The organism is Selenomonas sp. FC4001 (assembly GCF_000701565.1).
GTDB classification, from domain to species: Bacteria; Bacillota; Negativicutes; order Selenomonadales; family Selenomonadaceae; genus Selenomonas_A; species Selenomonas_A ruminantium_B.
Genome location: NZ_JNJF01000013.1, coordinates 57,672 through 108,690, shown reverse-complemented (window position 1 = coordinate 108,690; position 51,019 = coordinate 57,672). Strand labels below are relative to the sequence as shown.

38 protein-coding genes (1 of these 38 running past the window's edge) are annotated in these 51,019 nt (G+C 47.8%); 37 read left to right on the top strand and 1 reads right to left on the bottom strand.

The genetic code is table 11. From position 1 onward, the window contains the following. Nucleotides 1-145 precede the first annotated feature (145 nt). From tnpA to T320_RS06900, 3 genes are all read left to right on the top strand, one after another. On the top strand, nt 146-610 hold the full coding sequence (gene tnpA / locus T320_RS06910; protein WP_037354312.1) for an IS200/IS605 family transposase: 465 nt from the start codon (nt 146-148) through the stop codon (nt 608-610). Between the two features lie 214 nt (nt 611-824). Continuing rightward, nucleotides 825-2,459 carry a hydroxylamine reductase gene (gene hcp, locus T320_RS06905; protein WP_037354310.1) on the top strand — a complete coding sequence of 545 codons (1,635 nt, stop codon included), beginning with the start codon at nt 825-827 and terminating at the stop codon, nt 2,457-2,459. 112 nt (nt 2,460-2,571) lie between these two features. Then, nucleotides 2,572-4,275, top strand: a complete 1,704-nt coding sequence (locus tag T320_RS06900) for an ABC transporter ATP-binding protein/permease (RefSeq protein ID WP_037354307.1) — start codon at nt 2,572-2,574, stop codon at nt 4,273-4,275. Nucleotides 4,276-4,984: 709 nt separating this feature from the next. On the opposite strand, the gene T320_RS06895 is transcribed toward T320_RS06900, so the two are convergent. Next, a complete protein-coding gene (locus tag T320_RS06895; protein ID WP_037354305.1) occupies nt 4,985-5,776 on the bottom strand; it encodes a sulfite exporter TauE/SafE family protein in 792 nt (263 codons plus the stop codon). A 263-nt stretch (nt 5,777-6,039) separates the two neighbouring features. Between T320_RS06895 and T320_RS06890 the strand changes: the two genes are divergently transcribed. The 34 genes from T320_RS06890 to fliD form a co-directional block, all read left to right on the top strand. Then, nucleotides 6,040-7,896, top strand: coding sequence for a clostripain-related cysteine peptidase (locus tag T320_RS06890; RefSeq protein ID WP_051608650.1), 1,857 nt, complete (start codon nt 6,040-6,042; stop codon nt 7,894-7,896). Nucleotides 7,897-7,982: 86 nt separating this feature from the next. After that, nucleotides 7,983-9,404 carry a carbon starvation CstA family protein gene (locus T320_RS06885; RefSeq protein WP_037354303.1) on the top strand — a complete coding sequence of 474 codons (1,422 nt, stop codon included), beginning with the start codon at nt 7,983-7,985 and terminating at the stop codon, nt 9,402-9,404. Between the two features lie 23 nt (nt 9,405-9,427). Next, on the top strand, nt 9,428-10,840 hold the full coding sequence (gene uxaC / locus T320_RS06880; RefSeq protein ID WP_037354301.1) for a glucuronate isomerase: 1,413 nt from the start codon (nt 9,428-9,430) through the stop codon (nt 10,838-10,840). Between the two features lie 11 nt (nt 10,841-10,851). After that, the gene (locus T320_RS06875; RefSeq protein WP_026759330.1) at nt 10,852-11,310 is read left to right on the top strand and encodes a YbjN domain-containing protein; all 459 of its coding nucleotides are present in this window, start codon (nt 10,852-10,854) and stop codon (nt 11,308-11,310) included. Nucleotides 11,311-11,510: 200 nt separating this feature from the next. After that, nucleotides 11,511-12,155 (top strand): zinc ribbon domain-containing protein, encoded by a 645-nt coding sequence (locus T320_RS06870; protein WP_037354297.1) that lies wholly within the window; start codon nt 11,511-11,513, stop codon nt 12,153-12,155. Between the two features lie 109 nt (nt 12,156-12,264). Further along, complete coding sequence (locus T320_RS06865; RefSeq protein ID WP_037354296.1) at nt 12,265-13,074, top strand: hypothetical protein; 810 nt, start codon at nt 12,265-12,267, stop codon at nt 13,072-13,074. Nucleotides 13,075-13,093: 19 nt separating this feature from the next. After that, nucleotides 13,094-13,528, top strand: coding sequence for a hypothetical protein (locus T320_RS06860; RefSeq protein ID WP_026759327.1), 435 nt, complete (start codon nt 13,094-13,096; stop codon nt 13,526-13,528). Further along, on the top strand, nt 13,525-13,785 hold the full coding sequence (locus T320_RS06855) for a TIGR03905 family TSCPD domain-containing protein (RefSeq protein WP_037354294.1): 261 nt from the start codon (nt 13,525-13,527) through the stop codon (nt 13,783-13,785). Before T320_RS06860 ends, T320_RS06855 begins: the two co-directional genes overlap by 4 nt. Before the next feature lie 26 nt (nt 13,786-13,811). Further along, nucleotides 13,812-14,591 carry a histidinol-phosphatase HisJ family protein gene (locus T320_RS06850; RefSeq protein ID WP_037354291.1) on the top strand — a complete coding sequence of 260 codons (780 nt, stop codon included), beginning with the start codon at nt 13,812-13,814 and terminating at the stop codon, nt 14,589-14,591. Between the two features lie 79 nt (nt 14,592-14,670). Beyond that, on the top strand, nt 14,671-14,808 hold the full coding sequence (gene scfA / locus T320_RS14220) for a six-cysteine ranthipeptide SCIFF (RefSeq protein ID WP_072000135.1): 138 nt from the start codon (nt 14,671-14,673) through the stop codon (nt 14,806-14,808). A 69-nt stretch (nt 14,809-14,877) separates the two neighbouring features. Beyond that, on the top strand, nt 14,878-16,278 hold the full coding sequence (gene scfB, locus T320_RS06845) for a thioether cross-link-forming SCIFF peptide maturase (RefSeq protein WP_037354288.1): 1,401 nt from the start codon (nt 14,878-14,880) through the stop codon (nt 16,276-16,278). A 344-nt stretch (nt 16,279-16,622) separates the two neighbouring features. Beyond that, nucleotides 16,623-17,633, top strand: a complete 1,011-nt coding sequence (gap, locus tag T320_RS06840; protein ID WP_014425549.1) for a type I glyceraldehyde-3-phosphate dehydrogenase — start codon at nt 16,623-16,625, stop codon at nt 17,631-17,633. Between the two features lie 99 nt (nt 17,634-17,732). Further along, nucleotides 17,733-18,926 (top strand): phosphoglycerate kinase, encoded by a 1,194-nt coding sequence (gene pgk, locus T320_RS06835; RefSeq protein ID WP_026759323.1) that lies wholly within the window; start codon nt 17,733-17,735, stop codon nt 18,924-18,926. A gap of 263 nt (nt 18,927-19,189) precedes the next feature. Beyond that, a complete protein-coding gene (gene tpiA, locus T320_RS06830) occupies nt 19,190-19,939 on the top strand; it encodes a triose-phosphate isomerase (protein ID WP_028129559.1) in 750 nt (249 codons plus the stop codon). Nucleotides 19,940-19,971: 32 nt separating this feature from the next. Further along, nucleotides 19,972-21,501: a 2,3-bisphosphoglycerate-independent phosphoglycerate mutase gene (gene gpmI / locus T320_RS06825; protein WP_037354281.1), complete on the top strand. Its 1,530-nt coding sequence runs from the start codon at nt 19,972-19,974 to the stop codon at nt 21,499-21,501. Between the two features lie 185 nt (nt 21,502-21,686). After that, nucleotides 21,687-22,379 (top strand): iron-sulfur cluster assembly scaffold protein, encoded by a 693-nt coding sequence (locus tag T320_RS06820; protein WP_026759320.1) that lies wholly within the window; start codon nt 21,687-21,689, stop codon nt 22,377-22,379. A gap of 148 nt (nt 22,380-22,527) precedes the next feature. After that, a complete protein-coding gene (locus T320_RS06815; RefSeq protein WP_037354279.1) occupies nt 22,528-23,529 on the top strand; it encodes a GGGtGRT protein in 1,002 nt (333 codons plus the stop codon). Nucleotides 23,530-23,670: 141 nt separating this feature from the next. Beyond that, nucleotides 23,671-25,440, top strand: coding sequence for a flagellin N-terminal helical domain-containing protein (locus T320_RS14215; RefSeq protein ID WP_072023993.1), 1,770 nt, complete (start codon nt 23,671-23,673; stop codon nt 25,438-25,440). 231 nt (nt 25,441-25,671) lie between these two features. Next, nucleotides 25,672-27,948 carry a flagellin N-terminal helical domain-containing protein gene (locus tag T320_RS06800; RefSeq protein ID WP_231465860.1) on the top strand — a complete coding sequence of 759 codons (2,277 nt, stop codon included), beginning with the start codon at nt 25,672-25,674 and terminating at the stop codon, nt 27,946-27,948. A 250-nt stretch (nt 27,949-28,198) separates the two neighbouring features. Next, entirely contained in the window at nt 28,199-29,425 is a 1,227-nt protein-coding gene (locus T320_RS06795; RefSeq protein WP_037354274.1) for an IS110 family RNA-guided transposase, read from the top strand. Between the two features lie 375 nt (nt 29,426-29,800). Next, a complete protein-coding gene (locus T320_RS06790) occupies nt 29,801-31,159 on the top strand; it encodes a flagellin N-terminal helical domain-containing protein (RefSeq protein WP_037354271.1) in 1,359 nt (452 codons plus the stop codon). A 173-nt stretch (nt 31,160-31,332) separates the two neighbouring features. Continuing rightward, nucleotides 31,333-40,371, top strand: a complete 9,039-nt coding sequence (locus T320_RS06785; protein WP_197019392.1) for a filamentous hemagglutinin N-terminal domain-containing protein — start codon at nt 31,333-31,335, stop codon at nt 40,369-40,371. A 122-nt stretch (nt 40,372-40,493) separates the two neighbouring features. Further along, nucleotides 40,494-42,101 (top strand): ShlB/FhaC/HecB family hemolysin secretion/activation protein, encoded by a 1,608-nt coding sequence (locus T320_RS06780; RefSeq protein ID WP_231465859.1) that lies wholly within the window; start codon nt 40,494-40,496, stop codon nt 42,099-42,101. Between the two features lie 77 nt (nt 42,102-42,178). After that, nucleotides 42,179-42,592, top strand: coding sequence for a flagellar protein (locus T320_RS06775; RefSeq protein WP_037354264.1), 414 nt, complete (start codon nt 42,179-42,181; stop codon nt 42,590-42,592). Between the two features lie 190 nt (nt 42,593-42,782). Next, nucleotides 42,783-43,061: a flagellar biosynthesis anti-sigma factor FlgM gene (gene flgM / locus T320_RS06770; protein ID WP_037354261.1), complete on the top strand. Its 279-nt coding sequence runs from the start codon at nt 42,783-42,785 to the stop codon at nt 43,059-43,061. Nucleotides 43,062-43,086: 25 nt separating this feature from the next. Continuing rightward, on the top strand, nt 43,087-43,569 hold the full coding sequence (locus tag T320_RS06765) for a flagellar protein FlgN (protein WP_037354258.1): 483 nt from the start codon (nt 43,087-43,089) through the stop codon (nt 43,567-43,569). Between the two features lie 21 nt (nt 43,570-43,590). Beyond that, a complete protein-coding gene (locus T320_RS06760) occupies nt 43,591-44,058 on the top strand; it encodes a hypothetical protein (RefSeq protein ID WP_037354256.1) in 468 nt (155 codons plus the stop codon). 55 nt (nt 44,059-44,113) lie between these two features. Continuing rightward, nucleotides 44,114-45,901, top strand: coding sequence for a flagellar hook-associated protein FlgK (gene flgK / locus T320_RS06755; protein WP_037354253.1), 1,788 nt, complete (start codon nt 44,114-44,116; stop codon nt 45,899-45,901). 27 nt (nt 45,902-45,928) lie between these two features. After that, entirely contained in the window at nt 45,929-47,278 is a 1,350-nt protein-coding gene (locus T320_RS06750) for a flagellin N-terminal helical domain-containing protein (protein ID WP_037354250.1), read from the top strand. 91 nt (nt 47,279-47,369) lie between these two features. Further along, nucleotides 47,370-47,966, top strand: a complete 597-nt coding sequence (locus T320_RS06745) for a DUF6470 family protein (protein WP_255327086.1) — start codon at nt 47,370-47,372, stop codon at nt 47,964-47,966. Nucleotides 47,967-47,997: 31 nt separating this feature from the next. Then, nucleotides 47,998-48,444: a flagellar assembly protein FliW gene (fliW, locus tag T320_RS06740; protein ID WP_037354248.1), complete on the top strand. Its 447-nt coding sequence runs from the start codon at nt 47,998-48,000 to the stop codon at nt 48,442-48,444. After that, the gene (gene csrA, locus T320_RS06735; RefSeq protein WP_026766477.1) at nt 48,444-48,671 is read left to right on the top strand and encodes a carbon storage regulator CsrA; all 228 of its coding nucleotides are present in this window, start codon (nt 48,444-48,446) and stop codon (nt 48,669-48,671) included. Before fliW ends, csrA begins: the two co-directional genes overlap by 1 nt. A 49-nt stretch (nt 48,672-48,720) precedes the next feature. Further along, nucleotides 48,721-49,170 carry a flagellar protein FlaG gene (locus tag T320_RS06730; protein WP_051608648.1) on the top strand — a complete coding sequence of 150 codons (450 nt, stop codon included), beginning with the start codon at nt 48,721-48,723 and terminating at the stop codon, nt 49,168-49,170. A 13-nt stretch (nt 49,171-49,183) separates the two neighbouring features. Then, on the top strand, nt 49,184-51,019 hold the 5' portion of the coding sequence (fliD, locus tag T320_RS06725; protein WP_037354245.1) for a flagellar filament capping protein FliD. Its footprint extends 243 nt past the window's final position; the window shows 1,836 of its 2,079 coding nt (coding positions 1-1,836); the start codon lies at nt 49,184-49,186; the stop codon falls past the right edge of the window.

Below are 51,019 nucleotides of genomic sequence, written 5' to 3'. Positions count from 1 at the left end.
TTTTTGTTATTAGAAAACCCCTGGTTAGACCAGGGGTTCCGTAAAGCTTTAGCGATGAGTCTTTAAAGGAAAAGAAAAACCTCCCTAGAAAATAATTGTTGCGGTCCGTCAACTGCAAAATTATGAATAGGGAGGTTTTGTCGTAATGCAAAAGAACGACATCCATAGTTTATCACACACGAAATGGGAGTGTAAATATCACATTGTTTTTGCGCCGAAGTATAGGCGGAAAGTGTTTTTCGGGCAAATGAGGTATGAGATTGGAAAGATAATACGTGAATTGTGCAGATGGAAGGGGGTGAATTTACTGGAAGCTGAGGCATGTCCAGACCACATCCATATTTTGGTAGAGATACCACCGAAATTTAGTATATCGAACTTTATGGGATTTTTGAAGGGGAAGAGTAGCCTGATGATATATGAGAAATGGGGGAATATGAAATATAAGTATAGAAACAGACAATTTTGGTGTCGAGGATATTATGTGAGTACCGTAGGAAAGAACGAAAAGAAGATAGCGGAATATATAAAGCAGCAACTAAGTGAAGACCATATGGCCGAGCAGCTAACGCTAGAGGCGATAGACCCGTTTACGGGTAATCGGAAATAAGTAGCGTGTGGCGGACCGTACAAGCGCTTTTAAGCGCAGCTGGTAAAAAGAGGCCTTATAGGCCGTTAATGTAAAACCCCCGGCTAAGCCGGGGGATATTTATTTATTGTAACAAGCGTTACAGCATAAAGCGTTTTCCTTCGTTATAATGGCCTTGTAAACGAAAACAATGACGTATATTTTCATGTGTATTAGATAACGAGGAGCGTGCTTTATGGAAAAGAAAATGTTCTGCTATCAGTGTCAGGAAACTGCCGGCTGCAAGGGCTGCACCATGATGGGCGTCTGCGGCAAGACCCCGGAAGTGGCGGCTATGCAGGACCTGTTGATCTATGTGACCAAGGGGCTGTCGGCGGTAACCACCCGCCTGCGGGCTGAGGGCCGGAAGGTGGAGCCGCAGGTCAATTATCTCGTGACCATCAATCTTTTCATCACCATCACCAATGCCAACTTTGACCGGGAGGCCATTGTCGAGCGGATTGCCGAGACCTTGCGGGTGAAGCAGGAACTTCTGGCCAAATTGCAGGAGCGGGAGAATCTGCCGGAAGCGGCCCTCTGGCAGGAAAATATTGAAGGCTTTGCCGCACAGGCTGCCAAAGTTGGTGTGCTGGCCACGGAAAATGAGGACATACGCAGCCTGCGGGAACTCATCACGTATGGCCTCAAAGGACTGGCGGCTTATCAGAAGCATGCTAATGTACTGGGCTATGAGAACGAAGCCATTGATGCTTTCGTGCAGTCAGCGCTGGCTAAACTTTTGGACGACAGCCTCACGGGCGATGAACTCACGGCCCTGACGTTGGAAACGGGCAAGTGGGGCGTGGATGGCATGGCTCTCTTGGACAAAGCCAACACGGAAACCTATGGCAACCCGGAACTGACCAAGGTGGATTTGGGCGTCCGCAAGAACCCCGGCATTCTGATTTCCGGCCACGACCTCAAGGATTTGGAAATGCTATTGGAGCAGACGCAGGGCACGGGCGTAGATGTTTACACCCATGGGGAAATGCTGTCGGCTCATTATTATCCCAAGTTCAAAAAGTACAGCAACTTTGCCGGTAACTACGGCAATGCCTGGTGGAAGCAGAAGGAGGAATTTGCCTCTTTCAATGGCCCGATTCTCATGACCACCAACTGTGTGGTGCCGCCCAAGGCCAGCTATCAGAACCGCCTGTTTACCACAGGCGCGACCGGTGTGCCGGGCTGTCAGCATATTGAAGCCAAGGCGGATGGTTCCAAGGATTTCTCGGCCATCATTGAACTGGCCAAGAAATGCGCCGCCCCCACGGAATTGGAGCAGGGGCAGATTGTGGGCGGCTTTGCCCATGAGCAGGTCTTTGCTGTGGCCGATAAAGTAGTGGAGGCTGTCAAGAGCGGTGCCATCAAGAAGTTCGTGGTCATGGCCGGCTGCGACGGCCGCATGAAGTCCCGCGACTACTATGCAGAATTTGCCCAGGCACTGCCCAAGGATACGGTGATTCTCACCGCGGGCTGCGCCAAGTACAAGTACATCAAGCTGAATCTGGGCGATATCGGCGGCATTCCCCGGGTGCTGGATGCAGGTCAGTGCAACGACTCCTACAGTCTGGCCCTGATTGCGCTGAAGCTTAAGGAAGTCTTTGGCCTCAGTGATGTCAATGAACTGCCCATTGCCTACAACATTGCCTGGTACGAGCAGAAGGCCGTTATCGTGCTGCTGGCCCTCCTGCACTTGGGCGTCAAGAACATCCATCTTGGCCCCACGCTGCCGGCCTTCCTCTCCCCGAATGTGGCGAAGGTGCTGGTCGAAAACTTCGGCATTGGCACGATTTCCACGGTGGAAGAAGATATCAAGAAAATGATTGGCTGAAGCCGCATCCTAAACACCAAATAATTATTGCCACCTGCAAGTGAAAGGTCTATACTGAGATTGTTCCGTTTCATTACGGCGGAACAATCTCTTTTTTTATGGAGTGATGGATATGGGGAAACGCGGAGCATTCCGTGCTTTTTGGCAGCTGTTTCGGGGATATTGGAACAGCGAGCATAAGTGGAAAGCCAGAGGGCTGTTGGCTTTTGTTATCGGCCTGAATTTCTTTGGCGTGTATCTGCTCGTGCGGCTAAACAGCTGGTACAATGAATTTTACAATGCCCTGCAGCAGTATCAGGCAGACCAGTTTTGGCCGCTCGTGGGGGAATTTACGGGGCTGGCCATGCTCTACATCGTCATCGCCGTGTATGCCATTTACCTGCGGCAGGCGGTGCAGATAAAATGGCGCACCTGGCTTACGGATGCCTATCTTTCCCGCTGGCTGGACAAGCAGGTGTACTATCGCCTGCAGGTACTAGGCAGCGACACGGATAACCCGGATCAGCGAATCAGCGAGGACATCAATCAGTTTGTCAATCTTTCGTTGCAATTATTAATCGGTTTCTTAAAACAGATGACGACCTTGGCGGCCTTTGGCGTGGTGCTTTGGAATCTGTCCGGAGCCTTTACGCTGAACCTTGGCGGGCAGGAAATCATCATCTATGGCTATATGTTCTGGTTCTCGCTCTGCTATTCCGGCATTGGTACGGGCTGCGCTCATCTGGTCGGGCGGAAACTTATCGGTTTGAACTTCGAGCAGCAGCGCTTTGAGGCCGACTTCCGTTTCAATATGATGCGCGTGCGGGAAAACAGCGAAAGCATTGCCTTCTACGGCGGGGAAAATGCGGAGAACAAGGGCTTCCATGAGCGCTTTGCCAAGGTTATCAGCAACTTCTGGCAGCTCATGAAGCAGACGAAACTGCTGAATTTCTACGTTAACGGTTACGCACAGTTGGCTATTATCGTGCCGCTTATCTTAGCGGCACCGCAGTATTTTGCCGGAGGCATTGCGCTGGGCGGTCTGATGCAGACGGTATCTGCCTTCGGCCGGGTGCAGGATGCCCTGTCCTACTTTGTGGAGTCCTACGATACCATCGCGCAGTTGGCAGCGGTCGTCAGACGACTGGCAACCTTTACGGAGCATATGGACACTGCAGAAGAAGTGGAAGCCGGCATTCAGCGGCAGGCGGGCGGCACTGCTCTCGATGTCGAGGAGTTAAAGGTGCAGCTGCCGGATAGCCGTGTGCTGCTCGAAAACTGCAGCATGAATCTGCCCGCAGGCAGCCGCCTGTTGGTGACAGGAGCTTCCGGCTGCGGCAAGAGCACGCTTCTGCGCAGTTTGGCAGGAATCTGGCCCTATGGAGCCGGCAAATTGAAATTGACGGCGGGCAGCAGGTTATTGTTCCTGCCCCAGCGTCCTTATCTGCCATTGGGCAGTCTGCGCCGTGCGCTCCATTATCCCGGTACAGCTTCCGGCAGCGATAGTGAATTGCAGGCGGCACTGACGAAAGTGGGCTTGGAAAAATTCACCACGCGCTTGGATGAAATTGACGACTGGAGCCGCATCCTCTCTTTGGGTGAACAGCAGCGGCTCGCCTTCGCCAGAGTTCTTCTGCAAAAGCCTGACTGGGTGTTCCTGGATGAAGCTACGTCAGCCTTGGATGAACCGCGCGAGGCGGAAATGTATGAAATGCTGCAGGCGGAACTGCCCAAGATGGGCGTTGTCAGCGTGGGGCATAGGTCTACGCTCTTTGCCCAGCACCAGCAGGAATTGAAACTGGCTGGGGACGGTGGCTGGGAGTTACGGCCAATTTGAGTTTGATTTACATCGATATATAAAGACGCCCGGTGGCTGATAATATTTTCCTCTGCCTAAAGCGAAGGGAAAGTGTTATCAGCTACCGGGCTTTTGTGTAAATTGCAGTTTGTTGGGGCGTTCGTGGTAAAGGCATCTGGTTCATACGTAGTTTGGGGCCAGATGGGGGAGTAATTTTTCTGTTTTCCGCTAAACGACCCCTTCGTAAAGTAGAGCTGTCCAGTTACTCGCGCCGGGCAGGCCAACGGCGCTGCTTTCAGCGTATTTACTTAGCTGATTTCTACAGGGGCCGGCCTTCACTTCGTTCAGGCAGTCGCTCCCTACAGAAAAATCACTCCCCCGTCCGACCCAAGTTACGGCCTATACTATTGCCACGAACTCGTTGCTCCCGCAACAAGAACATCGATGTAATTGTCGCTTATCATCGAGAAAAATACATTTAATGCAGATGCAACTTAGGGCGGATGTGGTGATGCTTTTCGCCGTGGAACGACTGTCCGAACGCAGTGAGGACTGGCCCACCCACGGCATCAGCTAGACATTGAGCTGAACATACGCGCCGCCGGTCTTGCCCGGCGCAGGTAACTAAAAAGCCCATACATTTGCATGTGGGTCATTCAGTGCAACGGCGAAAAGTATTACCACATCCGCCCCTACTGAGCTGTAACAAATAAATTCAATCTCGCAATAACATCGACAAACTGCAATTTTACTGCGCACTCCCCATAAGTATCAGCCGACATCCCAAGGCAAACATGGCCAGGGACAGCAATGCCAGAATAACCTTGGATTTGGTTTTTCGGGAAATCTTTGCCCCAATCTGGGCGCCGATGGCGGCACCGATGGAGATGCAGATGGCGGGCAGCCAGATGATGTGGTCGAGCAGGAAGTGGGAGACCACGCCGAAGGCGGAGGAGGCCGCCAGTACGAAGTGGGAGGTGGCGGTGGCCATATGCACCGGGAAGCCTAAGAGATAAATCATCAGCGGCACATGGATAACGCCGCCGCCGATGCCGAAGATGCTCGACAGGAAGCCTACGCCGAAACTGGAGATAATACCAATCCATTTGTTGTAGGTGAAGTCCGGCGGCAGTTCGTGTACGTCTACAGGCGGTTTGCGGCGGCTGTTGATGTACATGATGGAAGCCATGAACAAGAGGAAGATGCCGAAGTAGAAGTTCAGCATGGGCTGGTTGAACTTGTCCACGATATAGGAGCCAAAGAAGGCACCGGGCAGGGTGGCCAGGGCAAAGGGAACAGCCGCCTTGAAATACACCCGCTTCTGGCGGATATAAGCAAGTGTTCCCGACAGGGCGTTGGCCATGACGATGACCAGAGAGGTGCCCGTAATCTGTGCGGCGGTTTCAAAGAAGGGATGGGCGGTGCCTGCCGACAGAAACAGGATGAAGATGGGGACGCAGATAAGGCCGCCGCCGATACCCACGAGCGTGCCGAAGGTGCCTACGAACAGGCCCAGTAATAAAAATAAAAGGATTTCCATGGAATGCCTCCTAGTGATGGGTACAGAAAACTTTTGTCAGGGGCAGGATTTTCCCGCCCTGAGTACGAATACTCATTATAGCATAAATAGCAGGACGGGACAAAACGGCCCGCTTGTGCTTCTTTATTAACAGAAAAATAACAAGGTTCAAACAAAGAGGAGGATTACCATGAGGTGGCTGGATTTATCCGGATGAATGGAAAATGACGACGTAATGAGTTCAGACCTGCAGATGGGCTGATGCTGGTGTGGAGGTGGATGTTTTGCAGAAGAAAATGGCCATAAGCCGTTACCTGTTGGCTCTTATACTTGTGCTCGGGCTGCTGTTGGGAGAAAATGCCCGTGCATTTGCGCAGGACAGCTGGGCGGTCTACCTCTACATGTGCGGTTCTGATTTGGAAAGCAACAATGCCAGCGCCACCGATAATCTGCGGGAGATACAAAAGGTGGTTCTGCCAGATAATGTAAAAGTCATTATCCAGACAGGCGGCGCTCTGAAATGGCATACGCAGGGCATTTCGTCCGAGTCGCTGGGCCGCTATGTTTACGACAGAGGCGGCTTGCAGCAGGTGGCAGTTCTGCCCAATGCCAGCATGGGCGACAGGGAAACCCTGCAGGGATTTTTGCGCTTTGCACAGGAAAACTATCCTGCTGACCACAGGATGCTGGTCTTTTGGAATCATGGCGGCGGCAGTCTGGTTGGCTTTTGTCAGGATGAACGCTACGGCAATTCGCTGTCGCTGGGCGATTTGCGCGCTGCCCTGACAGCCATGGCTGGTAACAGCACGCAACCTGCCTTTGATGTCGTTTGCTTTGACACCTGCCTGATGGCAACCTTGGAAACAGCAGCTGCTTTGCAGGGCTATACCCGCTATCTGGTGGCTTCGCAGGAAATCATGCCCGAGAACGGCATTGACTATGCCAGCTGGCTCGGCGCGGTTGCCCAAAATCCTGCCATTGAAGGACGGGAGCTTGGGCGCATCATCTGCGATACGTATATGACCCGCTGCCAGCAGTATGAGGCGGCGGATATGGCAAACATGTCGGTTTTGGATATGGAGAAACTGCCGGCTCTGCAGAGGGCTTATGAGCGCATGGGGCGCGAGGCTTTGCAGCAGGCAAATGAATACCCGCTGCGCCTGTTTACCGGTATGGACCGGGTGGCCAATTCCGTGGAAAACTACGGCCCCAATAGTGATGATGAATATTGGACCAATATGATTGACCTGGGCTCGCTGGCTGCGGGCATGGAGGATTTAGAATCTTCTCTGGCCTTGCAGAAGGCCGTGGAAGATGCAGTTTGCTACCGTGTGGCAGGCAAGTACCGCCGTTATGGCATGGGCCTTTCCTGTTATTACAGTCTGGATGGCTCAATAGATTCGGTACTGGCCTACAGCAAGCTGCCGCAGGCCAGCAAAAATTATCAAAAGCTCTATACGCAGATGCTGGCTACAGACGAGCAGGGGCAGCCCTTGTATCAGTTTGATTTGTATAAGCTCATGGATGTGCCGGTCAGCTGGGATGAAGATAATATGCCTATGGTGCAGGTTGATCCGGATGATGCCAATGCCATCAGTGCGGCGTCGTGTATCGTGACCTCCTGGCAGGGGGGCGAGGAAGTAGTTCTCGGAAGCGATGCCAAGGTGTATGCTGACTGGGACAAGGGGGTCTTTAAGTGCGAATTTGCCGGCCAGTGGCCGCAGCTTAACGGCCATGTCCTGCCTATGAACATGGTGGAGGCACATCCCGATTATTATTTGTACTATTCGTCTGTGCTTCTCAACGGCAGAAATTATTATCTGGTATCTGCTTATGATGAGGATAAGGCCGCCTTTGAAATTTTGGGCGCACGGCGTGTCATGCATGATGGCGTGCCCGAGCGTGACCTGCGCCAGTTAAAATTGGGCGACAGGATTACACCCATCTTCCACCGTCTGGATGGCAGCCGGAAGAAAGGGCCAAAATTCACGCTGACAGGCCGTATCCTGCTCGAAGATGCCATACTGCCGGATGGGCATTATAATTATTATTTCAATTTTGAAGCGCCGCGCAACGAGTCGGTGACATCATTGCCGGTGACCTTCAAAGTGACGGCTGGGGAGGTGGTGCCAGAAAATTGAGGAAAAGGAAAGCAAATGGATGATGTGCAAGTTGTCACCCAAAATTCTTGGCAATTATTCGAATCTGGTAAATGAGGTGAACATTCATGGTTACATTCTTGGTTGCTTTAGGTGCTCTGATTGTAGGTTATTTCGTTTATGGTAAAATCGTCGATAATGTGTTCGGTCCTACCGATGCTAAGACGCCGGCACTGGTGCATAATGATGGGGTGGATTACATTCCTCTGCCCACTTGGAAGGTATTTTTGATTCAGTTGTTAAATATCGCCGGCCTTGGCCCCATCTTTGGTGCTTTGGGCGGTGCGATTTGGGGGCCGAGCGTTTATCTCTGGATTGTCTTTGGTACGATTTTTGCCGGTGCTGTTCATGACTACCTGTCGGGTATGATTTCCTTGCGCGAGGATGGCAAGAGTATCTCTGAAGTAGTCGGGAACCATATGGGCGGCACGATGCTGATGATTATGCGCGTGTTCTCCGTAGTGTTGTTGGTTCTGGTCGGTACTGTATTTATGACGGGCCCGGCAGGCCTCTTGGCAAAACTTACCGGCGTAGCGGTAACGATTGTACTTCCCTGTGTGCTGGGTTATTACTTCCTGGCAACGCTTTTGCCTATCGATAAGCTCATTGCCCGCTTCTATCCGCTGTTTGGCATCTGCTTAATCATCATGGCTCTGGGCATCATGGGCGGCATGCTCTTTGGCGTTGGCGGCCACACCATGCCGGAACTGACCCTGCAGAATCTGCATCCCTTAGGGCCGGAAAAGATGCCTATCTGGCCGCTGATGTTCATCACTGTGGCCTGCGGTGCAATCTCCGGTTTCCATTCCACCCAGTCGCCGATTATGGCCCGCTGCCTGAAGGATGAACGCCTGGGTCGTCCGGTCTTCTACGGCGCCATGGTTTCCGAAGGTATTATCGCCTTGATTTGGGCAGCTGCCGGTGTTACGTTCTATGATGGTACGGGCGGTCTGGCCGCAGCTATGAAGGCTGGCGGTGCTGGTACCGTGGTTTACGATATCTGTGTTGGCTTCATGGGTACGGGCGTTGGTGCAGTCCTCGCTATGCTGGGCGTTATCGCCTGCCCGATTACTTCCGGTGATACGGCGTTCCGTTCTGCCCGTCTGACCCTTGCTGACTGGTTCGGTGTTCAGCAGAATCAGGCCGTCAAACGTTTGATGTTTGCCGTTCCCCTGCTGGCAGTGGGCGGCATCCTGTCCCAGATGGACTTCAACATCATTTGGCGTTATTTCTCCTGGACGAACCAGACGCTGGCCATGATTGTGCTCTGGACGGGTGCTGTTTATCTCTATCGCACGAAGAAGGATTCTGGTGCCTGGAAGATTCCCTTCGTACCGGCCACCTTCATGTCGGCTGTTTCCTGCACCTACATCCTGCAGGCTCCGGAAGGTCTGCAGCTGTCCACCAGCATTTCCTATCCGGTGGGCATCCTCTTTGCTATCGTATGCGTAGCTCTTTACTACAAGACTACCATGGGCAGTAAATCCTGACGTTTATTATGGGAGGGTTGTATATGAAGAACTTTATGGATAAGGATTTTCTCCTGCAAACTGAAACGGCACGCGTATTGTATCACGAACACGCCGCTCCCATGCCGATATATGACTATCATTGTCATATCAATCCCCGGGAAATCGCGGAAAACCGTGAGTTCCGCAACATTGCGCAGGCATGGCTGGCTTCCGACACCTACAAATGGCGTCTGCTGCGCAGCAATGCCGTGTCCGAGGGGTGCATATCCGGCAGCGATGCTTCTTCGCGGGAAAAGTTCCAGTACTTTGCCGAAAGCCTGTCCCGGGCTATCGGCAATCCCCTGTATCATTGGACGCATTTGGAGCTCCAGCGCTACTTTGACTGCGACTTGATTCTCAATGGGGAAAACGCCGAGAAAATCTGGGAAACCTGCAATGAGCGGCTCAAAGCTGCGGATATGCGGGCCCAGGGGATTATCGAGCGCTCCAATGTGCAGGTTATCTGCACCACGGACGACCCGGTATCTGACCTCAAATGGCATAAGAAAATCAAAGAAGACGGCACCTGCACGGCCAAAGTTCTGCCCACCTTCCGGGCGGATAATATCCTGAATATCGAGGATGACGGCTGGGATGCCTATATGCGCTATGAACTCGGCGAAGCCGCTGGGATGGAAGATGTTTCCACCATGCAGGACATTTACGACGCCCTGCAAAAACGGCTCGATTACTTCGCGGAAAATGGCTGCCAGATTGCTGACCACGCTCTGCCGTATATGGTCTATGCAGAGGCCAAGGAATATGAGCTGGATGATGTGGTGGGCAAGGTCATCAATGGCAAGGGCAAACCCTCCAAACAGGCCATGGAGCAGTATAAGACGGCTGTGCTGATGTTCCTGGGCCGGGAATACGCCCGCCGGGGTTGGACTATGCAGCTGCACTATTCGGCTCTGCGGGATGTGAATGCGTCCCGGTTTGAAGTGTTGGGACAGGACAGCGGCTTTGACGCAGTGGACACCCATAACTGTGCCCCTGCCTTGGCCAAGTTCCTGAACGCATTGGATAAGGAAGGGCATCTGCCCAAGACCATTATCTGCTCGCTGAATCCGGCGGATAATATCGTCATTGCTTCCCTGCTCCCGTGCTTCTCCGGCACAGAGGCGCTGGGGAAAATCCAGCAGGGGGCTGCCTGGTGGTTCAACAACAACAAGGAGGGCATTGAAGCCCAGCTCCGCGTGTTGGCCAGCGTTTCCGTATTGGGCAATACCATTGGCACGCCGACGGATTCCCGCTCGCTGCTGTCGTATTCCCGTCATGAGTATTACCGTCGTATCCTCTGCAATTTCATCGGCAACCTGGTGGAAAATGGAGAGTACCCGGCAGATATGAAGGTTCTGGGCAAGCTGGTGGAAGACATCAGCTACAACAACGCCTGCCGTTACTTTGCATTTTAAGGAGGTAGGAGATGCCGAGAAAAGCCAAAAAAAGTGTGGAGAGCAATGAAAAGGCGGTCAAGTTTCAGGAATTTCTGATTGAGAACAACATCAACGTGTTCAGCACGGAATCCATGGATGATGATTATGCCACGGTGCTGTTCCGTTCGCGGATTGAGGCCCGGGGACAGATTCTTCCTATGGCCATTCTGATTGACACGAGTATCTTCACCGTAATCCGCACCCAGATTATCAGCGGCCTGCCCGAGGATAAACAGCCCCGCATCAAGGAATATCTCAACGAGCTCAACGCCCGCTACAAGAGCTTCAAGTATTATGTCCATCAGGATGGCAAGGTCTATCTGGATATCTGCCTGCCCTTTGTGGACGATACCTTTGACAGTAAGATGATACAGCTGATGCTCAGCGTGCTGGTGCAGCACTTGGAAGCAGTCTATGATGAATTCATGGGTCAGGTTTGGGGAAAGTGAGAACATGACAAAATTTCCCTAAATTGGATTAAATTTTGATTAAAAGTGTAATAAAAGTCCCTGCTTCGGCAGGGATTTTTAATTTTATAACGAATATGTATGACTATCAAAACTTTTAAGCATAATTTTACTAAATCATTGGGGAAATTCACCGATATATAGCTAAAGGAAGGCTGTTCGGTGAGAAAGGAGGAAGAACAATGATTTGCAAAAAATGTGGCTGTATTATCGAACCGGAGGCTAAGGAGTGTTCCTTCTGCGGCGAACGGGCGGAAGCCGGACAGGAAGATTTGATGACCCGTTTTGTGGGGGACGATGGAGCGCGGGAAATCATCGCCGCCATGCCCCGGCTGGTAGCTTTGCGGCAGCTCGAAGATGTGCCCCAGGAAAAGGACAGGATGCTCTCGGAGCTCAACCGCCTGCAGGGATACTTCGCCCATATTCGGGGCAAGTATGCGACCTTGGGCGATTTGTGGCTGATGCGAACCCAGAACGCGGAGCCGGTGCTGGCCAATTATACCATTGGTGGCGGCATTGCGACCTTGTTCTTTTTCCTGATTCTCACGGGGTTCTTCCCGAGCGTTCCCTGGACGTTCTTCTTTGCGGTATGGCTGGGCGTTACCAGCATATCCTACGTGCAGGCGGGGAAAGCCCATGAGCGGCGCGCGGCCCAGCTCGAAGCCGATATTCGCGGCCTCGAAAATGAAGTGCGGGAGTTTTACAACCGTGCGGATGGCTGCTTCCTGCCGCTGGATTATAGCGACCCGCAGATTATTCAGGAACTCATTACCGGTGTACAGAATGGTGCGATTACCTCTTTCCGTGAAGTAAAACTGCAAGGATAAAAAGACAGCCTTCCCCCGGCGAATAGGGACTTTAGCCCTGTTTTCGCCGGGGGAAGGCTGTGCTATAATGGAGCAAGTGAATTCAAAGCGTAGCCCAAGGGGGATTTTTATGTCATTATTTGCACTTTGCTTGCTTTTGGTGTGCCCAGTGCTGTTTTTGCTGGTGGCCTTCCGCTTTTTCCGCCAGCATAATTATAAAATGACGGCACTTTTTGTATGCCTGGCTGTGACGGTGGGCTTTATCGGCGGTGTGAAAGGCTATGGGGAAATGGACACCCGCACGAAAAGCACCACGGCGTCAACCTTTGACCGTGACCAGAAAGAAAACATGACCCGCCGCTATGAGCAGGCCGTGTCCATTCTGAAGGGATTGAACTTCAATCATCCGGACCGCGAAAAAGCGGAGGAGGCGGTGCATCTGCTGCAGGATTTCCATGATGCACAATTATTGACCAGCCTTGACGGAGCCTGCCCAGATGCGGAAATGCTGCTTTCCTACGCAGAAGCCATGAATCAGGTGGCTGCGTATCGGGGGCATATGAGCAACAAGGATGTGGCAGGTGACAGGAAGCTCCTGTCCATCGTGCAGGATATGCCGGAGAGCTATAAGGGAACGCTGGCGGAAAAAATCGTGCCCTTCCGGCGCCTCATTATCGCCATGAATGAAGCGGCGGAGAAGGAAGCGGAACTGGATAAGAAAAACGCGCAGAAACATGCGGCAAATCTCTCCAAAGGAAAATATGGAGGAATTCACCCCGGTGACAGCGAAGATAATATAACAGCTGCTTATGGGGAGCCTTCCCGGGTCAATGTGTCCGAAGGCGAGGGCAAGAAGATGAAGCAGTATGTCTTCAACCATAACGGCAAGAGTATCTATGTTTACACACAGGACGGCATCGTGACGGATGTGTCCATGTGAAAATTATGAGGTGATTGCAGTGAAGAAGAAAATTGTCGCTTTAGCTTTAGGTGCTATGATGAGCATGTCCGTGGCAGCCATGGCCGCTACGCCGGAAGCCGAGAGCATGTCCGCACAGCAGGGCAAGGCTGTGGCCTGGGTGGATACCATGCTGGTGAAGAACAATCCGGCGGCATCCCTGAAACTCATGGGTGCTGAAGCACAGAAGGAAATCGACGTCAAGAAAATTACGGATATCAGCAATGATATGGCCAAGAATCTGGGAAAATACAAATCCTCCCGCTTTGTGGGCTGGACCCGCTTCGACCAGGGCGACCAGCTGATGTATCTCATGTCCTTTGAGAAGGAACCTGTGGTACGCTGCGTATTCCTGTTCGACAAGAATGGCAATCTCCAGAATTTTGCCCTGTCCCCGCTGAAAAAGACTGAGGAAAAGGATAATCAGAAGAAATGAGCAAGTACGAATACAAGACGCAGGGAACCTGCAGCAAGAAGATAACGGTGGAACTGGATGGCAAAATCATTAAGTCCGTCCAATTCGAGGGCGGCTGTGCCGGAAATCTTTCCGGCATTTCCAAACTAGTGGTGGGCATGGATATCGACCATGTGATTGAGCGGTTCGCGGGCAACACCTGCGGTCCCCGGCCCACTTCCTGCCCTGACCAGCTGGCCAATGCCCTCAAGGAAGCCTATGCTGCTCAGCAGGTATAAGACGAGAACGAGGAAAGTGTGCGACCATGATATTTGATAGCCATATACACACTGCGTTTTCCGCCGATTCAGAGATGAAGGCAGAGGAGGCTCTGGCAGCTGCTGAAAAGCAGGGCGTTGGCCTTGTCTTTACAGAGCATCTGGACGCTGATTATACGAGCAAGGAAGGCAAAGTCTTTTCCTTTGACCCGGAGGCTTATTGGCAGACCTACAGCCAGTTGCGGGGTGATAACCTGCGCTTGGGCGTGGAAATCGGCATGCGGGAGCGTACCCGCGAGGTAAGCGCGGAATTTTCCCAGCGGGTGCCGTTTGATTTCATTATCTGCTCCCAACATATGGTGGACGATATGGACATCTACTATCCCGACTACTATGAGGGAAAGGATAAGCAGACGGCCTACCATCGCTATCTCGTGCAGATGGCGGAAAATCTCAGGACGCATAGCTTTGCCCATGCGCTGGGGCATATCGACTATATCTGCCGCTATGCGCCTTACGATGACCCGGAACTTTACTATCGGGATTTTGCCGATGAAATCGATGCGGTGCTCAAGACGGCCATCGACCATGATGTGGTCATGGAAATCAACACCCGCCGTCTGGGGGCGAAGGACGCATTGGAAAACCTTCTGCCCATCTACAAACGCTATCAGGAAATGGGCGGCCGCTTCGTGACTCTGGGTTCTGATGCCCATAGCGCAGAAGCAGTCGGTGCGCATTTGCTTTTGGCCTATGACTTTGCCGAGAGCCTCAAGCTCACGCCGGTTACCTTTCAGCAGCGGCAGATGGTGAATTGTCAGAAATAATTTTGCAATCTCCTTGTGTTATGCCAGAAAAAACGGTATAATACATAGGAGATTCTATTTTTGATAGGAGGGCTACATGATGAAACACATCAAGACGGTCAACAAACCTTCTCTGCAGAAGACCCTGAAGACGGGCGGCTGCGGCGAATGCCAGGCTTCCTGCCAGTCCGCTTGCAAGACTTCCTGCACTGTGGGCAACCAGGTTTGCGAAAAGTAAGCAATTGCTTTAATTACGGGCCTTCCCTTTGGGGAGGGCTTTTTACATTTAGGAAAGTTAGGAGTTACAATGAAAGCCAAAATTCATAAATTCGTGCAAAACGGTACCTATATATTGCTCGACATCAACAGTGGTGCGGTGCACGTTATCGATAAAATGATTTACGACATCATGGATACCTTTGACGGGGAAAATGATGCGGCTGTAATCGCTGCATTGCAGGATAGCTACAAGAAAGAAGACCTGGCAGAAGCGCTGGACGAACTTCATGCGCTGATGGACGCTGGGGAACTCTTTGCCCCGGATATCGATGTGCCTCCTACCTTCAAGCAGAAGGGCCTCGTAAAATCCCTGTGCCTGATGATTGCTCAGGACTGCAACCTGCGCTGCAAGTACTGCTTTGGCGACGGTGGCAGCTACGGTCAGGAACGTGCTATCATGAGTCCGGAAACCGGCATGAAAGCCGTTGACTTCCTTATAAAGAGCAGTGGCCCCAGAAAGCATCTCGAAATGGACTTTTTCGGCGGCGAACCTCTCATCAATATGAAGACGGTCAAGGCCGTGACCGAATACGCTCGCAAGCGCGAGCAGGAAACGGGCAAGAAGTTCAAGCTGACGCTGACGACCAACGGCCTCTTATTAAATGATGAAAACATCAAGTGGCTCAACGACAATGATTTCTCCCTCGTGCTGTCCCTCGATGGACGCAAGGAAGTCCATGACGCTATGCGTCCGGATGTGGGCGGCAATGGTTCCTACGATAGAGCCATCAAGAACTTCCACAAGTGCCTCGATTCCCGCAAGGGCGGTGACTGGGATTACCGCGGTGTCTACACCTACCTGCGCGGCACCTACACGAAGAACAATATGGACTTCACCGATGATGTGCTCTCCATGAATGATGAAGGCTTTGATATTCTGTCCATGGAACCAGTGGTCTTGAAGGACAGCCCGCTGGGCTTTACCGAGGAAGACCTGCCCCGCATCTACGCCGAGTACGACAAGCTGACCGAAGCCTATATGAAGCGCCATCGTGAGGGCAAAGGCTTCTTCTTCTTCCATTTCAATATGGACCTTTCCAATGGCCCCTGCGTGGCTAAGCGCCTCTCGGGCTGCGGTGCCGGTCACGAATACTTCGCAGTGGCCGAAAACGGCGACCTCTATCCCTGCCATCAGTTTGTTGGCCGTGAAGGCTATCGCTTAGGCTCTCTGGATGAAGGCGTAACGGATACAAAGCTGCCCGCGTACTTCCGTGAAAGCCATGTGCTCAACAAGGAAAAATGCCGCGACTGCTGGTCCCGTTTCTTCTGCTCCGGCGGCTGCCATGCCAACGCCGACCTCTTCCACGGCGATATCCGCAAGCCTTACGAAGTTGGCTGTGAAATCCAGAAGAAACGTCTGGAGTGTGCCATCTACGTGCAGGCTATGCTCGAACTGGAAAAGCTCGAAAAAGAAGACGAACTCGCATAAATCATAAACAAAATTTATCGTATATGAGCCTTCCCCTTTGAGGGGAAGGGGGACCGCGCAGCGGTGGATGAGGTGTTTCTCGCAGAAATCTGCCACCTCATCTGTCACCCTGACGGGTGCCACCTTCCCCTCAAGGGGAAGGCTTTTTTTATTATTATCGCACATCGTTTGCTCCGAAAAACTCTTGTTATATCGTTGTTACGAATTTTTTGAAAAAAATCTCCGGGATTCATCGAATAATTGCTCTAATTTATGATAAAAAGATTGACATTTGCGGGGGAGTTATTGTATTATAGTCTCTGTAAGAACTGAAAATTCTAAAAAATTTAGGGGGTATTTTTCAAATGGCAGTAAAAGTTGCTATCAATGGTTTTGGCCGTATTGGCCGTCTCGCTTTCCGTCAGATGTTCGATGCAGAGGGTTATGAAGTAGTTGCAATCAACGACCTCACGAGCCCGAAAATGCTCGCACACCTGCTCAAGTATGATTCCACGCAGGGTAAGTACAAGTACGCTGACAAGGTAGAGGCTGGCGAAGACAGCATCACCGTTAACGGCAAGGAAATCAAAATCTACGCTGAAAAGGATGCAAAAGACATTCCTTGGGGCAAGCATGATGTAGACGTAGTTCTCGAATGCACTGGTTTCTACACTTCCAAAGAAAAAGCTTCTGCACATCTGGCTGCAGGCGCTAAGAAAGTTGTTATCTCCGCTCCGGCTGGTAACGACCTCCCGACTATCGTATACAACGTTAACCATGAAACCCTGACGAAGGAAGACAAGGTTATCTCCGCTGCATCCTGCACGACGAACTGCCTTGCTCCGATGGCTAAGGCTCTGAACGACCTGGCTCCGATTCAGTCCGGTATCATGTGCACGATCCACGCTTACACTGGCGACCAGATGACTCTGGATGGCCCGCAGCGTAAAGGCGACCTCCGTCGCAGCCGTGCAGCAGCTTGCAACATCGTTCCGAACTCCACGGGTGCTGCTAAAGCTATCGGCCTCGTAATTCCTGAACTGAAGGGCAAACTGATCGGTGCTGCACAGCGTGTTCCGACCCCGACTGGTTCCACCACGATCCTCAACGCTGTTGTTAAGGGTGACGTTACGGTTGAACAGATCAACGCTCAGATGAAGAAGGAAGCTACGGAATCCTTCGGTTACAACGAAGAAGAAATCGTATCCAGCGATATCGTTGGCATGCGTTTCGGTTCCCTGTTCGATGCTACGCAGACGATGGTTAACCCCGTTGAAGGTGGCACGCAGGTACAGGTTGTATCCTGGTACGACAACGAAAACAGCTACACGAGCCAGATGGTTCGTACGATCAAATACTTCGCTGAACTCGGCTAATTATTTGACTGTAGCATAACTTCATACTACGAAGATCTATTGAGGTCCGGCCTGGCAAACTTGGGCCGGGCCTCAATTTATTGTTTTGGAGGTTTATAAATGGATAAGAAAACTCTGAAAGATATTGACGTCAAGGGCAAAAAAGTATTTGTCCGCGTTGACTATAACGTTCCGTTCGATGAAAATCAGAACATCACCAACGACACCCGTATGGTTCGCACGCTGCCGACCATCAACTACCTGCTCGATAACGGCGCTGCTGTTATCCTGGCTTGCCACATCGGCCGTCCGACCGAAGCTCGTGAGCCGCAGTTCTCCACGAAGCACCTCGTTGCTCATCTGTCCGAACTCCTCGGCAAAGATGTAAAATGGGCTTCTGACTGCGTAGGCGAAGTTGCTGAAAAAGCTGCTGCTGACCTCAAAGCTGGCGAAGTTCTGCTTCTCGAAAACCTCCGTTATCACAAGGCTGAAAAGAAGAACGACCCCGAATTTGCAAAACAGCTGGCTAGCCTTGCTGACGTTGCTGTTGACGATGCTTTCGGTGTATCCCACCGCGGCCATGCTTCCAACGCTGGTATCGCTCAGTATGTGGAAGTTGTTGCTGGTTTCCTCATGGAAAAAGAAATCAACTACATCGGCAAGACCCTGGAAGCTCCGCAGCATCCGTTCGTTGCCATCATCGGCGGCGCTAAGGTGTCCGATAAAATCGGCGTAATCAGCAACATGATTGAAAAGGTCGACAAGATCATCATCGGCGGCGGCATGGCGCATACCTTCGATGCAGCTAAAGGCCTGCCCATCGGTGCATCCCTCTGCGAACCGGACAAGTACGACTTGGCTCGTGAACTGCTCAAAAAAGCAGAAGAAAAGGGCGTAGAAGTAATTCTGCCGGTTGACCTCGTTATCGCTGACAAATTCGCTGCTGATGCCAACACCCAGACCGTTGACGTGGACAAAGTTCCCGATGGCTGGCAGGCACTCGACTCCGGCGTGAAGACCTCCGAAAAATACGTGGAAGCACTCAAAGGCGCTAAGACGGTTGTTTGGAACGGTCCTATGGGCGTATTCGAATTCGATGCTTTCGCTAAAGGCACCCTGGCTGTGGCTGAAGCTGTTGCTAAGGCAACGGACGAAGGCGCTATCTCCATCGTTGGCGGTGGTGACTCCGTAGCAGCTCTCAAGAAGACTGGCCTCACCGACAAGATTTCCCACGTTTCCACCGGTGGCGGTGCAACGCTGGAATTCCTCGAAGGCAAAGAAATGCCGGGCGTAGCAGCAATCGCAGACAAATAAGTAAGTGGTGATACTTTTCTTTGGCGCAAAGAAAAGTATCCAAATACCCTAACGGGCACAGGCGAAAACGCGGACTGAAATCCCATCACGGGATTTACGTCCGCCTGCGCCCTTCCTTGGGCGCCGGGCAACGAGTACGCGTTATCTTTTTGAGACGAAAGAAAAAGCCTTCCCCTTTGGGGAAGGGGGACCGCGTTAGCGGTGGATGAGGTTCTTACCGCTAACTGGTCTTATAACAATAAAAATATTGGGAGGCTATAAAAATGGCTAGAACTCCGATTATTGCAGGCAACTGGAAAATGAACAACACGATTAAGGAAGGCGTTGAGCTCGTAAAGGCTCTGGCTCCTCTCGTTAAGGACGCTACGGTAGACGTTGTGGTTTGCCCGACGGCTACGGCTCTTTCCTCCGTTTGTGAAGCAGTAAAAGGCACCAACATCCACGTTGGCGCACAGAATGTACATTGGGAAGCAAAAGGTGCTTTCACGGGTGAAATCTCCACGGGTATGCTCAACGAAATCGGTGTAGATTACGTTGTCCTCGGCCACAGCGAACGCCGTGATTACTTCGGTGAAACGGACGAAGGCGTAAACAAGCGCGCTCGTGCTGCTTTCGCTGCTGGCATCACCCCGATCATCTGCTGCGGTGAAAGCCTCGAAATCCGTGAAGCTGGCACTTACATCGACCATGTAGTTGCTCAGATTAACGCTGCTCTCGAAGGCTTCAAGGCAGACGAAGTTGCAAAACTCGTTATCGCTTATGAACCGATCTGGGCTATCGGCACGGGCAAGACGGCTACCTTTGACCAGGCTGAAGAAGTCTGCAAAGCTATCCGTGAAGCTGTTGCCAAGAAATTCGACCAGACGGCAGCAGACGCTATCCGCATCCAGTACGGCGGCAGCGTAAAACCGGCTACGATCAAAGACCTCATGCAGCAGCCGAATGTTGACGGTGCTCTCGTAGGCGGCGCTTCCCTGAAGGCTGAAGACTTCAGCGCTATCGTTAACTTCTAATCTGTGTTTCTTAGAAGGAGCATATAAAAAACATGGCAACTCTTAAAAATGCACCGGTGGCCCTCATCATCATGGATGGCTGCGGCCTCGGTGATAAAACCGACAAGAACAACGCTGTACAGGTAGCTAACACTCCTGTTCTCGACGGACTCCTTGCCAAGTATAAGACCAGCCAGCTGCAGGCTTCCGGCGAATTCGTCGGCCTGCCTGACGGTCAGATGGGTAACTCCGAAGTTGGTCATACCAACATCGGCGCTGGCCGCATCATCTATCAGCAGCTGACCCGCATCACCCGCGACATCAAGAACGGCGACTTCTTCAAGAACGAAGCTCTCCTTTCTATCGTCAACGGCGTGAAGGAAAAGAACGGCGCCCTGCACCTCATGGGCCTCGTTTCTCCGGGTGGCGTGCACAGCCATCAGGATCACCTCTATGCACTGCTCGAAATGGCTAAGAAAGAGGGCATCAAGGAAGTTTATGTACATGCTTTCCTCGATGGCCGTGATGTACCGCCTCAGAGCGCACAGCCTTTCCTCGAAGAACTCGAAGCAAAGTGCAAGGAAATCGGTGCTGGCTGCATTGCAACCGTCAGCGGCCGTTACTACGCTATGGACCGCGACAACCGTTGGGAACGCGTAGTCAAGGCTTATGAAGCCATCGCTCATGCGGAAGGCGTTAGTGCTGATTCCGCAGTAGCCGGCCTCAAGGCAAGCTACGACAATGACGTAAACGACGAATTCGTTGTGCCGTTCGTAGTCAAAGGCTACGAAGGCATGAAGAATGGCGACGGCGCTATCTTCTTCAACTTCCGTCCGGACCGTGCCCGTCAGCTCACGCATTCCTTCGTGGATGAAAGCTTCGACGGTTTTGACCGCGACGAAGATTTGAAGATTCCGTTCGCTACCTTCTCCCAGTACGAAGACGGCATGAACGCTCTCGTAGCATTCCCGCCGGAATCCATCAACAACACGCTGGGCGAAATCATCCAGAACAAGGGCATGACCCAGCTGCGCATTGCCGAAACCGAGAAGTACGCTCACGTAACGTTCTTCTTCAACGGCGGCGTAGAAGAACCCTACAAGGGTGAAGATCGCATCCTCGTTCCGTCCCCGAAGGTTGCAACCTACGACCTCCAGCCGGAAATGAGCGCTGTGGAAGTTACGGATAAAGTTGTTGACGCCATCAAATCCGGCAAATACGACTTCATCATCCTCAACTATGCAAACTGCGACATGGTTGGTCATACCGGCGTATTCCCGGCTGTAATCAAGGCTGTGGAAACGGTTGACACCTGTGTTGGCCGTTTCGTAGATGCCATCCGCGAAGTGGGCGGCGAGGTCTGCATCACCGCTGACCACGGCAACGCCGACAAGATGATGGACTACGATAACGACCAGCCCTTCACCAAACATACCACCAATCCGGTACCGTTCATCGTGGTATCCGACCGCGTTAAGTCCGTTAAGGACGGCGCCCTCTGCGATATCGCACCGACTCTCCTCACGCTGGCAGGCGTAGAGATTCCGGCCGAAATGACGGGCAAGAACCTGGTGGAACTCTAATCAGCAGGACAGAGGCAAGCTCCCTTGAGCAAGGGCGCGTAAGCGCGGGATGCCGGTGGCATCCCCGGGGAGCAGGCTCATCGATATGATCGGTGACCGCTCCATGCTAGCCCTCTTATGTTCTCCTGCTTTGGGGCAAGCCCTCTAGTGTTATATTTTAGAAAAAGAGAGGAATACGAACAATGATTGCTTATTCACAAAAAGTGGAAGACATGGCATGCGTAGCCCAGGAAGTACACCATGGTGCTGCTCCCATTCCTGAAGAAGGCAAATGGGTAAAATCCAAGAACGTACAGGACATCAGCGGCCTGACGCACGGCATTGGCTGGTGCGCTCCGCAGCAGGGTGCCTGCAAACTGACCCTGAACGTTAAGGACGGCATCATCCAGGAAGCTCTCGTAGAAACCATCGGCTGCTCCGGTATGACTCATTCCGCTGCAATGGCAGCAGAAATCCTGCCGGGCCTTACGGTTCTCGAAGCCCTGAACACTGACCTCGTGTGCGATGCCATCAACACCGCTATGCGCGAACTCTTCCTGCAGATTGCTTATGGCCGTTCCCAGACTGCATTCTCCGATGACGGTCTGCCCATCGGCGCTGGCCTCGATGACCTTGGTAAAGGTCTGCGTAGCCAGACGGGTACGCTCTACAGCACGCTCAAGAAGGGTCCCCGTTACCTCGAACTTGCAGAAGGCTATGTAACGAAACTCGGTCTGGACAGCGAAAACCGCGTAATCGGTTACGAAGTTGTTCAGCTCGGCAAAGTTATGGAAGCTGTACGTGCTGGCAAAGATGCTAACGAAGCCATCAAAGCCAACACCAGCACCAAAGGCCGTTTCGCTGACGCTGTTAAGACGATTGACCCGCGCGAAGAATAAGATCGACCACTCAGCCTTCCCCTTAGGGGGCGACGAAGTCGCGGGAGTCCAGTGGACTCCCCGGACGTGGCAGCCCAAAGGGCTGCCGGATGAGGTGGAAAAACATTTTTTCGTAACGTCACTGTAAGAATAGAGAGGAATGAATAGAATGTCATTATTCGAAGGCTATGAACGCCGTATTGACCAGATTAATGAAGTTTGCAAAAAGTATGGTATTGCTTCCATCGAAGAAGCAAAAACCATCTGCGATGAAAAAGGCGTAAAAGCTTACGACATCGTAGGCGACCTGCAGCCGATCGCATTCGAAAATGCAAAATGGGCTTACACCCTCGGCGCTGCTATCGCAATCAAGAAAGGCTGCACGGCTGCTGCTGATGCTGCCAAAGCTATCGGCGAAGGCCTCCAGGCTTTCTGCGTACCGGGTTCCGTTGCTGACCATCGTAAAGTAGGTCTCGGCCATGGTAACCTCGGCGCTATGCTTCTGTCCGAAGAAGCTGGCTGCTTCGCATTCCTGGCTGGTCACGAATCCTTCGCAGCTGCTGAAGGTGCTATCGGTATCGCTCAGACGGCTAACAAAGTTCGTAAGAACCCCCTGCGCGTTATCCTGAACGGCCTCGGCAAAGACGCTGCTCAGATCATCAGCCGCATCAACGGTTTCACCTTCGTAGAAACCGAATACGACTTCAAGGCTGACAAAGTAAACGTAGTGAAGGAAATCGCTTACAGCGATGGCCTCCGCGCTAAAGTTAAATGCTACGGTGCTGAATCCGTACAGGAAGGCGTTGCCATCATGAAACTGGAGAACGTTGACATCTCCATCACCGGTAACTCCACGAACCCGACCCGCTTCCAGCATCCGGTTGCAGGCTGCTACAAGAAAGACTGCATCGAAAACGGCAAGAAGTACTTCTCCGTTGCTTCCGGCGGTGGCACGGGCCGTACGCTCCATCCGGACAACATGGCAGCTGGCCCGGCTTCCTATGGTATGACCGATACCATGGGCCGTATGCACGGCGATGCCCAGTTCGCAGGTTCTTCCTCCGTACCGGCACACGTTGACATGATGGGCCTCATCGGCGCCGGCAACAACCCGATGGTTGGTATGACCGTAGCCGTAGCTGTAGCTGTACAGGAAGCTATGAGCAAATAATTAAAAACAGACGTTTTAGGCACAAGTCCTTTCTTAAGGACTTGTGCTTTTTTCTTGTGAAAAATATTTAAGTACCAAAGGTTTTTCATCGATATAAACAATGAGGTGGTTAGTCGGCTATATCTTCAAGGAGGAAGAGTCATGTCAATGGTGATTAAGAACAACAAGGAGGCCATAAATGCCTTAAACACCCTTAACCAAAATGCAGATGCTTTGAGCAAAAGCCTGCAGAAGGTATCCACAGGGATGAAAATCAATGGCGCTGCTGATGATGCCTCAGGCTATGCGATCAGCGAGCGCATGCGTGTGCAGCTGCGCAGTCTGGAAGCGGACATTGCTAATACACAAAACGCTACAAGTCTGCTAAAAACAGCGGAAGGTGCGGTATCTTCAACAGTGGATATACTAAAAACATTCAAAGAAAAAGCAATTAACGCCGCTAATGACACCAACACAGACAATGACCGTGCCACCATCCAAAAGGAACTTAACCAATATATGTCGCAGATTGAAGATAATGCTGCGGTGACCTTTAATGGCAAGAGTCTTTTAGATGGTACGCAAGGGCAGGGCATAGTAGCTGATCCTTGGGATGCCATGGCTTCTTTTATGAGTTATCTGGATAATGCTGATACTGCCATAGCACAGGATGCTTTGGATGGTGCTATCAAATATGTTTCTGGTGGCATGTTTGACAATGAAAAATCGTTAATCGATACTTTTATTAACGACATAACAAGTAGTGGGCTTGAAGCTTGTGGCATTGTACTGGAAAACGATGATACAGGAGCTATAACTGGCAAGGATGCGCAAAATGAAGTGGTCAAGACGGCTGAAAGCGTTGTGCCGGAGAAGCATTACCCTTATGCCGGAGATCCTACAGGAGGAACGTCACGTATTCGTGGGCTGACTGTGAACTGGCCGGATTCCGTGGACTCAGATGTAAAGCGGGCAATATTGGGGGCATTGGATAATTCATGGCTGCAAAATTGTATAGACCTTATTGATGAGTCCTATGCCTTGAATTTTTGGGAGAAGGGTACGTCTGTTTCCACGATGGATGTGAAACTGGCCAATGAGGGACAGAATGGAACGTTGGCCTATGTTACCAGTGCTATTTCTGGCGGAGTGACTACAGGGCTGAGTCTGACCATCAATATGGATTATTATTCTTCACTGGATGTAAACGACTGGAATGGTAAAGCTTCAGGCGGGGCTGGTTATCTCGATCGCACCATTGCCCATGAGATGGTACATGCTTTGATGTCGGCCAATATTAAAAATTTCGCTAACCTGCCTAAATACATCAAAGAAGGGGCTGCTGAAGTAGTACATGGGATTGATGATTTTCGTAGAAGCACTATTGCCAGTCTGGCCAGTGACCCAGATGCCTTAAAAAATGTTTTGCAGGATTCAGCAGCGGCTTCCGGTGATCAGGCCTATGCCGCTGGGTATATGATTCTTCGTTATCTGGCAAAGCAATCTGCTGATGGGGAACCAGAGAAACATCTTGTCTTTCAGACAGGCACTAAGGCAAATCAAAGCATGCGAGTCGGTCTGGCTGATATGCGGTGTAAGGCCTTGGGGCTTGAGAAAACAGATGGCACTACGGTCAGCGTTACCACGCAGGAGCTGGCCAATTCAGCAATTACCGTTATCGATCGGGCCATTGGCCGGGCGCTGAAGCAGCAGACACTTATCGGGGCCATGGAAAGCCGCTTGGAATTTACCGCTGCCAACCTGACTACTGCTCATGAAAATGTTACTTCATCAGAAAGTGTTATCCGTGATGCGGACATGGCCAAAGAGATGACCGGCTATACCAAGAACAGCGTGCTCATGCAGGCTGCCCAGTCCATGCTGGCACAGGCCAACCAAAGCAGCAGTAGTGTATTGAGCTTGTTAGGGTAGTGATGAATAGAAAACAATGAGAAAACATTTATAGTTAAATTTTCAAGACACAAGTTCCTGTTATGAGACTTGTGTCTTGTTAGTTATTAATGCCCCCCCCAGGGGACAAAAATACTTAAGTTTTTTTATACTTGTCCGATATAAACTATGTAAGAAATAGTGAAATGGGGGAGCAGAAGGAGTCTGCGTTTGTTTTTGTAATTAGCAAGGAAGTGATTGATAGTGAAAGTGATGAATAACAGTAGTGCCATGATGGCGTTGGGGGAAATGCGGAAAAATCAATCGTCACTGGACAAGCAGTTGAAAAAAGTCGCTTCAGGGATGAAAATCAACAGTGCAGGTGATGGAGCATCTGAATATAGCATTTCGGAAAAGATGCGCGTTCGGTTACGGGCACTAAAGCAGAATGCAGATAATGTTCAAACAGGGTGTTCGCTGCTTCATATTGCAGAAGGCGCTATACAAGAGCAGATTGATATCATGAAGACCATCAAACAAAAGGTTATTGATGCACATAATGATACAAATACATCCCTAGACCGTAAAACCATACAAAAAGAAATTGATCAAGGATATGACCAAATAGATGATATCGCATATTACACTACATACAATGGGAAAAGGATACTAGACGGAAAAACGGTCAGAGAAGCGATAAATTCCTGGAGTGTAAGAGATGCTGCTGAGATGTGGACAGATAGTGCAGATATGAACTTGATTCCAGATAATTATGGACCCAAGGCTAATGGAGACCCTGAAAAATATGATACGTTTTTATCTTATTTGAGAAGAACAGCATCCATTAGTACTTTGGGGTTATCTGCAAGTCAAACAATGAGCGGTGGGCAGGATTATCAGGCTCAGACATCCGTATTAACGGTAAACGCAGCAGATATAGCTTCTCTGGATAAAAAAGGGATTACTGTCACCGTTGAAGATGCAGATGGAAATGCCGTAGATACAGACTCCTTTGTTTTTGCTTATGATACATCAGTTAGTTATGAAAATAACCCTACGGTGATCAATCTGAATAATTATTCTACGGTCAGTGCCGCTTTAAATGCTCTGAGAAGCAGTATTCAGAGTAAGGTAACAGGAATGTCTAGCGTCACTGTTTTCACTGTTTTAGGTAATGAAATAACGGCCGTATCAAGTGGCAATTACACGACTAGCTATACGGGATATAGTTCCGTAGATACCAGCGGCAATCCCAATGCATCGTCATTGTCATTCACGCAAAATACAACAGCGGGACAACAGCGTAAGACGGCATCATATACGATAGCAATGCCATCGGCAGCAACAAATGTAGAAACGTTTATTTCATCATTAGTATATATGAGCGACGGACGTGTCTGGGATAAAGCCATAACGGTAAATAATAACCGAACATACGAATTTATTGACTCAGGACAAAGCTACAATCTATATGGCGCAAAAAAGATTGATGGCTCAAATACGATTGATCTGAATAACCTGAGAATAGCAGTCAATAACGGTACGGATATTGGTACGGCTTTTGCCAATCTGCTAAAAAATTATACAGGTGGAACCATTGAAACAGATGGTAGTGGCAATGTAACAGGCTTAACGATATATGCAAATGTCAGTGGCTCAGCTGGTAACAGCAGAACAGTAACCGTTAATGAAGCAACCTTGAGCAGTTATGATGTTAACTTTTCTGGCAGCTTGGATGGTGTTAGTGATATCCTCGAATATTTGAATGAAAAAGGGTTTCATTTCTATGTTAACGGCAGTGATAATAATTGGGTTGAAATTCAGTACAGTGATGGTACTGATGAACAAGAGATGGGAGCAAGGCCGGCTAGCGGCACAGGTTCACAAACAATAAATACGATTATAGTCGATGTATCGGCAGTGACAGATACGAAGTCGCTAGTAAATGCGATTTATAGTCAGGCAGGTTCTAAAATTACCAGTGCCTACAAATTGGCAGTGAAGGCTGATAATGTACTGACTATCTATGATTCCCGTGGCTATAATGTGACTCCGGCGGATATAGCAGATGGAGCATTTGATAATGTACAAAAAGATACATTAAACGTTAAGGCTGAAAAAGTAGTCATTCAGGATACAGATAAGGCAGGAATGAGTACGAACATTTATGTGCCTAAAACGTCAACGGATCATATATTTAAGTTTATTCCTGGCAGTTATGATGTCAGAAACTATAACGTATTGACTTCGGAGATGCGCGAGCAACTGTTGGGGACGGGAAATACAGAGGGAACTTTAGATAAAGGGATTAATTATCTCTTGGATGCCCAGACGTTGATTGGTGCGCAGATTTCCAGATTGGAAATGGATCATAAAAATATCACGATTCAATCTGAAAATGTACAAGCGTCCGAGTCAGTACTTCGTGATGCGGACATGGCTAAAGAAATGACCAATTATGCAAAGGCAAATGTACTGACGCAGGCTTCACAGGCAATGCTGGCTCAGGCAAATCAGAACAGCAGTCAGGTGTTGAGCTTACTATCATAGAAACTAACACGCCTTATCGGCACCATCATAAACGAAAAGTATACATTCTCGCTCAGTCTTACACCATGCTACAATTAGAGTAGACGGTGTAAGGCTGAGCCTTTTTTGAGCCTAGAGCCCGAAATAGAAACTGGTCCGGCCTCTTATTTGCACCACACTTTGTCCAGAGCCATATGCTCATAAAGACGTATAGCAAAATGAGTTGTTATGTAGAGGCCACGTCGTACTATTAGGCATGGAGGTGTCTTTCATGGAAGTATTGTACGAACGCTGTTGTGGGATTGACGTGCACAAAAAGGTTTTGGTCTGCTGCTTCAAATGCGGCAAGAAGCAGGAAATCAGAACCTTTGGCAGCAATAACGATGATATTCGAGAGATGGCCAAGTGGCTTCTAGATGGCAAGTGTCAGATGATTGCCATGGAAAGCACTGGCTCATACTGGAAACCACTCTACAACATTTTTGAACTCTCAGGGCTTGAGGTCATTGTGGCTAACGCCAGAGATATCAAAAATGTTCCTGTACGTAAGACAGACATTGGTGACGCTGAATGGATTACCGACCTTCTGAAGCACGGCCTTATCAGGGCAAGCTACATTCCCAGTCGTGAGCAAAGAGAACTTAGAGAGCTTTCCCGCTACCGTGTCAGCCTCATACAGGAACGTGCCAGAGAATTGAACCGCCTGCAGAAAATGCTTGAAGGTGGCAATGTCAAAATTACTAATGTTGTCTCTGACATCAACGGGCGCAGTTCCCGTAATCTGTTAAAGGCTCTACTGGAAAATGATGAGCCTTTGACGGAAGAACGAGTACAAGGTATGGTTCATGGCAAGATGGCCCATAAAGTGGATGCCATTCTCAAGGCCATGAATGGATTTTTGACACCGCTACAAAAACAGCTTATTCGTAAGGTAGTAGACCACATTGACGATATGACCAAACGTATTGGTGAAATGGATGATATGCTCACCCAGTATCTTGAGCCATATCAGGAAGCCATTGAAAAATTGGACGAACTCCCCGGCGTAGGCAAACGCAGTGCTGAGACAATACTTATAGAAAATGGATTGGATATGGAACGTTTTCCTACGGATAAGCATTTTTCCAGCTGGGCCGGTCTATCTCCAGGCAATAATGAAAGTGTCGCCAAAAAGAAGCTTTGCCGTACTGTAAAAGGAAACAAAACCCTCAAAACCACCATGATTCAATGTGCTAAATCTGCCAAGCGATGCAAATCCTATTTCCGTGCACAGTATGAAAGACTAGTCGTACGTCGAGGTGCAAACAGAGCCACTGTTGCAGTGGCCCACAGTATGCTAATAGCGATATACCACATCCTCAAAAATGGCTCCAGATTCGTGGATTTAGGCGAGGATTTCTATGCTCGGTTCAATCGAGAGAAAAAGATTTCCCATCATCTGAAGCAACTGACAAAGTTGGGGTGGCTTCCTAATGCCGCAGAAGCAGCTCTTGCATAATTTTTTTAGGTCCCAATACAGTAGGGTATCTCTGTGTTTTTTTCGGCTGGTTGAGGAACTTTTCATAGCAAATAGGACTAACGCGAGGATAGCGTTAAGAGGCGTAGTGATGTGGACTTGACCAAGGAATGCAATAAAGACTGGTTGGTAGCCATCAGACGAGATAGTGTTGTGCTGTATGAGATGTAGAGTTTTGATGAGGGAGCTCTGCATCTCGTTTTGTTTTGTGTGGAAAAATTTTTTCTACAGCTATTAAGGAAAAGAAAAATCCAACGATATATCAATTAGAAGACACGGCAAATCTGCATTGAGGAGGATGCGGGTTTGCATAGCTATATGTAAATCGGTGGGAAGCGAACAAGGAGGTTGGCCGCTATGGCTATGGTAGTTAAGAACAACATTCCAGCGAAGAACACGTTGAATCAGCTGGACAAGAACGACAAGGCTCTGGCCAAGAGCCTTAAAAAGGTTGCTTCAGGGATGAGAATCAACAGTGCTGCGGATGACGCTTCGGGGTTTTCAATTTCAGAGAAGATGCGGACACAGGTGCGTAGTCTTGAGCAGGATATTGATAATACTCAAACTGGAGCCAGCTTATTAAAAGTGGCTGAAGGTGGCCTGCAAAGAACCATAGATATAATCAGTACATTGAAGGAAAAAGTTATCAATGCAGCTAATGACACCAATACCGATGCCGATAGAGCCACAATTCAAAAAGAATTAAATCAGGCTGTTGACCAGCTGGATGATAATGCTAATATCCAATATAACGGCAAGACCATATTAGATGGTTCTCATAATAACGAGGTTAAGGTGCCGGATGGGAATAATGGATTTGAAGGAACGAGAACGGTATTAACTAACGAAAGCTTATTTGCATCCACGAAAGGTACTACGAATCTAACGAAATTGAGAGATTTTGCAGGACGAAGCTTAGGTATATTGGCAGGTAGCAAAATAGAGTTTTCCTATGTTATTCAGGGAAAGACACATGTGACAGTTCTTACGCCTGTGGAAAATTATAACTTAAAGCAAATGTTTGGTGAAAGTATTGATGTGGAGACTGGCTCACAACCACCTTCCGGTACTATTAGTATGTCTTATGGTTCTGATGATGTTGTTGGTAAGGATAGAACTGGTTCAACGGTTAGAACTGTAAGTGGCAATAAGGCGCTTATGTTTACGGCAGGTACGCCGGGATTGGATGGGCAGATTTCTGGCCTTACCATTAACGTTATAAATAAAGATGGCACGATTAATAGAACTGCAAATGCTATTCTTAACAATTTTACGGAAGCGATTCAGGCGGAGGATATATCTCCTGATAATGCCTTGGTTTTTCAGGTGGGAACAAAAGCTAATCAGGCAGTTAAAATCGGTTTCTCTGATATGCGTAGTGTTGCTTTGGGATTAAAGGCGAAAGATGGTGATACACTTTCCATTTCCACGCAAAAGAAGGCTAATGCAGCAATCAGCGTGTTGGAATTGGCAATGGAAAAGGCGCTTAAACAGCAGACCACCATTGGTGCCATGCAGAGCCGGATGGAATATACATCCGCTAATCTTACAGCGGCTAGCGAGAATACCCAGTCTGCAGAATCGGTTATTCGGGATGCAGATATGGCCAAGGAGATGACAGCCTATACTAAGAACAATGTATTGGTACAGGCTTCCCAGTCCATGCTAGCACAGGCCAATCAAAACAGTTCTTCGGTACTTAGTCTCTTGCAGTGATAGAATTAGCAATATCAGCCCTGTATTCGGAAAATGCAGATTTTCCTGAATGCAGGGCGTTCTGCTTAATGGGATAATATAGATATTTAATTTAATGCAATAAATAAGATGTAATGAAATAATCTGAAAGTATTCTCTAAAAAGAGGTGTTTCAAATGCGTGGGGATAAAGAGATGAGACAAATGGCTCTGCAGGTCAGCATTGCGCTGGTTGCAGGGATGTTCAGTGTAGTGCCGGTGGTACAGGGCGCGCCCGTAGGGGGAACGTCTGATACGGCAACAATTACCTATAGTGAAGCAAAAGAGAACAATCAGGTTGTTGGCTTGAATACCAAAATTACGAGTGATGTCACGAATAATGTCATTGAGTGGCAAGACTTTTCCGTAGCGGCTAAGGAAGCGGTTAATTTTGATGCGAATAATTATATGAACATCGTTACGGGGAAGAACACATCCACCATTAATGGTGCGATTAATGGTGCAGGTGAAATTTACATTATTAACCCCAGCGGTGTAGTAATTGGCAAAGGTGCGGAAATAAACACAGGGAGTTTCTATGCATCTACCCGGGATGTGTCGGTGACCGATGCAGTGGCAAAGGCTGAGGCAGCAAATCTGAATTCTCAGGTAGGTTTGTCGGATCTTATTGCCAAAGGAACGGCTGCTAATGGTGCCGCCATGGATATTGTTAACATGGGACAGATTACAGCAGATACAGTGGTATTGGAAGGAAAAAATATCCGTTTGTTGAACTCGGCGGATATTAAGAAAAAGCAAAGTGATAACAGCCTTATTGCTAATACAAATGTAACAGTGCGCGCAGATGATGATGGTTATATTCATGTTGGGAGCATTAATGGTGAGGATGGTACGACGGATGCAACAACAGGGATAATATATAAAGCTGAGAAATTAACGAATACAATTCTGTCTGCAAACAAGGTAGAAGGTTACAAACTGGTTTATGATGATAATACTACAGTTGCTAATGTGACGAATAATACGTGGAGTAAAACCTTAGGGATGACGGATCCGGCTGCAGGCAACTACATGCTGGCAGAAGATATTGATTTGCAGAATAAGACTAATACGGTCAAGGGCACCTTTACAGGCAAGGTAGACGGCAATTTCTATGCGGTAAAGCATGCTACAGGTGATTCTGGGCTGTTTGAGACAACTAGCAATGCTACAATTGAAAATATAGGAATAAAAGATTCGATATTTACAGCTAGTAAAACAGATGAGGATGATGGAAAATTACCATTGGGGGCATTGGTTATGAATGCTTCTGATACAACGTTAAAAAATGTTTATAACGAAAATGCGGATATAAATAATGCCGGTTATACATCGGCTGGATTGGTAGGAAAGGCTGAAGGGCTGATAATTGACTCATCATATAGTACGGGTGATGTATTAAATGGTGGAAATATAGAAGGTGCCGGATTAGTTGGATTTGTTATTGGCAATGGAACATTAACTAATGTTGTTACTAATAGTTACAGCATAGGTAAAACAAAATATGGTCTTATTGGTGAAGCTGATGGAACAAATACTAAAATAACTTTTGATAAGACTTATACAAATGGGCAAAACTATAATTTTGGTTTAGGGCAATGGGTTACAGTAAAAAATTCGGTGGTAGTGGATAATAATGGTGAGAAATATCGTACTACAACTATAGGCAATCCTATTGCCAGCAAACCTCCCTTAACAAGCAAAAGTTTTTTTACGGATACACTGTCCTGGGATAATATCTCAGATACAGGTGGTTTGGAAAACGGAACCCGTGCGACCTGGCGTATTTATGAGGGGCAAAGTGCGCCCGTTCTGACGGCCTTCCAAAAGGGGATAAAAACCACCACTTATGACTTTGCCTATTATGATAGCGAAGGAAAGGCCACCACAACGAAGGCGTTCAATGATAATCATAATGATGGTCTGGACATGAATGCCTATTCTTATACGGTAGATCCGAGTGATTCCAGTAAATATCTCAATGATGGGTTGGTTTATAATGGTGAAACCTTAAAAGTTTTAGATGGAACTGCTGCGTTGGAAACTTCTGTTGATAATGTTCTGAAGGCAACCAGTATTAATGCTGTGTTTGATAATGCGTATGTGGTGGAGAATGTGGAGGATGAAACTGGTACGACTACCAAAACTTCTTATGGTGCCTCTACTATTGATAATAAGCATATTTTCTACAATGCAGATGGTCAGCGTGAGGCCACTTATTCTGCTTCTGCTGGTCAGGGGAAAAAGGCGCTTATTTATTCTGATCAGCAGGGGTATGATTTGGTGGGAAATAACGTATCCATCGCGCCGCGCCGTGTATTCCTTACCAATTCATTAAGCCAAAAGAAAATTATCAAGGAATATGATGGAAACGCCAATGCTGCGGATTATGTTTCCAGTCTATTCTCTGGCGATAGCACCACTGCTACGGGGATTTTGGCGGTGGATTCCGAAGATATAATGGTGAAACTGGGAACTGATGCCACCGCACAATTCTATGACCAAAATGGAACTACCACTAATGCTGATGCAGGTGCTGAAAAGGAAGTAAGAATAAGTGGGGATTTGTATCTCACGGATGGAACCAAGACCAAAGGCAACTGGAATGCCTATGCGGGCAGTAATTATGTAGTGGTCGATGCCAAGGGGAGGGTTGTTACAAGTAATAAACTTAACATCAATGGTACCGTTGATGCTGCTATTTATCAGCGAAGATTGACTGCTGACTTGAAGAATGTTGAGTTAGATAAATCATATGATAAAAAGGATTATGTTGTAGATGCTGATGGCAAAGCATATGTATTTACCAATGAAAATTTTTCTTTGGACTCGTCCAATATTGTATCTGCAGACGCAGGCAAAGTATCTGTGACAGTTGCTGAACCGACAGATAGTACAGTAGGAAATGCTTATTATTATGATAAGAGCACGGGGCTGAAAACGGCTAATGTGGGTACGCATGATGTCAAAATCGAAGGGGTGGGGCTGACCTCTGGTGCTGGTAAAAACTATGTCTTAGTGGATGGTAATGGTAAAATTGTCTATAGTGAAAAGGCTGTTATTAATGCTGATGGCACTATAGATAACACGGTTACGCCGGAGGCTTTGGGCACCTTTAACAAGGATGGAAAAATCAAGCCCAGGCAAATTTCCAACAAGGACTTCCAGTGGTATTACACGAATAATGCTACGACTCCTGTTACTTCTGACAAGGCTGATGCTACCAAAGAGTATAACAATAGTGTAGTTTTTGATGCTCCAGACGATATTGGGCAGGATAATGCTGGCAAGGCTATGTGGTATGTTACTAACGAAGGTAGTGATACGGGGCTTTTAGCGGGAGATAGCATTACGTTTCGGGTGAACTCTGCGGAATTTACTACTGCTGCGGATAGTTCTGGCACAGCTACTTCTGATGCTGGAACCGCAAAGGGAACGCATTACTCCGTTACGATTTCCGGTGCAGCTGCTAAGAATTATACGTTTGATGATACAAGCAACCCTGATATTACGCCTGTAGCCCTTGTAGATGGTGGTACTGCTGATGTTTATGGCAAGGGATCCATTACGCCGCGTACTATCTATGTGACGTATGGTGACAATGCCAATAAGCAGTATGATGGTGATGAAAAGGTATATAGTGATGATAAGGCAGAATTTGGCCTGTCCGCAGGTTATCTCGTCTATGCGGATGATAATGCTGCGCATCATTTACTGGATGATGATAATTCCTCCGTTAAAATTACAGGGACATATCAGGCGGTAAACTCTGTTATTTTGGGCAAGGATGTATACTATGATGCTGAGAATAATCCGAATAATCCTGTTCGGGAAAAGACCATAAATTACACTGCCACCATAATGCAGAATGGCAAAATTTCCAGCAACTATCAGTTCAGTACGAATCCTACTACACTGGAAACGGATGAGGATACTGGTGCTACTGCTTATACCGACAATACTACGCAGTTTGATGCAGGTAAGGGAACGATTACTCAGCGAAAATTAGGGGAATTGTCTTTTGACGAGGTGAGCAAAACTTACGATGGTAATGCAGATGTTTTCAGAACTGTGGATGCGGCAGATAACGTCCATAATTTGCCTTTATTTGATGATGATGAATATAACGGTGTAAAACTTATCGTATCTACGGGGCTGGTTAATAACGGGACGGTAGAAGATAAGATAGAAGATGTTTTCTACGTCAATGCTGATGGCACTTTGAACGATACCGGAAAGGGAAAACTGATTGCTAAGTATGGCGATGTAGACAGCCAGGGGAAATTTACGGCCAATGCGAATGCCACCCGTTATACGGCCAAGCATAAAGATGCTGCTGGGAATGATACGCAACAGAAGGTGCAGTATACTGGCTTGGAAGATTTGCTGAAGAATCATAACTATACGCTGGCAGATTCTCAGAGCAATGGGCAGGCTGTTTATGGTGAAGGGACGATTCTGCCCTATAAGATTACCGACGTAAATGCTATCACGCTTGACCGGAATGAGCAATTTATTACCAAGGCTTATGATGGGACTACAAGTATCAGTGATCCTGTGGTCAACTATCTCAATAGTACCAATGCCAATGTAAAACTTAATAATACAACTACCCTTACAGGTGAGGATGGACTCAGCTTGACGGTGTCGGGGGCAGCTTTTTCTACGGCACATAGCGATGGCAAAGAAATTGCTGATGAAAATAGTGCCGCCAACACCAAACAGGATGTCTATTTCTATGTTGATGATTCCAATAACACGGGCAATTACGATGTGGATGTGACGCGGGAAGCGGATGGTGATTATGCAGGCATGATAAAGCTCACCATGAAAAATGCAGGCATAATCACGCCCAAACACATTACTGCCAACGTGGTGAAAAATGATAATCTTGTTAAGGAGTACGATTCTAATGCTAATGTGCTGTTGAAAGGCGATAAACTTATTGATATCAGTGACCAGATACAGATAATTGATAGAGATGTTGTGAAGAATGATATAACGGCAACTTATGTAGATGCCAACGGTGCTTTGGATGTCAATGCAAGTTTGACTGAAAAAGATAAGTCTGTAAAATACAATCTGGCGCTAAAAGGAGATGACCATAAGGATTATTTCATAACTAATAATAGTGGGGATAATTACAGCGTTGATAAAGATGGCAATGTGACCGCTAATATTACAGGCAAGGATAATTTTATCAAGAACAATAACGGTACCATTGAAAAGCGCGTATTGACGGTAACTTTTGATGATGTGCATAAAGTCTATGATGGTAAGGATAATGTAACCAACAGCGGCACGGATGTTATCAGCTATACGCTGGCTGATGATGACGTAGCTGCTGCGGACAAGGTCACGCTCACCATTGGTGGCACGAATGGGGTTAAGGGCACATACGGCAGCTATGACAGCAATACGGGGAAATTTACGGCTGACAAAAACGCAGGCGGGAAAACCGTGAAATATGAAAATCTCAACAGCGCCCTCACCAGTACGGATATTGCCAAGGCCCAAAATATCAGCCGTAACTACAAATTTGAAAGTGATACTGTCTACAATACCGATACAACCAACAACTACATTGATAAGGCTAAAATTGGCTTGTCGGATTTGAAGATTGAGGCTAAGCCTGTTTCGCAAGAGTATGATGGTTCTACCGTTGTAGGTAGTGCCAATAGCTACATTATTGGTAGCTACATTGATTTTGGCAACAACAGTAAGGTTGATTTTACCTATGATACCAATAATGTGACGGCAGTCTTTGCTTCTACTGGTAGCGGTACAACCATTGCCGGAGCAGGCAACGAGAAAGATGTAACATTCTCCCTTTCTGGTATAACCATTCCTGACGATGTAGTGAATAATTTTGAATGGGAGTCCGACGATAAACCAACTGCAGACAATGGCAATATCACCATTGATCGTACAAAGCAGAAGATTGGTGAAGTTACACCCCGGGAGATTTACGCTACTATTAATAATCCCACCGTCAGCAAGACTTACAATGCTGAGAATGATGTGTTGGATAGCAATAACAATCCCCTCAGTTCTGCCGGTTTGGTGAGCTTTTCACGTGTAGACGGTTCGACCGCTTTGGTGGCTGATTTATCTGATCCGGACAATCCGATTCAATCTAGTAATGAATCCAGTGCCGTATATACCGACAAGAACAAAGGCACTAATAAGGATGTGAAGTATACCATAGCCGTCAGCGACGGAGCAAACTACAATATTTACTATAATCAAAGTGATGACAATAGGACAGCTTATACCACTACCGATACCAATGGTGATTCTGTGGCGGTAGTAGGCTACACGGGGACGGTTGAAACGGTCTTTACGCCCAATAATGTTATTAATGCTAAGGATCTCACACTGTCTTTTGAATCAGTTACTAAGGATTATGACGGCACTACGGATGTGCCGGAGGGCATGATTGTGCCGAATGTGCCGAAGTTAGACGGTTTTGCCAGCGCGACAGATAAAAACAACATTGTCTTGAAGGATGGTTATACTGCTGTATTTGCCAGCCCCAATGTGAAAGGAATCGATGGCAATGGAACTAACTACATTACCTATGGTTCTTTGGACATTGACGGCCCTGGCAGCAGCAATTATAATCTGGTATTCAAAAATGCTGATGGCACGGCTGGAACAGCTGCGGAAACTATTGGTAACGGCATCATCAACAAGTATGTGCTGACGCAGGCTCCCGATATCGCGCGCAATACGAATGCAGTGACCAAGGAATATGCAGGTAATACCAACGCTAATGTGGCCTACCAGGACGACGAGGATTTGACGGCGGTGAAAAATGGCTATCTGCAATCCGTTATCGTAAATATTAACGGGAAAGATCAGCAGCTGCCCTTTGAACTTACTGCTGCCAGCTATGCCAATGATGATGGCTCCGTAACGGGGACTACTGGCAGAGGCGTCACCTTCTCGGTGAAGCTGGACAGCGACAATATTGACTTTAGCAGTGCTCCTGGATCTAGCAGTGGTGAATTTACCGTTAACGACACAGGCACCATTACACCTCGAAAATTATATGTATCCGTGGATTCTACCTTTAATCCTTCCAAGGTTTATGATGGCGAGACTACTGTGTTGGATACCTTGCCAACGGCGGTACTTAGCATTACCAATGAGGATAAGATTGTGTCAGGGGAAAGTGTAGCTATTGATAACACAGCGGCTACGTTAAATGCTCAATACAAGGGAAAGGATGCCGGGACAGATAAGGTTGTTTATACGGTGCAGTTATTACCCAGCACTACCTCCGGTAATTATGAGCTTGTTGATGCCGATGGTAATGCTATTACCAGCATCGAAGGCAGTGGAGAAATTACTCAGCGGCCGGTGACGATCAGCCTGAAAAAACCCATTGCTCTGGCAGCGAAAGCCTATAATGGCAGTGATGCCGCCGATGCCACGGCTATTGTAGGGAATTACTCGCTGGAAGTGCAGAATGGTGGTGATACCGGTATTCTGACTACCGAGGTGGATGAAATCGACCTTGATACAGATGCCGTGACGGCCACATACGCCAATGGCGGTCATGTGCTTCGTGATACCAACACGGGTGCGCCTATTGCTGATACGGTGAATTTTGGTAATTTCACATTGACCAGTAACAATGCGGTCAAGCCTGCCTCCAACTATATCCTTACACCTACTACATTGCAGGGCAAAGGAAAGATTACGCCCTTGACGATTGCGGTGGATTTAGACCATAGTCCGGAGAAGGTTTATGACGGAACCACTGATGTAGATGCAGTTGGAAGTATTGTTAATAAGAAACTGTATCGTGATTTCAGCAATGTTATTGACGCTGATAAAGATGCTTATGGGAATTCCAATATCACAGTTGAGGTATCTTCGGGGAATTTTACAACCGATGATTATGTCCATAATGATGGTCATGTGAAACTCCCGTTAGACACCAAGAACAAGGCATATGTTTATAAAGTCGCTTTGGCAGCAATAAATAATAGCCGAGCAGGTGACTATGAGCTGCAGCTGAAAAATGGCAGTGTGCGTTCCTTTATTACTTCTGATTATGGACAAACAGCTACTATTTCTGGCACAGATGGCAATATTACGCCGAAAACTATTACATTTACGGCTGAGGATGGGATCAATAAGACGTATGATGGAACACAGGTTTATGACAGTGCTGCGGCCGCTGCGAAGGTAACCTTTACAGGACTTGCTGATACGGACAGCAAAAATACGCTCAATGCGACGATTACGGCTGTTACCACTGATGATGCCGATGCAACAACTGATGAAACGGATAATATACTCAAGCCTCATGATGTTCAATACACGGTGACGATTAACAACAATGATTATCAGTTAGGTAATACTACGGATAATGCGGTTGGTACGATTTCCCGTCAAGGACTGAATATCGTGGCTACGCCGGTTAGTGTCAATGTGGGCGATAGTGTACCTGCTTCCTTTAATGGCAGTGTGCAGGGCTTGGTCAAGAACAACATTGTTGATGATACTGGCCTGGCGGACAGCTTTACCTTTGGCCCCGATGGTACGCTTAGTACCACTACGGCTGGTAAGTATGGAATTTATGGCTGGTATATGGGGAGAAAGTCTGGCAATTTTGGCCGGAATTATACTTTTGACCAGGTTCCGGGTAACGCAACAGCTTTCACGGTGAACTTTGTCAATAACACCGACAATCCGGATACCAAGATAACACCGACTCCAGATATCTATCACAAGATTTCCAAGGATATGAACAGTGGCTTTGGTGATAATGACATTGCGGCCATTGAGTATCGGAATAAGAAAGGTACCGTTATTGGCACAGTTACTATCGATAGTGGTGAAGTACATAGCGGCGGCACCAAGTCTGGCACGGCGTTAACGGATTTGGGCACGGATAATACCAATCTGGGTAAAATTGGTATCGCAGGCGGTGATATTGTCAATATGGAAGGTGCAGATGCAGCGTCTAATGCTAGTATTGCCGTGAGCGGTGATGGTACTACAGTGAATCTGGAAGTGCAGAGCATCACGGATGAGATGCGGAATATTCTCGATGAAAATAGCGAGGCTAAGATAGAAAAGTCAGAAAAGGAGGGAAAGATTTCCATCAAATCCAGCGATGGTCAGGAAAATGATGAAATAGAGCTGACTATCGAGAAAGAAGGCGTAAATGTTGCCTAAATTCTGTAATTGGTGTATAGTGTTTAGTAGTGTAATCTATTAACTGGGCACATTGGCGGGAGGTTGGAGAATACAGCATGAGAACTTTATGCAGCTTGAACAGAGTAAGAATCGCAGCAGGTATGACAATTGCTTTTATACAGATGGGCGGAGCGGTTTATGCTGCTCCCTCCCTCTCCCAGCCGGGGCAGGAAGTAGAAAAGGAACTTCCACGTCCCGCAGCAGAAGTGCACGATACAACCCCGAATAAGCCGCAAGGGGAACCAATGGTGGAATTTACCATTACGAACTTCCGCTTGGAAGCACCAGACTTGTATTTGGACAAAGGCGAGTTAGTAAAGATTTTGCAGGATGGCATGGGCGAGAAAAAGACCATGGTGCAGCTGAACAATACGTTGTTGGAACTTACCCGCTACTGCCGTCAGCATGGTTATCCGGCGGCCGCAACCTATGTGCCTGCTCAGGAAAGTTCGGACGGTATGATAACCATCAAGGTTATCCCCGGCCGCTATGGTGAAATAAAAATTGATAACCGCAGCAGGTTGAAGGAAAGCGTGGCAAAGGGTTTTGTCAACGGTTTGAAGTCTGGTGAAATTATTCGCACAGGCAAACTGGAAACCACATTGTATTCCATTTCTGATGTGAGTGGTACAAAGGCCGTTGGTGTGTTAAGTCCTGGCAAGGAGTTTGGCACCAGCGACCTTACCGTGCGCATCGAAAAGGGGAAGGGCAGTAATACGGTGCTCTATGTGGAAAATTACGGCAGTGAAGATACTGGACGTTATCGCTATGGCTTGCAGCATAATATCTATGATGTCAGCGGCAATGGGGATAAGGTTTCTGTAGGCGGTCTTATTTCCAATAGGGGAATGCACAATTATTATGCTAACTACGAGACCATTGTTGGTCGAGGCGGGACGACATTAGGTGTCGGCTTTAGCCGTATGGACTATGAAACAGGGCTAGGAAATTTTGGCGTAAATGGTATAGCTGAGACGATAAGCTTGTTTGGTCATCGTTCATTTTATCATCTGACGAACAGTGGGTTGACCTTGAAATATGGTTATGATTATCGTCGGTTAAAGGATGAGTTTATGAATGGCGCGTTGTCGTCGCATAAACATTCTCATGGTGTATATGTAGGTCTGGATGGTTTTGAGCGCCGTAACGGGTTCATTTTCAACTATGGCGTGAAATTAACTACTGGTACGTTAGGGATTCAGGAAGAATGGGCAAGACGAGACAAAACGGAAGGCCGTTTCACCAAAGGAGAAGCGAATGTAACAGCGGTAGCCCGTTTGGGAAATCGTGCGGATGTATTGGTAAAAGGTTCTGGACAGATTGCCAGCCATAATCTGGATGGTTCTGAGCGTATGTATCTAGGCGGTGCAAGTGGTGTTCGGGCGTATCCTCAGGGTGAGGGTGCCGGTGATGAAGGCATTATGGCCACCATTGAGCCAAGATTCTATACGAAGATTCCAGGCTTGGTATTCAGTACTTATTATGATATTGGTCATGTATGGTACCGCCATGATGGTTCTGCTGGAGGCATAAATACGCCATCGACAGGGATGACCTTGTCAGGGTATGGTGTGGCTCTTTCCTACACCAAGCCCAACGACTGGTTTGCCCGTCTGGATTATGCCCGCCGTATTGGCGGCGACCCCAATCTCAGCGAGAAGGCCAAGGCGAATGGACGCGTCTGGTTTATGTTGGGAAAAATTTGGTAAGCCTAGCAGGAAATCATCAATATAACCGCGAATAAACTCACTAATCGAGATAATAACACGTCCAAGGAGTGAGAAATATGGCTGGAAAAATCAAAAATTGTCCCATGTGCGGCAAGTTGTTCAGTGATACAGGCCATAAGGTTTGTATGGATTGCTATGATCAGATTTTGGAAAAAGAGCGGGAAGTAGTGGCGTATGTCCGCGACCATCGCGGAGCTAAAATTGCTGAGATTTGCGAAGCCACTGGTGCTCCAGCGGGCATGATTAAGAAAATGATTCGCGAAGGCCGTTTTGAGCAGATTGGCGTGAAGATGACCTATCCTTGTGAGAAGTGCGGTGCGCCCATTATCTCCGGCAAGATTTGCCAGCAGTGCGAGGAAAAGGCTCGTTCCGAACTGCAGAAGCAGGCTTCCCTGCAAGCTGCTGCCCGCCAGATGGCCAAGGTTGACCAGAACCGTGGTCAGGGCTTCCGTTCGAAAGAACGTGATTAAAATATGGAATTGCTCATTATAGTTGATAATGGGCGAAAACTGGCGGATTTTAATGATAATCTAACATAATAGTGAATAATGACCAAAAAGCAGGAATTAAGTTTCCTGCTTTTTTTGTCGATAGTTCAATCAGAAGATACTCTGTAACTTCAGAAGATGTGAGGAAATTCATTAACAGGTGGTGAAAAAGATGATTATCAATGGCAATGTGCAGGCTGTAGCTGGGGCTTATAGTGTAAGTTCTGCAGGCGGCGTGAAGCGGGCGGCCAGTGCTCGGGAAGTGGAAAAGAGCGATGAAGTGCTTTTGTCCCATGAAGGGCAGAGCTTTAGCAGTATGCTTCAAAAACTCCAGAGCATGGACGATGTCCGTGGCGAAAAGGTGCAGAACCTCAGCGCGAAAGTCGCAGACGGCAGCTACAACGTATCGGGCGAGAATATTGCCGCCAGTCTCTTAGGCGTGCGCTTCTAAAATTTAAGGCGGGAGGAAATTTTTCATGTGGCAGGATTTTGCAAATACCTTGAATGAGTTGAACAAGACTTACAAAACATTGATTGAACTTGGCAAGAAGAAACATCAGGCACTGGTGCTGGTGGACATGAAAACCGTGGAAGCCTTGCTCCCGCAGGAAGAGAAATTAACTGCGACGATTGCGCAACTGGAAAAGAACCGGCAAAATGTATTGCTGAAATTGGCTGCAACCTCCGAGAAGCTGGGACCCGATTCCAAGATGACGGATATCTTGAAACTCGCCCCGACAGGGAAAACGCAGGAACTCTTGCAGAAACTTTATACGATGCTGCAGGCAACTGTGCAGGAGGCCAGGGAACTCAGCGAGAACAATGCGGTGCTGATTCACGCCGCGATGAATGCGGCAGCTTATCATTTGAATCGTATCGGCGGTGCAACTGTGGAGCCGGCCTACGGGAAAGGCGGCGAAGTGGTGAGCCACCGCAAGAATTTTGACTACAATGCTTGACCCAAAACAGGAGATACAGAAATGGACGAAGTCGTACGTTTGCTGAGGGAGCAGATTCTCATCAGCAACAGATGTTTGGAAAAATTAAAAGCAATAAAAAATACCATTCAGGCGGAAAATAAGGGTGCCAATATCGTGGCAGCCGTACAGGAAATGGAGCCTGTGCTGTTGGATTTGGGGAGACTAGAGAAACAGAAACGGGAATTTTTGCAGGGAAAGAAATCCGCATCGCTGCAAGCGGTGCTCGCGAAAATACCGGATTCAGAGTCCAGGGGAATTGCCGTGCATCTGTTGCATCGGGCACAGGAATTTGAAGATACTCTGGCAAGGGAAGTGATGGCGACCCGTCTTTTGCTGGAGAAGGGCAAGCAGTATGTGGACTTTCATATCAATGTGCTAACCCGGACTGTGGCCAGCGATACATATAATCAGGATGCCGCAGCAGGTGAGAGCCGGCGGGAAATCAAGATGTTTGATTCCAGCGTTTGATGGTCAGGACAAGTTTTGGCAGGATAAGCAAGAAAGGATTAATAGGTGAAATATCATGCGTTCTACGTTTTCCGGACTTAATACCATGGTGCGCGGCGTGTTCGCCAACCAGTTGTCCCTCGATACCGTCGGCCACAATATCACCAATGCGTCTACGGAAGGTTATTCCCGCCAGGCTGTGAACCAGGCGGCTACCAGAGCACTGGAAGTGCCGTCCATTTATGGCGGCGTGCTGGTCGGCACGGGTGTTGATGCTCTGTCCATTCAGCGTGCCCGCAATATCTATGCCGATAAACAGTATTGGGCAGAGACTTCCACCCATGAATACTATAAAGCGGCACAGGTGAACTATGATAAATTGGAAGCTATTTTTGATGATTCGGATAAAACTGGCGTAAAGACGGCCATGGATTTATTTTACCGGGCCTGGAGTGATTTATCGACCCATGCCTCTACGGATAGTAATCGTGTTACAGTCATCGAGAAGGGCAATATTTTTGTGGATAAAATGAGCACGGCAGCAGCCCAATTGCAAGACCAAATCAATGCACAATATGATGATATTCGGGTTCATTTAACGACGATAAATGACATCAACGACCAGATCGTTGAGTTGAATAAAAATATTATGGGAGCAGAAGCTGTGGGAGCACAGGCTAATGACTTGCGCGACCAGCGGGACCTCTTGGTGGATAAGCTCTCCACCTATATGAACATCAATGTGTATGAGGATGATAAGGGGATGTATACCCTTGTGTCCAATGGTATTTCCATGGTCAATGGCATCAATAAGCTGACACTGGAGATGTCTGACCCAATAGCCAATAAGGATTACGGCTTAAATGACTATTCCATTCAGATAAAGGAATCCGGGATTGCCTTTATTCCGCAGAATGGTGCACTTAGGGCGGAACTGGATACCATTGCTGAGGATAAAGGCTATATCGATAGCCTTGCTGATATGGCGGCCTTTATGATGACCACATTTAATGCCATGCATCAGCAAGGGGTTGGTATTGATGGCACGGATGGCAATATTGGCACCTATAAAAATACGGATAGCTACACTGGGCCAACTTACGGTATTAACTTCTTTGGCGATAACAATACTGTTTACACATGGGATAGTACCAATAAATGCGTAGTGGCCACGGAATACACCAATGACAGCATTACGCGTTCGTTGCAATATATAGAAACAGATGTGAATGGTACAACGATTTACACACCTACGGTGCAAATTACTGGTGATGAGAACAGTACGACGAATCTCAGAGGGATCAATATTTTAAATGCCATGTCTATCAATAGCAAATTGACAGCGGCGGGCGGTACGAGTCTGGTGGCGGCACGCAAGCTGAATGTGGAACAGGAAACTACCAGTACCGGTGCTTATGCTGGGACCTATAAGGTGGTCACGGATGGAACCATGGATGGCACAAATGCTGTTAATTTAAGCTCATTATTCAATTTGGCTTCGGATAATGTGAAAACCACAGCTAATGTCTATTACGGCGGTACGGCTGGAGATTATACCACAGGAACGGTCGTGGATATGACGAATCGCTCAGTGCATGATATTTCCCTCAATGCCTATTACCAGTCCGTTATGAGTCAATTGGGTACAGATGCAGCATCTATTGACACAAAAGAAAGTGCTCAGGACGATTTGATTACGCAGATTGTCAACTGGCGTTCCTCTACTTCTGGCGTAGACTGGAACGAGGAACTTACCAATATGATTACTTTTCAAAAGGGCTATAGTGCCTGCTCCCGTTGCCTGACCACTATGGATGAAATGCTGGACAGGCTCATCAACAGCACCGGTGTAGTTGGCCGTTAATTTACATAGCAAATGAGGTGAAATAAAATGTCCATTCGTGTAAGCAGTAATCAGATGGTTTACGGTTATCAGAAACAATTAAACGATGCCAATACCCGGCAGACAACCCTGTTAGAACAGGGGGATGGCAGTAAATTGCACCGTCCGTCGGATAATCCGGTGGATTATTCCAAGTTTATTCGTTTTGATACATCTCTCAATGAAAATGAACAGTACACCAACAACGTAAATACAGGCCTTGCCTGGATGAAAAGTTCTGATGCGGCACTCGTCAATATGACAGCTATTCAGACAACTTTTAAGGAGAAAACTATTGCTGCAGCCAACGATACCAACAATACCACAGATATGGCAGCTATTGGTAAGGAAATGATGGCAGAGATTCAGGAATTGGTGTCTTTGGGCAATACCATGCAGGGAGATAGCTATGTCTTTGGCGGACAGACGGATTTAACGAGACCTTTTTCGTTGTCGGAAGAGGAAATAACTAGAGGAATGACTAAAACATTGGATGAAACCCAACAGTCTTTTTTCTCTGGTGATGGCTATTATAGTAGCAATGATCAGGTGAACAAAACAGGTACAGTACGGCAAATGCTGTCATTATCGGATAATGATGGCAATACATACTATTTGAATACACTGAATGGCAAGGTGTACACGAAGGATTTTGTAGAAAATGGCTACAAAGACGAGCTGGCTAAAAACGTAAAAAATGTACAAGCTGGTCATGAGGCCGGTACCCTTTCAGGGTGGGGCGGGTCTACGGATATTGCTAAGTACTTTGAAAACACGGGTAAAATAACGAATGATGGATTGACTACTGCTCAGGAAATTACCTTGAATAATGGCAGTACTGTGTCAGTGAAGTTTGATACAATAAAGCAACAAATCGTGTCCTTTACTGGTGACAACAAATATGTATCCATGGTTAAAAAAAATGGCACTACAGAGCCTACGGCTGACACTGTAAATGCCACTGCCGTGGAAATATTTGGCATGGATATCTTTGATGATGGCAATTCCGGCAATGCTCCATCTGGCACGGCAATGCTGAATCAAATGCTTACAGTTCATGCCAAAGTTGTTGGTGATGACCACATTTGGCTTGATACAGATGGCGTGACATTAGCTGATGAAGCGCACGCTCAGACAGTGAAAGCAGAAACAAAACTGGGTGCCCGCACGCAGCTCTACAATTCTGTCAGCACTATGCTGACCACCCAGAATGAGATTATCACAGGCGATATTACCAATACGTCCTCCACGGATGTGGCAAAACTGGCTGTTCAGCTGATGCAGGAGCAGACAATTTACAATATGAGCCTGTCATTGGGGGCTAGAATTCTTCCGCAGAGCCTGGCGGATTATCTGTAAATTTTTAGGGAATTTTTAAGAAAAACATGGTAAAATAAGAGTAAGTAAAAGGATTTAGCAGGAATTTCCCAAGGAAAGGGTGAAGTAATCTATGCTAAGCAATATACCAAGGCTTAATATGCGGTTCACCCAACCCATGATTAGCGTGCATACGCAGCTAGGCAGGTTGGAGGCTCATTCTACGCCTGCAGAGCTGCACTCGGAGGCTAGGCTGCCCCGTTCCAACAGGCACTGGACACAGCCCTCTGTGGAAATTGACCAATACCCCAGCCGTCATGCTTATGGTTTTACCAATCACACGGATTTTGCCCGTGAACATGGTCAGCAGGGCTTTTCTGACTTGTCTAAAACTACATCCCGTTGGACCCAGGAAGCCTGGGACAATGTGGAAAACAGCGGCAAGAAGGGCAAGAAGCCCGTGGAACAGCGGTATGACAGCAAACTTCGTCAAGAGATAGAACAAAGCAAAAATTGGCATATTACGGCGGAACTTATTCCCGATCCGGTAATCAAATTCCATCCCATTGAGGCGGTGGGGGAACCGGACGTAGGGGATTTAACCGTCAATATTGATGCCAAGTCTTTTGCGGAGACGAATTTTACCCCGGGCAAGGTTGAAACTTATCTGCAGCAAAAAGCTGATGTAAAACGTTGGGTGACCGAAGGCAAGTACGATATTTACGCATGATGTAAATGATGTGGAAGTGGAGGCATAGCAGATGAAAAAGGTCAACACATTACGATTTGGTGAAGTGGAAGTAGCAGAGGATAAGATTGTACATTTTGCTGATGGTATACCCGCCTTTGAAGATGAACATGAATTTGTGATTGTTCCCTATGATGAGGAAAGCCCCTATGTGTTTCTGCAGTCACTTACAACGCCGGATTTGGCGTTTTTGATGACGGTGCCCTTTGTGTTCTTCCCCGATTATGAGTTTGAGCTTGATGATGAAAATCAGGATAAGCTGAAACTCACGAAACAGGAAGATATGCTTATCTACACGCTGATTACGGTCAATAATGGCAAGGTGCAGGATATGACGGCCAATCTTATGGCCCCTGTGGTTATGAACACTTCCAATATGCAGGCCCGTCAGCTCGTACTGGACAAGAGTGGTTATACGACTAAGCATAGATTGTTTCCGGAAAATAAGGAGGAACAATAATGCTCGTACTTACTCGTAAACCCCGCCAACAGATTATGATTGGCGACAACATCGTTATCAACGTAGTGGAAGTGCAGGGGGACAATGTCCGTATTGCCATTGACGCACCGCGTGATATAAAAATCTATCGCGGCGAAATCTATCGTGCGATACAGGAAGAAAATAAAAATGCGGCCGCTCCGGTGCCCATGGATTTGGATTTAAGTGCCGGCCTGCCGAAGGAATAATTAAAAATTTAAGTTAAGGAAACTGGTGTAAATCTACGGAGGGATTAACATGGTAGGTAAGATTCAGGACATAGTATCGGCCTCAATTGTGGCCGGTGCTGCGGAGCGGGTCGGTGTGGACACGACAGCGAAGATGCCGTTATCGGAGAAAAAAGATGCGCAGTCTCAGGTACAGCGTGTTGATGACACCCAGAACGCCCCAAGAGTTTCTCAGTACAATCAAACGGAAGAAAAGGAAGATCCATTAAAAGAGCGCGAAGAACGTGAGCCTTTGGATGAAGAGTCCGTCAGCTACATGACCGAGGAATTAAACGAGCTCATGAGCAAGATTAACTGTAATCTGGAGTTCCAGTATCACAAAGAGGTCAATATGATGTCTGTGCGGATGCTGGATAAGAAAACCCATGAAGTAATCAAGGAAGTACCGCCAGAGGAAATGCTTGACCAAATGGCCAAAGCCCGTGAATGGCTCGGTGCCTTCCTCGACAAGAATGCGTGAGGAGGTGTGAATCATGAGTGGTATGGGAATTTATGGCCTTTCGGGGTCAGGCATTGATGTTGATTCTATGGTCAAAATGGGCATGATGACCAAGCAGAATCAATATGACAAACTGTATAAGCAGGAAGTCAAAAACGAGTGGATAAAAGAAGCTTACTCGGATATGTACAATAGTATCAACACATTTAATTCGTCTACACTGTACAATTACAAATTATCGTCTACTTCAAGTCCGATGTCGGCTGTCAGCAGCAATACTTCAGTAGCAACTGCTGCAGCTAATGCGGATGCGGCATCCATGTCACATACGGTTAATGTATCTGCTACGGCTTCTAATGCATACTTGCTGACGAATGGCTCGATTACCCGTGCGAACACATCTTCCAGCAGTGCAAATAAGAGCATTTATCTGAAAGATGTACTTTTTGATGAACCTCTTCAAAACAGCCTGAAATCACAGATGCAGGGAGACCCCTCCTTGGCAAAGTCCAAATTAATCAGTTTTACCATTGCTGATGGTACGGGGGCCGGGGCAAACAGCAAAGAGGTTTCCTTTACCTATGAAGAAGTTCTTACCAGTAATGAAACCTTGAATGATTTGGTATCCAGGATTAATGGTGCTGGAGTTAACATTAAGGCGTCTTATGATAGCGCCAATGATGCATTTTCGCTCTATCAGAAAACAGGTGGTTCCGCCAATAAGATTATGTTCTCGGTGGGAACGGGTACGGCTGCCGGATATGGGCAGACTTTAATTTCCAATTTGAACTTAGGGACTGTTACACAGGTAGTAGACAGCAGTGGCAATTTGAACAGTGAGCTGTCTGATCCTTTGTCCTTTGCATCTACTACGGGGACGAGCTCGATTAGTGCATCGTCCTTTAGCAGTTCGGCAGCCTTAACGGCCGATACTGTATTGAACACGTTGTTTAATGCTTCAGCGAGCAGTAATACGGCTAAGTTTACATTGTCAAATGGTACGGATTCTGGTGAAATTACCATAGCTGATGTTTCTACAGCCACGGTACAGGATTTGATCAATGCGATTAAAGATACCAGCAGTACTAAAAATCTTGGAATTACGGCCAAATTGGATGGCAGTACGCTAAAGATTGAAAATACAGATCCGGATAGTACCAATACGATTACGCTGGAAGTGGCAAGCTCGGCGGGAGAGGCTGCTGATGTAAATGGGCGCAAGCTGGTGAACGGCTTGAAACTGTCCACCACAGAACTTACCGCAGATACAAATGGTATTCAGGCGGCAGGTACGGACGCGCAGGTTACCATTGATGGCCGCAGCTACACCTCGGATACTGGCAAGATTACCGTAGGCAATGTTACCTATACTTTGGCAGCTAAAGGCTCCACTACTGTGACGGTTAATCAGGACACGGATAAACTCATTGAGAATGTCAAGAAATTCGTGGAAGATTATAACAAAATGCTGGATTCGCTCAATGATAAGTACTATGAAACCAAGTACAGCGATTATGGTGTGCTGACGAAAACTCAGGAAGATGGCATGACCAAAGAGCAGATTGAGAAGTGGAATGAAAAGGCGAAATCTGGTCTTTTGAATCATGATGAAACCATTGGCAAGATTATCAGCGAAATGCGTGAAGCCATCTATACGCCGGTGGATTCTGTTACGGGTAAGTATAATACCATGATGTCGATAGGTATCAGCTCTAAAACGGATAGAGGACATCTTTACTTGGATGAGGATAAGCTGAAAAAGGCACTAGCGGAAGAACCGGATTGTGTACGGCAGCTCTTTACATCTTCTGGTGAAAAGACCGATTCCAAGGGGAACAGCTATACGGATTACAAGAGTGAGGGTGTAGTT

Coding starts and splice junctions, on each gene's coding strand:
- tnpA (WP_037354312.1), top strand. CDS start 146: ATGCAAAAGAACGACATCCATAGTTTATCACACACGAAATGGGAGTGT.
- hcp (WP_037354310.1), top strand. CDS start 825: ATGGAAAAGAAAATGTTCTGCTATCAGTGTCAGGAAACTGCCGGCTGC.
- T320_RS06900 (WP_037354307.1), top strand. CDS start 2,572: ATGGGGAAACGCGGAGCATTCCGTGCTTTTTGGCAGCTGTTTCGGGGA.
- T320_RS06895 (WP_037354305.1), bottom strand. CDS start 5,776: ATGGAAATCCTTTTATTTTTATTACTGGGCCTGTTCGTAGGCACCTTC.
- T320_RS06885 (WP_037354303.1), top strand. CDS start 7,983: ATGGTTACATTCTTGGTTGCTTTAGGTGCTCTGATTGTAGGTTATTTC.
- uxaC (WP_037354301.1), top strand. CDS start 9,428: ATGAAGAACTTTATGGATAAGGATTTTCTCCTGCAAACTGAAACGGCA.
- T320_RS06875 (WP_026759330.1), top strand. CDS start 10,852: ATGCCGAGAAAAGCCAAAAAAAGTGTGGAGAGCAATGAAAAGGCGGTC.
- T320_RS06870 (WP_037354297.1), top strand. CDS start 11,511: ATGATTTGCAAAAAATGTGGCTGTATTATCGAACCGGAGGCTAAGGAG.
- T320_RS06865 (WP_037354296.1), top strand. CDS start 12,265: ATGTCATTATTTGCACTTTGCTTGCTTTTGGTGTGCCCAGTGCTGTTT.
- T320_RS06855 (WP_037354294.1), top strand. CDS start 13,525: ATGAGCAAGTACGAATACAAGACGCAGGGAACCTGCAGCAAGAAGATA.
- T320_RS06850 (WP_037354291.1), top strand. CDS start 13,812: ATGATATTTGATAGCCATATACACACTGCGTTTTCCGCCGATTCAGAG.
- scfA (WP_072000135.1), top strand. CDS start 14,671: ATGAAACACATCAAGACGGTCAACAAACCTTCTCTGCAGAAGACCCTG.
- scfB (WP_037354288.1), top strand. CDS start 14,878: ATGAAAGCCAAAATTCATAAATTCGTGCAAAACGGTACCTATATATTG.
- gap (WP_014425549.1), top strand. CDS start 16,623: ATGGCAGTAAAAGTTGCTATCAATGGTTTTGGCCGTATTGGCCGTCTC.
- pgk (WP_026759323.1), top strand. CDS start 17,733: ATGGATAAGAAAACTCTGAAAGATATTGACGTCAAGGGCAAAAAAGTA.
- tpiA (WP_028129559.1), top strand. CDS start 19,190: ATGGCTAGAACTCCGATTATTGCAGGCAACTGGAAAATGAACAACACG.
- gpmI (WP_037354281.1), top strand. CDS start 19,972: ATGGCAACTCTTAAAAATGCACCGGTGGCCCTCATCATCATGGATGGC.
- T320_RS06815 (WP_037354279.1), top strand. CDS start 22,528: ATGTCATTATTCGAAGGCTATGAACGCCGTATTGACCAGATTAATGAA.
- T320_RS14215 (WP_072023993.1), top strand. CDS start 23,671: ATGTCAATGGTGATTAAGAACAACAAGGAGGCCATAAATGCCTTAAAC.
- T320_RS06800 (WP_231465860.1), top strand. CDS start 25,672: ATGAATAACAGTAGTGCCATGATGGCGTTGGGGGAAATGCGGAAAAAT.
- T320_RS06795 (WP_037354274.1), top strand. CDS start 28,199: ATGGAAGTATTGTACGAACGCTGTTGTGGGATTGACGTGCACAAAAAG.
- T320_RS06790 (WP_037354271.1), top strand. CDS start 29,801: ATGGCTATGGTAGTTAAGAACAACATTCCAGCGAAGAACACGTTGAAT.
- T320_RS06785 (WP_197019392.1), top strand. CDS start 31,333: ATGAGACAAATGGCTCTGCAGGTCAGCATTGCGCTGGTTGCAGGGATG.
- T320_RS06780 (WP_231465859.1), top strand. CDS start 40,494: ATGACAATTGCTTTTATACAGATGGGCGGAGCGGTTTATGCTGCTCCC.
- T320_RS06775 (WP_037354264.1), top strand. CDS start 42,179: ATGGCTGGAAAAATCAAAAATTGTCCCATGTGCGGCAAGTTGTTCAGT.
- flgM (WP_037354261.1), top strand. CDS start 42,783: ATGATTATCAATGGCAATGTGCAGGCTGTAGCTGGGGCTTATAGTGTA.
- T320_RS06765 (WP_037354258.1), top strand. CDS start 43,087: ATGTGGCAGGATTTTGCAAATACCTTGAATGAGTTGAACAAGACTTAC.
- T320_RS06760 (WP_037354256.1), top strand. CDS start 43,591: ATGGACGAAGTCGTACGTTTGCTGAGGGAGCAGATTCTCATCAGCAAC.
- flgK (WP_037354253.1), top strand. CDS start 44,114: ATGCGTTCTACGTTTTCCGGACTTAATACCATGGTGCGCGGCGTGTTC.
- T320_RS06750 (WP_037354250.1), top strand. CDS start 45,929: ATGTCCATTCGTGTAAGCAGTAATCAGATGGTTTACGGTTATCAGAAA.
- T320_RS06745 (WP_255327086.1), top strand. CDS start 47,370: ATGCTAAGCAATATACCAAGGCTTAATATGCGGTTCACCCAACCCATG.
- fliW (WP_037354248.1), top strand. CDS start 47,998: ATGAAAAAGGTCAACACATTACGATTTGGTGAAGTGGAAGTAGCAGAG.
- csrA (WP_026766477.1), top strand. CDS start 48,444: ATGCTCGTACTTACTCGTAAACCCCGCCAACAGATTATGATTGGCGAC.
- T320_RS06730 (WP_051608648.1), top strand. CDS start 48,721: ATGGTAGGTAAGATTCAGGACATAGTATCGGCCTCAATTGTGGCCGGT.